The organism is Streptomyces sp. NPDC098101 (assembly GCF_044760185.1).
In the GTDB taxonomy this organism is placed as follows: domain Bacteria; phylum Actinomycetota; class Actinomycetes; order Streptomycetales; family Streptomycetaceae; genus Streptomyces.
In genome coordinates this window covers 1-56,085 of the sequence record NZ_JBIWAS010000001.1, presented here as the reverse complement: position 1 = coordinate 56,085, position 56,085 = coordinate 1, and the positions used below count along the sequence as shown (strand labels likewise).

The 56,085-nt window shown below is 74.9% G+C and carries 49 protein-coding genes (1 of these 49 only partly in view); 13 read left to right on the top strand and 36 right to left on the bottom strand.

The window, feature by feature from the left end:
- A protein-coding gene (locus ACIQVI_RS00245) for a DegT/DnrJ/EryC1/StrS family aminotransferase (protein WP_403589494.1) crosses the window boundary here: on the bottom strand, nt 1–237 show its beginning. 987 nt of this gene lie to the left of the window's left edge; only the first 237 of its 1,224 coding nucleotides appear in the window; the start codon lies at nt 235–237; the stop codon falls past the left edge of the window.
- A complete protein-coding gene (locus tag ACIQVI_RS00240; protein ID WP_351969747.1) occupies nt 234–1,316 on the bottom strand; it encodes a DegT/DnrJ/EryC1/StrS family aminotransferase in 1,083 nt (360 codons plus the stop codon). The genes ACIQVI_RS00245 and ACIQVI_RS00240 overlap by 4 nt, the downstream gene beginning before the upstream one ends.
- A gap of 350 nt (nt 1,317–1,666) precedes the next feature.
- Between ACIQVI_RS00240 and ACIQVI_RS00235 the strand changes: the two genes are divergently transcribed.
- The 5 genes from ACIQVI_RS00235 to ACIQVI_RS00215 are packed head-to-tail and all read left to right on the top strand — an operon-like array spanning nt 1,667 to nt 7,616.
- Nucleotides 1,667–2,740, top strand: coding sequence for a Gfo/Idh/MocA family oxidoreductase (locus ACIQVI_RS00235; protein WP_351969746.1), 1,074 nt, complete (start codon nt 1,667–1,669; stop codon nt 2,738–2,740).
- Nucleotides 2,724–4,973, top strand: a complete 2,250-nt coding sequence (locus ACIQVI_RS00230) for a M20/M25/M40 family metallo-hydrolase (protein ID WP_403589491.1) — start codon at nt 2,724–2,726, stop codon at nt 4,971–4,973. The genes ACIQVI_RS00235 and ACIQVI_RS00230 overlap by 17 nt, the downstream gene beginning before the upstream one ends.
- Nucleotides 4,970–6,142: an Ldh family oxidoreductase gene (locus ACIQVI_RS00225; protein ID WP_403589489.1), complete on the top strand. Its 1,173-nt coding sequence runs from the start codon at nt 4,970–4,972 to the stop codon at nt 6,140–6,142. Before ACIQVI_RS00230 ends, ACIQVI_RS00225 begins: the two co-directional genes overlap by 4 nt.
- Nucleotides 6,139–7,167 carry a Gfo/Idh/MocA family protein gene (locus ACIQVI_RS00220; protein ID WP_403589487.1) on the top strand — a complete coding sequence of 343 codons (1,029 nt, stop codon included), beginning with the start codon at nt 6,139–6,141 and terminating at the stop codon, nt 7,165–7,167. Before ACIQVI_RS00225 ends, ACIQVI_RS00220 begins: the two co-directional genes overlap by 4 nt.
- Nucleotides 7,164–7,616 carry a DUF6917 domain-containing protein gene (locus ACIQVI_RS00215; RefSeq protein WP_403589486.1) on the top strand — a complete coding sequence of 151 codons (453 nt, stop codon included), beginning with the start codon at nt 7,164–7,166 and terminating at the stop codon, nt 7,614–7,616. Before ACIQVI_RS00220 ends, ACIQVI_RS00215 begins: the two co-directional genes overlap by 4 nt.
- A gap of 83 nt (nt 7,617–7,699) precedes the next feature.
- Here ACIQVI_RS00215 and ACIQVI_RS00210 read toward each other — a convergent pair whose 3' ends face one another.
- From ACIQVI_RS00210 to ACIQVI_RS00180, 7 genes are all read right to left on the bottom strand, one after another.
- Nucleotides 7,700–8,239, bottom strand: a complete 540-nt coding sequence (locus ACIQVI_RS00210) for an EF-hand domain-containing protein (protein ID WP_403589484.1) — start codon at nt 8,237–8,239, stop codon at nt 7,700–7,702.
- Nucleotides 8,240–8,358: 119 nt separating this feature from the next.
- Nucleotides 8,359–9,615: a nucleotide sugar dehydrogenase gene (locus ACIQVI_RS00205; RefSeq protein ID WP_403589482.1), complete on the bottom strand. Its 1,257-nt coding sequence runs from the start codon at nt 9,613–9,615 to the stop codon at nt 8,359–8,361.
- 46 nt (nt 9,616–9,661) lie between these two features.
- Nucleotides 9,662–9,961 (bottom strand): hypothetical protein, encoded by a 300-nt coding sequence (locus tag ACIQVI_RS00200; RefSeq protein WP_403589480.1) that lies wholly within the window; start codon nt 9,959–9,961, stop codon nt 9,662–9,664.
- A gap of 115 nt (nt 9,962–10,076) precedes the next feature.
- Nucleotides 10,077–12,047, bottom strand: coding sequence for an AMP-binding protein (locus ACIQVI_RS00195; protein ID WP_403589478.1), 1,971 nt, complete (start codon nt 12,045–12,047; stop codon nt 10,077–10,079).
- Nucleotides 12,044–13,798 carry a CoA transferase gene (locus ACIQVI_RS00190; RefSeq protein ID WP_403589476.1) on the bottom strand — a complete coding sequence of 585 codons (1,755 nt, stop codon included), beginning with the start codon at nt 13,796–13,798 and terminating at the stop codon, nt 12,044–12,046. The genes ACIQVI_RS00195 and ACIQVI_RS00190 overlap by 4 nt, the downstream gene beginning before the upstream one ends.
- 173 nt (nt 13,799–13,971) lie before the next feature.
- Entirely contained in the window at nt 13,972–16,263 is a 2,292-nt protein-coding gene (locus ACIQVI_RS00185) for a bifunctional salicylyl-CoA 5-hydroxylase/oxidoreductase (RefSeq protein WP_403589474.1), read from the bottom strand.
- Nucleotides 16,248–17,075 carry an enoyl-CoA hydratase family protein gene (locus ACIQVI_RS00180; RefSeq protein WP_351972833.1) on the bottom strand — a complete coding sequence of 276 codons (828 nt, stop codon included), beginning with the start codon at nt 17,073–17,075 and terminating at the stop codon, nt 16,248–16,250. Before ACIQVI_RS00180 ends, ACIQVI_RS00185 begins: the two co-directional genes overlap by 16 nt.
- 239 nt (nt 17,076–17,314) lie before the next feature.
- Here ACIQVI_RS00180 and ACIQVI_RS00175 point away from each other — a divergent pair, with 239 nt between their 5' ends.
- Nucleotides 17,315–17,770 (top strand): ATP-binding protein, encoded by a 456-nt coding sequence (locus tag ACIQVI_RS00175; protein WP_403589472.1) that lies wholly within the window; start codon nt 17,315–17,317, stop codon nt 17,768–17,770.
- Here the strand turns inward: ACIQVI_RS00175 and ACIQVI_RS00170 are convergent.
- The 12 genes from ACIQVI_RS00170 to ACIQVI_RS00115 form a co-directional block, all read right to left on the bottom strand.
- On the bottom strand, nt 17,751–19,163 hold the full coding sequence (locus ACIQVI_RS00170) for an amino acid permease (protein ID WP_403589470.1): 1,413 nt from the start codon (nt 19,161–19,163) through the stop codon (nt 17,751–17,753). The genes ACIQVI_RS00175 and ACIQVI_RS00170 overlap by 20 nt on opposite strands.
- 132 nt (nt 19,164–19,295) lie before the next feature.
- Nucleotides 19,296–20,336, bottom strand: a complete 1,041-nt coding sequence (argF, locus tag ACIQVI_RS00165) for an ornithine carbamoyltransferase (RefSeq protein ID WP_403589468.1) — start codon at nt 20,334–20,336, stop codon at nt 19,296–19,298.
- A 128-nt stretch (nt 20,337–20,464) separates the two neighbouring features.
- Nucleotides 20,465–21,697, bottom strand: a complete 1,233-nt coding sequence (locus tag ACIQVI_RS00160; RefSeq protein WP_121831104.1) for an arginine deiminase — start codon at nt 21,695–21,697, stop codon at nt 20,465–20,467.
- Nucleotides 21,698–22,207: 510 nt separating this feature from the next.
- Complete coding sequence (locus ACIQVI_RS00155; protein WP_351970062.1) at nt 22,208–24,775, bottom strand: polynucleotide kinase-phosphatase; 2,568 nt, start codon at nt 24,773–24,775, stop codon at nt 22,208–22,210.
- Complete coding sequence (locus ACIQVI_RS00150; RefSeq protein ID WP_403589465.1) at nt 24,772–26,274, bottom strand: 3' terminal RNA ribose 2'-O-methyltransferase Hen1; 1,503 nt, start codon at nt 26,272–26,274, stop codon at nt 24,772–24,774. Before ACIQVI_RS00150 ends, ACIQVI_RS00155 begins: the two co-directional genes overlap by 4 nt.
- Before the next feature lie 93 nt (nt 26,275–26,367).
- Nucleotides 26,368–27,282: a homocysteine S-methyltransferase gene (mmuM, locus tag ACIQVI_RS00145; RefSeq protein WP_403589463.1), complete on the bottom strand. Its 915-nt coding sequence runs from the start codon at nt 27,280–27,282 to the stop codon at nt 26,368–26,370.
- A gap of 17 nt (nt 27,283–27,299) precedes the next feature.
- Complete coding sequence (locus tag ACIQVI_RS00140; protein ID WP_121831107.1) at nt 27,300–28,223, bottom strand: LLM class F420-dependent oxidoreductase; 924 nt, start codon at nt 28,221–28,223, stop codon at nt 27,300–27,302.
- Nucleotides 28,224–28,617: 394 nt separating this feature from the next.
- Nucleotides 28,618–29,109 carry a DUF6099 family protein gene (locus tag ACIQVI_RS00135; RefSeq protein WP_351970059.1) on the bottom strand — a complete coding sequence of 164 codons (492 nt, stop codon included), beginning with the start codon at nt 29,107–29,109 and terminating at the stop codon, nt 28,618–28,620.
- 151 nt (nt 29,110–29,260) lie between these two features.
- Complete coding sequence (locus tag ACIQVI_RS00130) at nt 29,261–29,659, bottom strand: nucleotide pyrophosphohydrolase (protein ID WP_403592151.1); 399 nt, start codon at nt 29,657–29,659, stop codon at nt 29,261–29,263.
- A 101-nt stretch (nt 29,660–29,760) separates the two neighbouring features.
- Entirely contained in the window at nt 29,761–31,203 is a 1,443-nt protein-coding gene (locus ACIQVI_RS00125) for an ATP-binding protein (RefSeq protein WP_403589461.1), read from the bottom strand.
- Between the two features lie 55 nt (nt 31,204–31,258).
- A complete protein-coding gene (locus ACIQVI_RS00120) occupies nt 31,259–31,690 on the bottom strand; it encodes a cell division protein SepF (RefSeq protein WP_121833535.1) in 432 nt (143 codons plus the stop codon).
- 117 nt (nt 31,691–31,807) lie between these two features.
- Nucleotides 31,808–33,037: a PLP-dependent aminotransferase family protein gene (locus ACIQVI_RS00115; protein ID WP_403589458.1), complete on the bottom strand. Its 1,230-nt coding sequence runs from the start codon at nt 33,035–33,037 to the stop codon at nt 31,808–31,810.
- Nucleotides 33,038–33,528: 491 nt separating this feature from the next.
- On the opposite strand from ACIQVI_RS00115, the gene fabI reads away from it, so the two are divergent.
- Nucleotides 33,529–34,425, top strand: coding sequence for an enoyl-ACP reductase FabI (gene fabI / locus ACIQVI_RS00110; RefSeq protein ID WP_403589456.1), 897 nt, complete (start codon nt 33,529–33,531; stop codon nt 34,423–34,425).
- Here the strand turns inward: fabI and ACIQVI_RS00105 are convergent.
- From ACIQVI_RS00105 to ACIQVI_RS00075, 7 genes are all read right to left on the bottom strand, one after another.
- Nucleotides 34,422–35,108, bottom strand: a complete 687-nt coding sequence (locus tag ACIQVI_RS00105) for a GntR family transcriptional regulator (RefSeq protein ID WP_403589454.1) — start codon at nt 35,106–35,108, stop codon at nt 34,422–34,424. The genes fabI and ACIQVI_RS00105 overlap by 4 nt on opposite strands.
- Nucleotides 35,109–35,187: 79 nt before the next feature.
- Nucleotides 35,188–36,192 (bottom strand): proline racemase family protein, encoded by a 1,005-nt coding sequence (locus ACIQVI_RS00100; RefSeq protein ID WP_351970054.1) that lies wholly within the window; start codon nt 36,190–36,192, stop codon nt 35,188–35,190.
- An 84-nt stretch (nt 36,193–36,276) separates the two neighbouring features.
- Nucleotides 36,277–37,191: a dihydrodipicolinate synthase family protein gene (locus tag ACIQVI_RS00095; RefSeq protein ID WP_403589452.1), complete on the bottom strand. Its 915-nt coding sequence runs from the start codon at nt 37,189–37,191 to the stop codon at nt 36,277–36,279.
- An 84-nt stretch (nt 37,192–37,275) separates the two neighbouring features.
- Nucleotides 37,276–38,721, bottom strand: coding sequence for an NAD(P)/FAD-dependent oxidoreductase (locus ACIQVI_RS00090; protein ID WP_403589450.1), 1,446 nt, complete (start codon nt 38,719–38,721; stop codon nt 37,276–37,278).
- A 76-nt stretch (nt 38,722–38,797) separates the two neighbouring features.
- Nucleotides 38,798–39,118: a (2Fe-2S)-binding protein gene (locus tag ACIQVI_RS00085; RefSeq protein ID WP_121833896.1), complete on the bottom strand. Its 321-nt coding sequence runs from the start codon at nt 39,116–39,118 to the stop codon at nt 38,798–38,800.
- Complete coding sequence (locus ACIQVI_RS00080) at nt 39,115–40,293, bottom strand: NAD(P)/FAD-dependent oxidoreductase (RefSeq protein WP_403589448.1); 1,179 nt, start codon at nt 40,291–40,293, stop codon at nt 39,115–39,117. The genes ACIQVI_RS00085 and ACIQVI_RS00080 overlap by 4 nt, the downstream gene beginning before the upstream one ends.
- Before the next feature lie 113 nt (nt 40,294–40,406).
- The gene (locus ACIQVI_RS00075) at nt 40,407–42,782 is read right to left on the bottom strand and encodes a collagenase (RefSeq protein WP_403589446.1); all 2,376 of its coding nucleotides are present in this window, start codon (nt 42,780–42,782) and stop codon (nt 40,407–40,409) included.
- Between the two features lie 324 nt (nt 42,783–43,106).
- Here ACIQVI_RS00075 and ACIQVI_RS00070 point away from each other — a divergent pair, with 324 nt between their 5' ends.
- Nucleotides 43,107–44,354, top strand: coding sequence for an SLC13 family permease (locus tag ACIQVI_RS00070; protein ID WP_403589444.1), 1,248 nt, complete (start codon nt 43,107–43,109; stop codon nt 44,352–44,354).
- A gap of 85 nt (nt 44,355–44,439) precedes the next feature.
- Entirely contained in the window at nt 44,440–44,895 is a 456-nt protein-coding gene (locus ACIQVI_RS00065; protein WP_121834021.1) for a tellurite resistance TerB family protein, read from the top strand.
- A gap of 47 nt (nt 44,896–44,942) precedes the next feature.
- On the opposite strand, the gene ACIQVI_RS00060 is transcribed toward ACIQVI_RS00065, so the two are convergent.
- Both ACIQVI_RS00060 and ACIQVI_RS00055 read right to left on the bottom strand, forming a co-directional pair.
- Nucleotides 44,943–45,887 (bottom strand): M48 family metalloprotease, encoded by a 945-nt coding sequence (locus tag ACIQVI_RS00060; RefSeq protein ID WP_403589442.1) that lies wholly within the window; start codon nt 45,885–45,887, stop codon nt 44,943–44,945.
- Between the two features lie 5 nt (nt 45,888–45,892).
- Complete coding sequence (locus tag ACIQVI_RS00055; RefSeq protein ID WP_121827643.1) at nt 45,893–46,318, bottom strand: BlaI/MecI/CopY family transcriptional regulator; 426 nt, start codon at nt 46,316–46,318, stop codon at nt 45,893–45,895.
- Nucleotides 46,319–46,680: 362 nt separating this feature from the next.
- On the opposite strand from ACIQVI_RS00055, the gene ACIQVI_RS00050 reads away from it, so the two are divergent.
- A complete protein-coding gene (locus tag ACIQVI_RS00050) occupies nt 46,681–47,172 on the top strand; it encodes a hypothetical protein (protein WP_351970046.1) in 492 nt (163 codons plus the stop codon).
- A 64-nt stretch (nt 47,173–47,236) separates the two neighbouring features.
- The gene (locus ACIQVI_RS00045) at nt 47,237–48,661 is read left to right on the top strand and encodes a flotillin family protein (RefSeq protein WP_403589440.1); all 1,425 of its coding nucleotides are present in this window, start codon (nt 47,237–47,239) and stop codon (nt 48,659–48,661) included.
- 65 nt (nt 48,662–48,726) lie between these two features.
- Here ACIQVI_RS00045 and ACIQVI_RS00040 read toward each other — a convergent pair whose 3' ends face one another.
- On the bottom strand, nt 48,727–50,001 hold the full coding sequence (locus ACIQVI_RS00040) for a cation:proton antiporter (RefSeq protein WP_351970044.1): 1,275 nt from the start codon (nt 49,999–50,001) through the stop codon (nt 48,727–48,729).
- 7 nt (nt 50,002–50,008) lie between these two features.
- Nucleotides 50,009–50,494 (bottom strand): TrkA C-terminal domain-containing protein, encoded by a 486-nt coding sequence (locus tag ACIQVI_RS00035; RefSeq protein WP_351970043.1) that lies wholly within the window; start codon nt 50,492–50,494, stop codon nt 50,009–50,011.
- A 285-nt stretch (nt 50,495–50,779) separates the two neighbouring features.
- Here ACIQVI_RS00035 and ACIQVI_RS00030 point away from each other — a divergent pair, with 285 nt between their 5' ends.
- Nucleotides 50,780–51,751, top strand: a complete 972-nt coding sequence (locus tag ACIQVI_RS00030; RefSeq protein WP_351970042.1) for a HAMP domain-containing sensor histidine kinase — start codon at nt 50,780–50,782, stop codon at nt 51,749–51,751.
- Between the two features lie 85 nt (nt 51,752–51,836).
- Nucleotides 51,837–52,496, top strand: coding sequence for a response regulator transcription factor (locus ACIQVI_RS00025; protein ID WP_351970041.1), 660 nt, complete (start codon nt 51,837–51,839; stop codon nt 52,494–52,496).
- Nucleotides 52,497–52,511: 15 nt separating this feature from the next.
- On the opposite strand, the gene ACIQVI_RS00020 is transcribed toward ACIQVI_RS00025, so the two are convergent.
- The 4 genes from ACIQVI_RS00020 to ACIQVI_RS00005 all read right to left on the bottom strand — a co-directional run.
- Nucleotides 52,512–53,840, bottom strand: coding sequence for a peptide ligase PGM1-related protein (locus tag ACIQVI_RS00020; protein ID WP_403589436.1), 1,329 nt, complete (start codon nt 53,838–53,840; stop codon nt 52,512–52,514).
- Nucleotides 53,840–55,525, bottom strand: coding sequence for a PP2C family protein-serine/threonine phosphatase (locus ACIQVI_RS00015; RefSeq protein ID WP_403589434.1), 1,686 nt, complete (start codon nt 55,523–55,525; stop codon nt 53,840–53,842). Before ACIQVI_RS00015 ends, ACIQVI_RS00020 begins: the two co-directional genes overlap by 1 nt.
- A gap of 82 nt (nt 55,526–55,607) precedes the next feature.
- On the bottom strand, nt 55,608–55,805 hold the full coding sequence (locus tag ACIQVI_RS00010) for an acyl-CoA carboxylase subunit epsilon (protein ID WP_403589432.1): 198 nt from the start codon (nt 55,803–55,805) through the stop codon (nt 55,608–55,610).
- Between the two features lie 22 nt (nt 55,806–55,827).
- Nucleotides 55,828–56,085, bottom strand: a 258-nt coding sequence (locus ACIQVI_RS00005) for a carboxyl transferase domain-containing protein (protein ID WP_403589430.1), incomplete at its 5' end; no start/stop codon positions are given.

Sequence of the window (56,085 nt, the reverse complement as noted above, 5' to 3'; positions counted from 1 at the left end):
GCTGGAGCAGGCGACCACGTCGGCGGCACCGAGCCGGTCGCGCAGGGCGTCCTCGAACCGGCGGGTCCGGTCGCCCAGGATGAACTTCTGGTCCGCGCCGGTGCCGATCTCGTGGAGCAGCCGCAGGAGCGTGTCGCGGTCCTCGTGGAAGAGGTCGGGCGGAAAGAAGGGGACGCGGTCGCCGGTCGCGGGGCCGTCTCCGACGGCCGGTCCCCCGTGCGTGCTGGTCGTGGTCATGCGGGGACGCTCCCGGTGTGGAAGGCGCGGACGGTCGCGCAGACGCGGTCGACCTCCGCCTCGGTGAGGTCGGCGTAGAGCGGCAGGGCGAGGGCGCGGCCGGCGGCGGCCTCGGCAACGGGGAAGTCGCCGGGCCGGTGGCCGAGTCCGGCGAAGCAGGGCTGGAGGTGCAGCGGCCGGGGGTAGTACGTCTCGGTGCCGATGCCCCGCTCCTGGAGGTGGGCGGCGAGCGCGTCGCGCCGCTCGGTCTCGATCAGGTAGACGTAGAAGACCTCGTCGGGGGCGCCGGTGACGGCGGGCAGCCGGGTGATGCCGGGCGTCCCCCGCAGCCCCTCGTCGTAGCGCCGGGCGAGGACCGCGCGGTGGCGGACGTCCTCGTCGAGGACGGCGAGCTTGGCGAGCAGGACGGCGGCCTGGAGGTCGTCCATCTTGCTGTTGTGCCCGACGTACAGGGTCTCGTGGGAGATGCCGGGGAAGTGGGCGAGGGTGCGGCCCGTCCGGCCGTGGTGGCGCAGCGCGGCCACGCGGTCGGCAAGGTCCGGGTCGTCGGTGAGGACGGCCCCGGCGTCGCCGAGCGCGCCCAGGGTCTTGCTCGGGAAGAAGGAGAGGACTCCGCCGCGTCCGTGCAGTCCGGCGTGGACGCCGTGCTGCCTCATGCCGATGCCCTCGGCGCTGTCCTCCACGAGCTCCAGTCCGCGGTCGGCGGCGAAGGCGGTGAGCGCCGTCATGTCGGCCATGCGGCAGAAGAGGTGGACCGGCATCACGAACCGGGCGCCGTCCGCCGCCGCGTCCCCGATCCGGCCGGGGTCCATGGCGTACGTGTCGGGGTCGACGTCGGTGAAGACGGGCACCCCGCCGGCCAGGACGACGGAGGTGGCGGTGGCGACGAAGGAGTACGCGGGGACCAGGACCCGGTCCCCGGGGCGCAGCCCGCACGCCTTCAGGAGCAGGACCAGGGCGTCGGTGCCGCTGTTGACCCCGATCACGTGCCGGGCCCCGGTGTACTCCGCGAGGGCCTCTTCGAGGCGGCCGACCTGCCGGGAATGCGAGAACTTGCCGTCGGCGAAAATCTCGTCCACCCCGGCCCGGAGGTCGGGCCAGATCTTTTCGAATGTCTTCGCCTGGGAGAAAAAGGGAATGCTGGATGACGTCACGCGGAAACAATTCTTCTCGGCCGACGGCACGCCGGTGTCAACTGAGGTCAGGACGGCGGCCCGAGAAAATGTGACGGCGGGCCGGACCCCGCCTTCGGGAAGTCTGCCCGGTGAATCTAACAGCCGGAAGAATGAAGTCTCTGAATCCCAAAGGAACTTCATACTTTTCGGTGACAACACCTCTGATTTCCTTGACCGGTGTCGCGCGTTCCGGCGAGATTCTTCGCCGCCCCCGTCCGAACCACGGGATCCGAACCACTGGATGGAACAACCGTATGAAACAGCCCCCGATCCGGCAGCCCCTGATCGTCGGACTGGGCCGTTCCGGTGCCGGGTTGCACCTGCGGGCCCTGCGGACCGCGCTCGACCGGTCGCCGGACGCGTGGCGGGGACCGGTGGTCGCCGTCGACCCCCGGCCCGGGGAGCGGGCCCCGGTGCCCGACGGGGTCACCGTGACGCCGTCCCTGGCGGAGGCGCGGGCGCTGCTGCCCCCCGAGCGCGCCGTCGTCCACGTCTGCACCCCGCCCGCCGCCCGGCTCGCCGTCCTCACCGAGCTGTGCGAGGCGGGCTACCGCGACCTGATCGTGGAGAAGCCGCTCGTCGCGGGCGCCGGGGAGCTGGCCGCCGTGGCGGAGCTGCGCGCCCGCCACGGGCTGCGGCTCGCGGTGGTGGCGCACTGGCCCGCCTCCGCCCTCGCCGGACGGCTGCGCGAGCTGATCGCCCCGGACGGATCGGCGGACCCGGGCGGCCCGAACGGCCTGGGCCGTCTGCTCCGCGTCGACGTCACCCAGCACAAGCCGCGCTTCGCCCGCTCGCTGCGCACCGACGACGGCCACCCCACCGCGTTCGACGTCGAGCTCCCCCACTCCCTCGGCCTGGTCCTCTCCCTGGCCGGACCGGCCGAGGCGACCCGGGCCCGGCTGACCGACCTGCGGATCGGGGAGACGGTGCGCCCCGGGCTCGGCTCCGCGCTGCTCGAACTGCGGCACACGAACGGGGTGCGCAGCCGCCTCTTCTCCGACCTGACCGCGCCCGTACGGGAGCGCAGGGCCCTCTTCGCCTTCGAACGCGGCACCGCCGTCGCCCACTTCGCCCCGAGCGACGCCGACGACCACGTCCAGCTCGTCGTGGACGGGGAGCGCGAGGTGTTCCGCGACGACGCCCTGACCGCGTTCCTGGGGCGCGCCTACGCCCGGTTCTCCGACGTCCCGGCCGAGGACCCGTCCTGGGCCGAGGACTTCGCCCTGCACGCCGACGTGGTCCGGCTCCTCGACGCGGCCAAGCGGCGCTGCGCGGAAACGGTCCCGGGTGCCCGGCGCGAGGAGGCTCCCCGTGTCGCGGCCCCGTGACCTGACCGGCCGGATCACCGGCATCGGCGACGAGGCCGCCCCCGGTCTGGCCGGGCAGATCGCCGTCGCCCGCGAACTGGGCTGGAATGCGCTTGAGTTGCGCTCCCTGGACGGGACGGCCCTCGCCGACCTGCCCGAGCCGGTCGTACGGGAGGCCGCCGGGCGGCTGCACGCGGCGGGCCTCGGCGTGGTCTGCCTCGACTCCCGGATCGGCAACTGGGCCCGCCCGGTCACCGGCCCCTTCTCCGCCGACCTGGAGGAGCTGGAGCGGCTCGCCGCGTACGGCAGGATCCTGGGCTGCCGCAGCCTGCGGGTCATGTCGTGGACCGACGGAGGGCTGCCCGAGGAGGCGTGGGCAAAGGAGGCGATCGGCCGGATGCGCCGGCTCGCCCGCCGGGCGGAGGCGCTCGGCGTCGAGCTGCTCCACGAGAACTGCGCGGGCTGGGCGGGCTCCGACGCCTCCCGGACGCTCCGGCTCCTCGCCGAGGTGGACAGCCCGGCGCTCCGCGTCCTGTTCGACACCGGCAACGGCGTCCCGTACGGGTACGACGCCCACGCCCTCCTCCGGGAGCTGCTGCCGTACGTCGCCCACGTCCACGTCAAGGACGCGCTGCCCGGCGACCGGCCCGGCGAGGCCGTCTACACCCTGCCCGGGGAGGGCGCCGCCCGGGTCGCCGACTGCGTGGGCCTGTTGGAGGAGTACGGCTACCGGGGGGCGTACGCGCTCGAACCCCATCTGACGGTGGTGCCGCACGCGGGGGTGCGGAGCGAGGACGCGGCCGGCCCCTTCGTGCGGGCGGCCCGCCGCCTGACGGCCCTGCCCGTCCCCGTCCCCTCCGCCGCCCCCTCCGTCGGCCCGGAGGCCCCGCCGCGCCCCGCCGTCGACACGGGCCTGCTGCTGCACCTGCTGCACACGCCCACGGCGGGTCCGCTGGAGACCGGTCCCGGCGCGTCCCACCTGACGGCGGCCGCCCTGCGCTCGTACGCGACGGCGGCGGAGCGGCTCGGGTTCAGGACCGTGCGCCTCGGCGCCCCGGACCCCTCGGCGGTGCTGCGCGACGACACCCCGGCGCCGGTGCGGCGCGCGGTCGCCGCCGACCCGGCGTTCCTGGCGGGGCAGCCGAGCCTGGTGCTGCGGCTCGGGCCCGCACTGCCCCGGGAGCGCACGGTGATGTTCAACGTGCACCTGGACACCGTCGCCGGGGGCGAGCCGCCCGCGTTCGACGGGGTCCGGTTCACCGGCCGGGGCGCGGTGGACGCCAAGGGTCCCGCCGTGGCGCTGCTCGCCGGCGTCGCGGCCGCCGCCCGGGCCTGTCCGGCGGTCGGCCGGGACGTCGCGGTCCTTGTGCAGGCGGTGGCGGGCGAGGAGGGCGGGGCGCTCGGCACCTTCGGCACCCGCCCGCTCGTGGAGACGGGGCACACGGGCCGGCTCAACGTGTTCTGCGAGCCGACGGGGCTGCGCCACCTGCCCCGGGCGACGGCCGCCGCGACCGCCCGGATCGCGGTCGACGGCGAGGACTCCGTGGACGACCGGCCGGAGGCCGGGCACAACGCCACCGTCCTCCTCGGCTTCCTCGCCCAGCACCTGGCGGCCGCCCTCGGCCGGGAGGCGTCCGGCGGGCCGCCGTTCACCGTCTGCGTGGCCGGGCTGCACACCGGCACGCTGCACAACAAGGTGCACGGCTCCGGCGGTCTGCTGCTCAACCTGGCGTACGCCACGGCCGAAGCCGGTGCCGCCGCCGAGCGCGCCCTCGTCCGGGCCCTCGACGAGGGCCTGCGGGAGTTCACCGCCCGGTTCTCCGGCACGCCGCCGTTCACGCGGACCGCCAAAGACGCCGCCCGGATCACCCGCCTGGAGTGGGAGAAGCGCGGCCTGCCCGCGCTCGGGCCCCAGCCGGAGTGGGGCGACGAGCTCCTCGCGGAGGCGGGCGTCGACCGGTGGCCTGACGACGAACCGGCCTTCACCTGCGACGCGATCTGGGCGGAGGGCCTGCCGGACACCTTCACCACGGTCTTCGGCCCCGGCTCCCTCGACGCCAACCGGGCGCACGCGGCGGGCGAGTTCGTGGACCTGGCCGACCTGGAGGCGTTCGCGGAGCGCACCGCCGCGCTGCTCACCGCCTTCGCCGACGACGTACGACGGCACGACGGGACCCGTCCCGCCGTGCCGGTACCCCTACAGACCGGCCCCACCGGCCTCACCGGCCCCACCGAGAAAGCAGGAACCGCATGACGTCCACGCTGCCCGACGGCGCCGCACCCCGCGGCGACGTGCGGAGGGAGGTGACGGTCTCGTACGAGACGCTGCTCGGCGAGACCGCCGCCTGCTTCGTCCGGCTCGGGGTCCCCGAGGCCCGGGCCCGGCTCGCCGCCGAGGCGCTCTGCTACGGCGACCTGACCGGCATGGACTCGCACGGCGTGTTCAACCTGGGCCGGCTCTACCGGCCGCTCCTGGAGTCCGGCGGCGCCGATCCGGCCGCCGATCCGGAGGTCCTGCGCGACCTGGGGGCCTGTGTGCTCCTGGACCACCGGCGGGCGCTCGGGTTGTGGGCCGCGTCGGAGGCGATGGACCTCGCGGCGGAGCGGGCGGCCCGGCACGGCATCGGGCTCGTGTCGGTGCGGGGCGCGACCCACTTCGGCTGCGCGGGCGTCCACGCGCGGCGGGCCGCCGACCGGGGCATGGTCGGCGTGGTGGCCTCCAACTGCGGCGGCCAGCGCATCGCCCGTCCGCCGCTCGGCGCGGCGGCCCTGCTCGGGACCAATCCGCTGAGCGTGGCGGCCCCGGCGGTCGCGGGGCGGCCGTTCGTCCTCGACATGAGCACCACCGTCGTCCCCACCGGCCGGGTCCGCACCGCCGCCCGGGACGGCCGCGAGGCGCCCGAGGGGTGGCTCACCGACGACGCCGGGCGCCCGGTGCGGGACGCGGCCGCCTACGACCGGGGCGAGGCCTGGCTCGGCTGGCTGGGCGGCACCCCGGCGACCGGCGCCTTCAAGGGGTTCGGCCTCGGCCTCGCCGTCGAACTGCTCGCCGCCGTGCTGCCCGGGGCCGCCACCGGGCCCGCCCCTGCCGCCCTCGAAGGGGACGGCAGGCCGGGCGGCAGCGACGACGACATCGGCTTCCTCGTCCTGGCGATCGCCCCCGACGCGCTGCGCGACGGCTTCGCCGGGGACGCCCGGGAGATGTTCGGGACGGTACTGGACTGTCCTCCGCTGCCGGGGCGGGACCCGGTCCGCTACCCGGGCCACGGGGAGGCCGAACGCGCCGAGGAGCGGCGCGCGTCGGGCGTCCCGCTGCCCGCCCCGCTCCACGCCGAGCTGACCGCCCTCGGCCTGCGCCTGCCGGCCGCCCCGGCGGTCCCGGTCGCCCCGGTCGCCCCGGTCGCCCCGAGGGAGGGCCGATGACGTCGGCCGCCGGAAGGCGCACCGGAGACGGCCCGCCCCTGCGCCTGGGGGTCGCCGGGCTCGGGGTGATCTCCCGCTTCTACCTGGCGGCGGCCGAACGGCTGCCCGAGTGGGAGGTGGCCGCGGTCTGCGACCTGCGCGAAGAGGCCCTCGCCCCGTACCGCGACCGGTTCGCCTGCCACACCGGGCACCGGGAGCTGCTCGCCTCCGGGCGGCTGGACGCCCTGGTCGTGGCCGTGCCCAACCACGCGCACGCCGAGGTGTGCGCGGACGCGCTGCGGGCCGGCGTCCCGGTGTGCGTGGAGAAGCCGCTTGCCCTGGACCCGGCGGACGGGCGGCGGCTCGCCGCACTGTCCCGGGAGCACGGCGTCCCGTTGTTCACGGCGTTCCACCGCCGCTACAACGACCGCGTCCTGGACCTCCTGGAGCGGCTGCCCCCGCCGGGCGCGCCGGTGCGGGTGGAGTCCGTACGGGTGCGGTACCTGGAGCGGATCGAGGAGCACATCGGCGCGGACACCTGGTACCTGGACCCGGCCCGCTGCGGCGGCGGCTGCGTCGCGGACAACGGGCCCAACGCCTTCGATCTCGTACGGCTGTTGCTGGGCGAGCGGCCTCCGGAGGTCGTCGCCGTCGAGGTGACCCGGGACGCGGCCGGGACCGACCGGCAGGCGGTGATCGAGCTGGCCGGTCCGGACGGGCGGGGCCGGGGGCGGGTGGAGCTGGACTGGTCGTATCCCGGGGAGGTGAAGGACGTGCTCGTACGCCTCAGCGACGGCACCGAGCTGGGCGCGGACATGCTGGACGGCCACCCCGGCTTCAAGGAGTCGCTGTGGCACGAGTACGAGGGCGTGCTGCGCGACGTGGCCCGGCTGCGCGACCTGCCCGATCCCTCGCGGGCCGTCGAGGGCGGTCTGGCCGCGCTCGAACTGGTCGCCGCCGTCTACGCGGCGGAGGCCGCGGCCGGTCCGCCCCGGCCGCGCACCCCCCGTGCGTCGCACGCCGCCCGTCGATCGGAGTCCCGGTGACCTCCTCCCCCGCCCTTCCCTCGGCCCCGCCCTCGCTGGACTCGGGTCGGCACGAGAACGGCGCCAAGCGCGCGGTGCGCGGGACCCTGGTGAAGGTGCTGCTGCACGAACGCACGGACCGGGGGATGGAGTTGGAGCCGTTCGCCGCCCGGTGCGTGCGCCGGGGCGAGGTGCACGAGCTGCTCACGACCGACCGGTGGACCGACGTGCCGGGCGCCCGGGTGGACCGGGTCGGCTTCCTCGGCTTCGTGGAGCTGGAGGTCGGCGGGGTCGTCGACCGGGGGGACACGGTCCTGATCGGCGGGGAGCCGGTGGGCACCGTGCTCGGTTTCGACGGCTGCCACCTGCCCAACCACTACAACATCGTGATCCACGCGCCCCGGCTGCTGACCGGCCGGTCCCTGGCCCTGGCGCCGGAGACCCCGGTGGTCTTCGCGCCCGCCGGCTGACGGGACGTCACGGCACACCACGGCGGCCGGCCGGCGCCCCGGGAGGGGACGCCGGCCGGCCGCTGTCGGGTCGGGTGCCGGTCTCAGCCGAGCAGCTCGACGTCGAGCTCACCGAGGTGGAACTTGCGTACGGCGGCGAGGAGCTCCTGCTCGGAGAGGGTGCCGTCGCCGTCGGCGTCGATCTGCTGGAAGGCCGCGCGGGCCTCCGCCTGGCCGAGGCCGAGGGCGTTGAGCCAGGTGGCGAACTCCTCGCCGTCGATGACGCCGTCGCCGTTGCGGTCGGCCAGGCCGACGATGCCCTTGGCGACCGGGGCGAAGACCGGGTCGAAGGTGGCGGCGCCGCCCTGGACGATCTCACCGGCGGCCCGGAGGAACTGCTCGCGGTCGATCGAGCCCTGCGGCGCGACGCCCGCGCGGCGGGCGAGGTCGCCGAAGAGGGCGACGAAGCCGTCGCGCAGCGCGGAGGCCTTCGGCGACTCGGGGGACTCGCCGAACGCGCGGGCGATGTTGGCGGCCTCGGTGGTGAAGTCCGAGGGCTCCAGCAGGCCGTTGCCGTCGGCGTCCCACTTGTCGAAGCGCTTCGCCAGACGCTCCTGGGCGACGTTGTCGATTGCCACGGTCATGGGTTGTTCTCCTTGTTTCTTTCCTCGTGTGACGTCCGGACGGCGTCCGGGCGCCTTGCTCGCGGCCGGGACGCGGGGGCGCGTCCCGGGCCGGAGGTCTGTGGGGGGCGGCGCGGGCGTCAGAGCCGCACCACGCGCCGGCCCTCCGCCGTTCCCCGGGTGTCGAGGACCGGGCAGGCGGCCCCGTCCCAGTCGGCCGACCGGTAGGCGGAGTGGTCCTGGAGCAGGACGACCAGGTCGCTGTCGGCGAGGGCCCGTTCCGGCGTCGACCGCCGGGGCACGGGGTCGCCGTCCACCTCGAACCGCTCGACGTGCGGGTCGTGGTAGGCGAGCCGGACCCCGAGAGAGCGCAGGGCGCGGGCCACGGGGTAGGCGGGTGACTCCCTGGTGTCGGCGACGTCGGCCTTGTAGGCGACGCCGAGCAGCGTCACCCGGGCGTCCGCCGGGTCCGTGCCCGCGGCGACGAGCAGGTCGCGGGCGCGCCCGGCGACGTGGTCCGGCATCGCGTCGAGGACGGCGCGGGCGGCACCCAGGGTGTGGAAGGTGAAGCCCTGTTCGGCGGCGCGGGTCATCAGGTAGCGGGGGTCGACCGGGATGCAGTGGCCGCCGACGCCGGGTCCGGGGCGGAAGGCGGAGAACCCGAAGGGCTTGGTGTCCGCGCAGCGCAGCACGTCCCAGATGTCGATGCCGACCCGGTCGCAGTAGACGGCGGCCTCGTTGACCAGGGCGATGTTCACGTACCGGTAGGCGTTCTCCAGGATCTTGGCCATCTCCGCCTCCCGGGTCCCGGCGGCGACGACGACCTCGTCGACGAGCCGTTCGTAGAAGGCGGCGGCGTGCTTGGCGCAGAGTTCGGTGGAGCCGCTGACGACCTTCGGCGTGGTGCGCAGGGTGTAGCGGCGGTTGCCGGGGTCGATGCGCTCGGGCGAGTACGCCAGGTGGAAGTCCTCGCCCGCGCGCAGGCCGTGGGCTTCGAGGAGGGGCCGGACGATCTCCTCCGTGGTGCCCGGGTGGCTGGTGGACTCGACGCAGACCAGCGTGCCCGGTTCGAGGTGGCGGGCGACGGTGCGGACGGCCGCGAGCAGCGGTTCCAGGTCCGGTTCGCCGTCCGGGGTGAGGCCGGTCGGGACGCAGACGACGACGGTGTGGGCGCCGGCGAGGACGCCGGGGTCGGTGCTGGCGCGGAAGCCCGCGGCGCGCATCGCCGCGACGTCCTCGTCGTGGACGTCCCCGACGTGGGAGCGTCCCCCCTCCAGGCCCTCGACGACGTCGGCGTCGATGTCGTGGCCGACGGTCGTCAGGCCCGCCTCGCAGGCCCGGCGGGCCAGCGGGAGACCGACGTAGCCGAGACCGACCACGGCGACTTCTGTGAACATGTTTCCCCCCATGTGTCCGGTGTGGTTCCCCTCGCGGTCGGGTCCGTCAGGCGCTGAAGCTGCCGCTGCCGGGCGCCACGTGGGAGCCGTGCCCGGGGGCGACCGTGAGGGAGGGCCCGAGGCAGAACGGGTCGGCGTAGATGCGGACCGGTCCGTCGGTGGTGTTGTTCAGCACGTGCGCCGCGGCCGGCAGCTTGTGGCAGCCCCTCGGGTTCTCGTAGACCGCCAGGGGGTGCGCCTCCGTCTGGAAGACGGTGACGGTCCCCTCGGCGGCGGTCGCCGGGGTCTGGAGGAGGCCCAGGGCGGCGCCGGAGGCGAGGAGGAGGGTGACAAGGGAACGTCGCAAGAGAGCTTCTCCATGAACGGGGGGCGGGCCTGCCGGGCCTCTGCCGCGAAGGAAGTTGAATCAGGGATTCCGCTTGTGGCAACAGGATTGCACGCGTTTCGGCGTTTCCGAGCTATTAATTCGGGATTTCCCCTGTATGAGTGAAATCCTCTGCCCCGGTGTCCGGGACGGCCCTCAAGGAGGCCACGGCCCTGGCCGTGACGGTGCGGCGGCAGACCTTTCCGGTGGGCCGCAGCGGCATCCGGTCGAGGACGAGCAGGTACTCGGGGAACTTGCGCCGTTCGAGGCCTCGGGCGGCGAGATGCGCGGTCACCGCGCCCAGGACGGGCGCGGGCGCCCCCGGCACCGGCCGTACGCACGCGCACAGCCGCTCCCCGAACTCCTCGTCCGGCACCGGTACGCAGACCGCCTCCGCGATCCCGGGGTGGGTGCCCAGCTCGCGTTCCACCTCGGCCGGGCTGATGGTGTAACCGCCCCGGATCACCACGTTCTTGAGCCGGCCGAGGACCCGCAGCCGCCCCTGCGCGTCGAGCGCCCCCAGGTCGCCGGTGCGGACCCAGCCGTCGGCGGTGCGGTAGCGGGCGTCGAGTTCGGGGGCGGCCACGTAGCACAGCGGGGTCATGGGCCCCCTGGCCTGGATCTCCCCCGGCTCCCCGGTGGCCGCCGGGGAGCCGTCCGGCCGGACGATCCGGAGGGCGGCCACGGCGGGGTCGGGGGTTCCCGCGGTGTCCCCGGCGGGGGCGCCGGGGGCGGCGGTGTGGCAGTTGACGCCGTCGGAGGAGCCGTACACGGTGACGACCGGCGTGCCGAACCGTTCGCGGCAGGCGGCCGCGGTGGAGGCGGGGAGCGCGGCGCCGCTGGAGACCACGGCCCGCAGCGAGGAGGTGTCCTCCCCCGCGAGGCGCGGCAGGTCCGCCATCCGCCGCAGCATGGTCGGCACCCCGAACAGATGGGTGGGCCGGTGCTCGACGACCGCCCGGAGCGCGTCGGCGGCGTCGAACCGCCCGCGCACGATCAGGGTCCCCCCGAGCGCGGCGAGCGCGACCGGGACGCCCAGCGACCCGTAGGAGGAGGCGAGGGGAACGAGCACGAGGAGGCGGGGCGGGGCGGCCGGGGGGCGGGGTTCGGCCGAGGGGCCGGGTTCGGCCGAGGGGTGGGGTACGGCAGGGGGGTCGGATGCGGCCGGAGGGCCGGGCTCGGCCGGGGAGTCGAGGGCGACCGAGGGGTGGGGTACGGCCGGAGGGCGAGGCTCGGCCGGGGAGTCGGGGGCGGCCGGAGGGCCGGGTACGGCCGGGGAGTCGAGGGTGACCGAAGGGCGGGGTAAAGCCGGGGCGTCGGGTCCGGCCGAGGGGTGGGGTAAGGCCGGGGCGTCGGGTTCGGGTGGGAGGCCCGTGAGGGCTCGTACGTAGGTCGCGCGGCCGCCGGCCATGGCCTGGTGGCTGTAGGCGATCATCTTCGGTTCGGCCTCGGAGCCGGAGGAGACCAGGATCCGGGCCGGGGCGGTGGCCGCGGCGGGGGGTTCGGCCGGGCGGAACGGTCCGCCGGACGGGGAGCGGTCGAGGCGCCGCACCCCGGGAGGGGCATCGGGACCGGTCGTGAACACGGCACGTAACCAGGGGAGTTCGGACGCCGCTTCGAGGTCTTCGGGTTCGCTCAGGACGGCTCCGCCCGCCCGGGAGCGGGCGAGGAGGGAGAGGGTGTCGCGGGTACCGCCGCCGAGCGGGTAGGGCAGGGCGACCGCGCCGAGGGCGTAGACGGCGAGTTCCGCCGCCGCCGCGAGGCGCCCGTTGGGGAGCCGGAGCGCGATCACGTCCCGGGGGCCGAGCCCCGCCTCCGCGAACAGGGCCGCGACGCGCAGCACTTCCGCGTACAGCTCGCCGTAGGAGACGGTCCCCCGGTCGTCCACCACCGCGTCCCGGCCGGGGGCGGCGAGCGCGTGTCCCCGGAAGAGGGTGAAGAGGTCGGCGCCGGGGCAGAGCCCCCGGGCCTCCCACGCCTCGCGGTCGGGGCGGGGGACCCTGTCGGGTAACTCCAGGCCGTTGCGGGAGCGCCAGGCGGCCCGGTGCGCGGTGGGGGCGGTGGTCACCGGGCCTCCTCCGTGAACTCCCAGGGCGCGGCGGGGCGCGCGTACGGGAGGCGGTCGTCCGGCGGCAGGACGGCCCGGGCGAAGGCCGGGTCCGCGGCGAGGGCCGCCAGGTCGGTGCGGACGGCGACGGACGGCAGTCCCGCCTCCCGCAGCTCGGCCAGCCACGCGTCCGTCGTACGGGTCCGCAGCCGCTCCCCCACCGGGGCGGTGCCGGTGGCGCCGACGGTACGGGCCACCTCGCGGGGCAGGGCCCGCGCCTCGGCCCCCAGGTACAGCAGTCCGTCGGCGGTGGGCAGCGGGCGGTCCAGCGCGGAGAGGGCGACGCGCCGGGGCGGGCGCGGGACCAGGGCGGCGGCGGAGAGCAGCGAGGACGCGGCGCGGCAGCCCCGGCCGGTCTCCTGGCGCGCGAGGAGGCCGGCGAGCGCGGCCTGGGCGAGGACCAGTCCGCCGAGGACGTCGGTGACGGTCATGAGGGAGGGGGCGGGGAGCTCTCCGGCGGGGCGCAGCGCGGCGGCGAGGCCGCCGTGGACCTGGGCCAGGTAGTCGGTGCCGATCGGGGGGACGGGGCCGAGGGCGGTGCCGAAGCCGGAGGCGGAGGCGTACACCAGGCGGGGGTTGACGGCGTGCAGGTCGTCGGCGTCGAGGCGGAGGGCCTCGGCCTTGCCGGGTGCCCAGTTGTGCAGGAAGACGTCGGCGCGGGAGACCAGTTCGCGCACGGCGTCCCGGCCCTGGCGGGTGGTGAGGTCGGCCTCGTGGACGGACTTGCCGTGGTTGAGCGCGGAGAACCGGACCGAGCAGCCCCCGGCGACGGGGGGCAGGCCGCGCAGGGGGTCGCCGCCGGGGGGTTCGACACGGACGACCTCGGCGCCGAGCAGCCGCAGGACGTGTCCGGCCACGGGTCCCTGGACGCGGCGGGCCGATTCGACCACCCGCAGACCGGCGAGCGGCAGGGCGTCCGCGTCGGTGACCGCCGGGAGGGGCGAGAGGGGCGGGCACGGGTCGGCGGGAGGGGCCGGTGCGAGGGTCCAGGGGGCGAGGCCGGGCGGGGCCGTCGTGTCCTCCCCGATCGCGGCGACCGACACGCCGTGCGCGGCGCCCGCTGCCCGTACGGCTTCCAGGGGGTGCGTCCGTACGGCGGCGCGGAGTTCCGGGGGCAGGGGGCAGACGGCCGTGCCGAAGCGGGTCTGGAAGGGCTGCCAGCCGCGTCCCGCCGTCCGGGGCGGAACGCCGAGCCGCTGCCAGAACCCGGCCCAGGCGGTGGGGTCGAGGGTCTCGATCTCGACGCGCACGGCGTCGGCGGTGGTGAGGGTGGCGAGGCCCGTGCCGTCAGGGCCCCCGGCCTCCGCGGTCTCGTGCGCGGTGGCGGCGGCGAGGTACTGGGTGACCGTCAGGAGCGCCCCCTGGGCGAGGGAGGTGCGGGTCCGCAGCGGCGGGCCTCCCCGGCGGCGGGCGAGGAGGGCCGCCGTGGCGCCCTGGGCGGCGAGGACGCCGGTCACCGTGGAGACGTAGTCCGCGGCGAGCGGCGCGGGGGCGCCGGTGGCCCGGCCGTGCACGTGCATGACGCCGCACGCGGCCTGCACCGCGCGCTCGTCGCCCGCGTCGATCCCGACGGGTCCGGCGCCGCCGACGTCCCGGCGGGGGTGTTCGGCCGGGGCGCCGAGGGTGCGGTCGAGGAGTTCCCCGGCCACCGTCCGGGCGGTGCGGGTGGCGGCGGGCGCCGTGCGGGGCGCGGCCTCCTGGTACAGGCTCATGGGCGCCGACCGCCCTGCCCGTCTCGCTGCATCCTGCCCTCTCCCGGAGTCGGAACGATCTTTCCGCCGGAAGAACAGCGGGAGGGCGACCGGGGGCACGGCGGCGGCGGCGCTTCATCCCCAAGGGGGAGGGTTCGCAGGGTTGTTTGACCGGTTCTGCCGGACGGTCCTCCCTAGTCGCGGCGGCCGGTGGGCGGGCGGCGGCTGCCCGCGCGGTACGGGGCGGGCCAGGGGGCCGCCGGGCCCTCGTAGCCCTGTTCGGCCGCCGCGTGGAGGGTCCAGTGGGGGTCGTAGAGGTGGGGGCGGGCGAGGGCGCAGAGGTCGGCGCGGCCTGCCAGGAGGAGGGAGTTGACGTCGTCCCAGGAGGAGATCGCGCCGACCGCGATCACGGGGATCCCGGTCTCGTTGCGGATGCGGTCGGCGTACGGGGTCTGGTACGAGCGGCCGTACGCGGGGGTCTCGTGGGGGACGACCTGGCCGGTGGAGACGTCGATGGCGTCGGCGCCGCGGGCGGCGAGGGCGCGGGCGGTCGCGACGGCGTCCTCGACCGTCGTGCCGCCCCCGGCCCAGTCGGTGGCCGAGATCCGGACGGTCAGGGGCCGGTCGTCGGGCCAGGCCTCCCGTACCGCGTCGAGGACTTCGAGGGGGAAGCGGAGGCGTCCTTCGAGGTCGCCGCCGTAGGCGTCGGTGCGGTGGTTGGTGAGTGGGGAGAGGAAGCCGGAGAGCAGGTAGCCGTGGGCGGCGTGGAGTTCGAGGAGGTCGAAGCCGCCGCGGGCGGCGCGCCGGGCGGCGGCCGTGAACTCCTCGCGGACGGCGGTGAGTCCGGCGCGGTCGAGGGTGTCCGGGGTCTGGTTGACGCCGGGCCGGTACGGGAGGGGGGAGGCGGCGACGAGCGGCCAGTTGCCCTCGGGGAGCGGCCGGTCGATCCCCTCCCACATGCGGCGGGTGGAGCCCTTGCGGCCGGAGTGGCCGAGCTGGACGCCGAGCGCGGTGCCGGGCGCGCTCGTGTGGACGAAGTCGGTGATCCGGCTCCAGGCGGCGGCCTGTTCGTCGGTCCACAGGCCGGTGCAGCCGGGGGTGATGCGGCCCCGGGGGCTCACGCAGACCATCTCGGTCATGACGAGTCCGGCGCCGCCGAGGGCCCTGGACCCGAGGTGGACGAGGTGGAAGTCGCCGGGGACGCCGTCCTCGGCGGCGTACAGGTCCATGGGGGAGACCACGATCCGGTTGCGCAGGGTCAGTCCGCGCAGCCGGAAGGGGGTGAACATGGGCGGGGTGCCGGGCGGGCAGCCGAAGTCGTCCTCGACGGCGGCGGTGAAGGCGGGGTCGCGCAGGCGCAGGTTGGCGTGGGTGACGCGGCGGCTGCGGGTGAGGAGGTCGAAGGCGAAGCGGCGGGGCGGCCGGTCGGCGTGGCCCGCGAGCTCCTCGAACCAGTGCAGGCTGGCGGCGGCCGCGCGCTGGGTGGATTCGACGACGGGGCGGCGCCCGGTCTCGTAGGCGGCCAGGGCCTCTTCCGTGGTGCCGTGCGCGTCGAGGCTGTCGGCGAGGGCGAGGGCGTCCTCGACGGCCAGTTTGGTGCCGGAGCCGATGGAGAAGTGCGCGGTGTGGGCGGCGTCGCCGATGAGGACGGTGTTGCCGTACGACCAGCGGTCGTTGACGACCGTGCGGAAGGCGGTCCAGGCGGAGTTGTTGGCGCGCGGCTTCCGGCCGCCGAGCGCTCCGGCGAAGATCTCGGCGCAGCGGGCGGTGGATCCGGCCTCGTCGAGCGCGTGGAGGCCGGCGGCGCGCCAGACCTCCTCGCGCATCTCGACGATGACGGTGGAGGCGCCGGGCGCGTAGGGGTAGGCGTGGAGCTGTGCGATGCCGTGTCCGGTCTCGGCGGTCTCGAAGCGGAAGGCGTCGAGGGCGAAGTCGGCGGCGAGCCAGATGTAGCGGCAGCGGTGGGTGGTGATCCGGGGGCGGAAGTGCGCGGCGTACGTGTCGCGGGTGCGGCTGTGGACGCCGTCGGCGGCGACGACCAGGTCGTGTGCGGCGGCGAGTTCGGCGGCGGGCGGGGCCTCGGCGCGGAAGCGGAGGCGTACGCCGAGGTCGGCGCAGCGGGCGTGCAGGAGTTCCAGGAGCCGGTGGCGGCCGAGGGCGGCGAAGGCGTGGCCGGTGGAGGTGGTGCGGTGGCCCCGGTGGACGACGTCGATGTCGTCCCAGCGGACGAGTTCGCGGTCGAGCGCCGCGTACACGGCGGGGTCGGCGTCCCGGATCCCGCCGAGGGTCTCGTCGGAGAGGACGACGCCGAAGCCGAAGGTGTCGGTGGGCGCGTTCCGCTCCCAGACGGTGACCTGGCGCCGGGGGTCGCGCCGTTTGAGCAGGGCGGCGGCGTAGAGCCCGCCGGGGCCGCCGCCGACGACGGCGATGCGGGAGGGGGACGGGGGTGCGGCCCGGGGCCCCGGCGGGGTTACCGGCTCCGCCATTTCGGGGGGCGCTTCTCCGTGAAGGCCGCGTGGAACTCGGCGTAGTCCTCGCCGTGCATCAGGAGGGCCTGGGTGGCCGCGTCGAGTTCGACGGAGGCGGCGAGGGGCATGTCGAGTTCGGCGGTGAGCAGGGCCTTGGTCTGGGCGAGGGCGAGCGCGGGGCCGTCCGCGAGGCGGCGGGCGAGGGCGGCGGCGCGGGCGTCGGCGGCGCCCTCCTCGGTGAGTTCGCTCAGGAGGCCGATGCGCTCGGCCTCGGCGGCGCGGACGGGCTCGCCCAGCATGAGGAGCCGGGTGGCGTGGCCGAGGCCGACGACCCGGGGCAGCAGGTAGGCCGCGCCCATGTCGCCGCCGGAGAGGCCGACCCGGGTGAAGAGGAAGGCGAAGCGGGTGGTGGGGTCGGCGATCCGGAAGTCGGCGGCGAGCGCGAGGACCGCTCCGGCGCCCGCGGCGACGCCGTGGAGGGCCGCGACGACGGGGAAGGGGCATTCGCGCAGGGCGCGGACGACCTGGCCGGTCATCCGGTTGAAGTCGAGGAGCCGGGCGGTGTCGAGGGAGAGGGTGGCGCCGATGATCTCGTCCACGTCGCCGCCGGAGCAGAAGCCGCGGCCCTCGCCGCCGAGGACGAGGGCGCGGACGGCCCGCTCGCGGGAGAGCTCGGCGAGGAGGTCGCGCAGGTCGGCGTAGGCGCCGAAGGTGAGGGCGTTGAGTTTCGCGGGCCGGGCGAGGGTGACGGTGGCGACGCCCTCGTCGATGTCCAGGCGCAGGTGGCGCCAGCGGGCGGTGCGGGACGCGGAGCCGGTAAAGGGGCTCATCGGGAACGGCCTCCTTCCTCCGTCCCGGAGCGTATCACCGTTCTGTGACCATCGTCACGAGCACGCGACAAAAGGGGTTCGGGAGCCCACAGGGCCCCGCGAAGTGGGTACGGAAGTCCTCACCGGAAGGGGAGGGGGTGCCCTGGGGAAGGGGCCGCCCCCTTCCGTAGGGTCGGAGGCAGGACGTCTCGGAACCCCCTCCCCCCGTCCGCCCCCACGGCGAAGGGAACCTGCCTCCCATGCCCGACACCCTCGACTCCACCGACCGCGCCGGCGCCGCCGGGCCCGGCGGCGCCGGATCGCCGGCTTCCCGGCGCGTCCGGCTGCCCCACACCACCGCCGCCGTCCCGATCGCCCGCTCCCTCGTCCGCGACGCCCTCGCCCGCGTCGCGCCCGGCGGGGCCGACACGGCGGAGCTGCTCACCGCCGAGCTCGTCGCCAACGCCGTCCGGCACACCGCGGGGCGGGGGCCCATCGAGCTGGTCGTCGAGCCGCGCACGGCGTCCGGCGACTGCCGGATCGAGGTCCACGACCCGGCGCCCGGCCGGATCGTCCACCCCGACCCGGACGCCGAGATCGACCCATGGCAGGAGCACGGCCGCGGCCTCTTCCTGGTCCGGGCGCTCAGCAGCGACTGCGGTCACCGCCCGACCGCACGCGGCAAGGCGGCCTGGTTCACGCTTCCGGCGACGTGACGAGCCGCGAGTTGCGGCGCCCGTAGAGCGCGTACAGCAGCCCGCCCGCGACCAGGAAGACGGCGAACTGCAGCCAGGTCGTCCAGCCCGTGCCCCAGATCAGGTACAGGCAGAAGCCGATGCCGAGCAGCGGGCTCAGCGGGAAGAGCGGCACCCGGAAGGAGCGCGGCAGCTCGGGGGCGCGGCGGCGCAGCACCATCACCGCGAGGTTGACGACCGCCATGACGGCGAGGGTGCCTATGGTGGTCAGGTCGACGACCACGTCGAGCGGGGCGAAGGCGGCCGGTACGGCGAAGACGGCGGCCACGATCCAGGTGTTGGCGACGGGGGTCGAGGTCTTCGGGGAGACCCGCTCGAAGACCCGGGGGACGAGCCCGTCGCGGGACATCGACATCAGGATGCGGGTCTGGCCGTACATCACCGCGAGGACGACGGAGGCGATGGCGACGACCGCGCCGAAGGCGACGATCCCGCCGCCGACGGACGAGCCGGTGACCTCGTCCACGACGACGGAGAGGGCGGCCGGGCTGTTCGCGACGGCGTCGGGGCCGATCGCCCCGATCGCGGAGAGCGCGACCGCGCAGTAGAGCAGGGTGACGAGCCCGATGCAGACGAGGATGGCGATCGGGATGTCGCGGCGCGGGTTCTTCACCTCCTCGCCGGCCGTGGTGATCGCGTCGAAGCCGATGTAGGAGAAGAAGGCCACGGAGGCGCCGGCGGTGATGCCGGCGGCGCCGCTGCCGGTGAACGGCGAGAGGCGCCCGTCCTGGAAGGCGGTGAAGCCGATGGCGCAGAAGACGACCAGGATGCCGATCTTGAGGACGGCCATGGCGGCGGTCGCCCGGGCGCTCTCCCTGACCCCGCGCACCAGGAGGGTGGCCGCGAGCAGGATCACGACCACGGCGGGCAGGTTCACCGCGCCGCCCTCGCCCGGTCCGGCGGAGAGCGCGGCGGGCAGCTGCCATCCGGTCAGGCTGTCCAGGAGCTCGTTGAGGTACTGGCTCCAGCCGACCGCGACGGCGGAGACGGACACGCCGTACTCCAGGAGCAGGCACCAGCCGACGAGGAAGGCGGCCCGCTCGCCGAGGCTGGCGTAGGCGAAGGAGTACGAGGAGCCCGAGACCGGGATCGCGCCGCCCAGCTCCGCGAAGGAGAAGGCGGTGAAGACGCAGGTGATCGCGGCGAGCACGAAGGAGACCACGACCGCGGGGCCGGCTTCCGCGACGCTGTCGGAGAGGCCGACGAAGATGCCGGTGCCCACGATCGCGCCGACGCCGAAGCAGATGAGCTGGAAGAGGCCCATGGTGCGCTGGAGGCCGTGGCCCTCGAGGTCGGCGCCGGATTCGGCGAGGAGCTGCTGCGGTGTCTTGATCCGCGCGGCGGACGGGGTCATGCGGGGGTTCTCGTTTCTGGTGCGTGCACGCGTCAGGGGGGTTCGGGCTTACCTGCCCGAACCCCCCTGAAACGTGCGTGAATCGTGCGATCGTAAACCACACCCCGCGCATTCACCCCATCGGACGCAACGCTATGCCCCGATTTCGGACCCGGCCCCCGTGTCCGCGCCCGTGCCCGCCATGGTGGCGACCAGGACCGCCTTGATGGTGTGCATCCGGTTCTCGGCCTGGTCGAAGACGAGCGAGTGGGCCGACTCGAAGACCTCGTCGGTGACCTCCAGCTCGGTCAGGCCGTGCCGGGCGTGGATGTCGCGGCCGACGGCGGTGCCCAGGTCGTGGAAGGCGGGCAGGCAGTGCAGGAAGCCGACGTCCGGGTTCCCGGTGGCGCGCAGCACGTCCATGGTCACGGAGTACGGGGCGAGGGCGGCGATCCGCTCGTCCCAGACCTCCTTGGGCTCGCCCATGGAGACCCAGACGTCGGTGGCCACGAAGTCGGCCCCCCGGACCCCCTCCGTCACGTCCTCGGTGAGGGTGACGGTGGCGCCGCTGGTCTCCGCGAGCTTGCGGGCCCGCTCGACGACGTCCGCGGCGGGCCAGTACGCCTCCGGGGCGACGATCCGGACGTCCATGCCGAGCAGGGCGCCGGTGACCAGGTAGGAGTTGCCCATGTTGAAGCGGGCGTCGCCCAGGTAGGCGAAGGCGACCCGGTCCAGCGGCTTGTCGGTGTGCTCGGTCACGGTGAGCACGTCGGCGAGCATCTGGGTGGGGTGCCAGTCGTCGGTGAGGCCGTTGAAGACGGGCACGCCCGCATAGGCGGCGAGCTCCTCGACCGCGGCCTGGCTGTCCCCCCGGTACTCGATCCCGTCGAACATCCGGCCGAGGACGCGGGCGGTGTCCTTGACGGACTCCTTGTGGCCCATCTGGGAGCCCGAGGGGTCCAGGTAGGTCGTGGAGGCGCCCTGGTCGGCGGCGGCGACCTCGAAGGCGCAGCGGGTGCGGGTCGAGGTCTTCTCGAAGATCAGGGCGATGTTGCGGCCGCGCAGCCGCCGCACCTCGGCGCCCGCCTTCTTGGCGGCCTTGAGCTCGGCGGCGAGCGCGACCAGACCGCGGAACTCCTCGGCGGTGAAGTCCAGCTCCTTGAGGAAGTGGCGGCCGATGAGGTCTGTGGCCATGGGTCGCGCTCCTGTGGGTACGGTCGGGGGACGACGATCGGGACCCTGGAAGTCTATACGCACTTCAACATTTATATACAGCCCCCTCCTGTACGGAGGCCGGGCCGCCCGGGGGTCCCCCGCGCCCCTCAGACGGCGTCCCGCTCCACCGGACAGCTCATGCAGCGCGGGCCGCCCCGCCCCCGGCCCAGCTCGCTGCCGGGGATCTCGATCACCTCGATGCCCTGCTTGCGCAGATGGGTGTTCGTGGTGACGTTCCGCTCGTACGCGACGACCACCCCCGGCTCCACCGCGAGCACGTTGCAGCCGTCGTCCCACTGCTCGCGCTCGGCCGCGTGCACGTCCTGGGTGGCCGTGAGGACCCGGACCTCCGGGAGCCCCAGGGCCGCCGCGATCGCGTCGTGCATCCGCTCCGGCGGACGGTCGGTCACCCGCAGCGGCTGCCCCGCGTCCCCCGGCTCGATCGTGTACGAGCGGAGCATCCCGAGGCCCGCGTACTGGGTGAACGTGTCCTGGTCGACCATCGTCATCACCGTGTCCAGGTGCATGAACGCGCGCCGCTTCGGCATGTCGAGCGCGACGATCGTGCGCGCCGAACCGGCCGCGAACATGCCCCGGGCCAGCATCTCCACCGCCTGCGGGGTGGTGCGCTCGCTCATCCCGATGAGCACGGCGCCGTTGCCGATGACCAGGACGTCCCCGCCCTCGATCGTCGACGGGTAGTCCGCCTGCCCCTCCGACCAGTGGTGGAAGGGGCCCGCCTCGGGGCCGGTGAAGAGCGGGTGGTGCTTGTAGATCGCCTCGAAGTGGACCGTCTCGCGCTGCCGGGCCGGCCAGCGCATGGCGTTGATGGAGACGCCGTCGTAGATCCAGGCGGAGGTGTCCCGGGTGAAGAGGTGGTTGGGCAGCGGGCCGAGGAGGAAGTCGTCCAGGTCGAGGGCGTGGAAGCGGACCGAGGTCGGCTCCCGGTGCGCCGCCAGGAACTCCCGCTTCGTCATCCCGCCGACGAGGACCTCGCCGAGCGCGACGGCGTCGAGGGAGTCGAAGGCCGCCCGGAGGTGGTCGGCGGCGAGCGGGCCGTACTCCTTCTCGTCGAAGACCCGGTCCAGGACGAGCGCGCGGGCGGCCGGGACCTTGAGCGACTCGCTCAGGAGGTCCGCGAAGAGGTGCACCTCCACCCCCCGGTCGCGCAGCACGTCGGCGAAGCCGTCGTGCTCCTGCCGGGCCCGCCGCACCCAGAGCACGTCGTCGAAGAGGAGGGCGTCCTTGTTGGTCGGGGTGAGCCGCTTCAGCTCCAGATCGGGCCGGTGGAGGATGACGCGGCGCAGCCGCCCGGTCTCGGAATCGACATGGAATCCCATGGGTCCATCCTGACGGAGGGGGGCCTTCGCGGCCCGCGTTTCGACACAGGGCGGGGTGAACGCGCGGCGGCGCGGTGCGTACGGCTCCCTCCCGGTCCGGGGCGGAGGGCGCGGGACGCGGTACGTGCGGCTCCTTCCCGGTCCGGGGCGTTGGGCCGTCCCCCCGCGACGGCCCAACGCCGGTCCGTGTTCCCCGGCCGCGTCCGGGGCCCGGTGCCGTCGGTGTCGTGGCGGCCCCGGTGCCGGGGCGGCGCGCGTCCGGACCGGCCGCCTTCCGCGACCGGCGCGTACGCGTGCGCGGTCCCGCCCCGTCTCCCCGGCGCGGCAACGCCGTTGACCTCCCGTCACGTGACGGGGTGAAGAACGCTAGGGGCTGCGGAAGAAACGCGTCAACGAGCACGAGGGGCGCAGGGGAGCGCCACCCGGGGCGCACCTGCGCCCCCGCCGGAACGGTCCGGCGGGGGCGCGGGAGAACGGCGGTCGGCGGGGGCGCGGGGTCCGCCCGGGCGGTCAGAGCCTCGGGTCGACCGGTTCCGACTCCAGGGCGAGGACCGCGAAGACGGCCTCGTGGACGCGCCAGAGCGGTTCGCCGTCCGCGAGCCGGGCGAGCGCCTCCAGGCCGAGCGCGTACTCGCGCAGGGCGAGGGACCGCTTGTGCCCGAGGAAGCGCTGCCGCAGCCGCTCCAGGTTCTCCGGGCGGGTGTACTCGGGGCCGTAGATGATCCGCAGGTACTCCCGGCCCCGGACCTTCACGCCCGGCTGGACGAGCCGGCCCTTGCCGTCGCGGACGAGCGCCGCCAGCGGCTTGACGACCATGCCCTCGCCGCCCGCGCCGGTCAGCTCCAGCCACCAGTCGGTGCCCGCGCGGACCGAGGCCTCGTCGCCCGTGTCCACGACGAGCCGGCGGGTGACCTGGAGCAGCCCGGTGGGGTCGTGCTCCACGAGCCGGTCGAGCCACGCGAGCTGCTCGTCGTGCGGCACGGCCGCGAGCGAGTGCCCGCGCGCCGCCAGGAGCTGGAAGGGCGCGAACCGCACGCCCTCCAGGCCCTCGGTCGGCCAGCAGTACCTGCGGTAGGCGGCGGTGAACGCCGCCGCGTCCACCGCCCGCTCCCGCTGCCGGTCGAGCAGCCCGTCGATCCCCTCGACGCCGCGCGCCGACGCCCGGCGCAGGGCGTCGATCGCGCCGGGCAGCACCGCGCCCGAGGCGGCGCCGACGGCCGCGTACTGCGCGCGGAGCAGACCGGCCGACTTCAGCGACCACGGCATCAGCTCGCCGTCGAGCAGCAGCCAGTCCGTGTCGAGTTCGTCCCAGAGCCCGGCGGCCCCGATCGCGGTCCGCAGCCGCCCGAGGACCTCCTCGGTGACGGCGGGATCGTCGAAGAAGGGGCGTCCGGTACGGGTGTGCAGGGCGCCCGTGGCCCCGTCGGCGCCGAAGCGCTCGCGGGCCGCGCCGGCGTCCCGGCAGACCAGGGCCACGGCCCGGGAGCCCATGTGCTTCTCCTCGCACACGACCCGCTCGACGCCGTCGGACCGGTACTGGGCGAAGGCCTCGGCCGGGTGCTCCAGGTAGCCGTCCTCCTTGGACGTGGCGGTCGGCGCCATCGTCGGCGGCAGGTACGCGAGCAGGCGCGGGTCGACCGCGAACCGGCTCATGACCTCCAGGGCCGCCGCCGCGTTCTCCTCGCGCACGGCGACGTTGCCGTGGTGCCGGGTCTCGACCGTCCGCCGCCCGTGCACGTCGGCCAGGTCCAGGGGGCGTCCCTGGTGCCCGCCGGGCGCCTCGGTCGCGAGCGGCCGGGCCGGCTCGTACCAGACCCGCTCGGCCGGTACGTCGACCAGCTCGCGCTCGGGCCAGCGCAGCGCGGTCATCTTCCCGCCGAAGACGGCTCCGGTGTCGAGGCAGAGGGTGTTGTTGATCCAGGAGGTGTTCGGCACGGGGGTGTGCCCGTAGACGACGGTGGCCCGTCCCCGGTACTCCTCCGCCCACGGGTAGCGCACGGGCAGCCCGAACTCGTCGGTCTCGCCGGTGGTGTCCCCGTACAGGGCGTGCGAGCGCACCCGGCCGGAGGTGCGGCCGTGGTACTTCTCCGGCAGTCCGGCGTGGCAGACGACGAGGTCGCCGCCGTCGAGGACGTAGTGGCTGACGAGTCCGTCGATGAACTTCTCCACCTCGGACCGGAACTCCTCGCTCTCGCCCTCCAGCTGCTCGATGGTCTCGGCGAGGCCGTGGGTCCGCTGGACCTTGCGGCCCTTCAGCCAGCGGCCGAGCTTGTTCTCGTGGTTGCCGGGGACGCACAGGGCGTCGCCGGAGGCGACCATGGACATCACGCGGCGCAGGACGCCCGGGGAGTCGGGCCCCCGGTCGACCAGGTCGCCGACGAAGACGGCCGTGCGCCCCTCGGGGTGGTGGCCGTCGACGTAGCCGAGCTTGCCGAGCAGGGTCTCCAGCTCGGAGCTGCACCCGTGGACGTCGCCGACGACGTCGAAGGGCCCGGTGAGGTGGCGCAGATCGTTGAAGCGGCGCTCCAGGACGACCTCGGCGGCCTCGACCTCCTCGACGGAGCGCAGCACGTGGACCTTGCGGAAGCCCTCGCGCTCCAGGCCGCGCAGCGAGCGCCGCAGTTCGCGGCGGTGGCGCTGGATGACGTGCGCGGGCATGTCGGCCCGGTCGGGACGGGCCGCGTTCCGCTCGCGGCACACCTGCTCGGGCAGGTCGAGGACGATCGCGATGGGCAGCACGTCGTACGTCCTGGCCAGCTGCACGAGCTGCCGCCGGGCCTCCTGCTGGACGTTGGTGGCGTCGACGACGGTGAGCCGCCCGGCGGCCAGGCGCTTGCCGGCGATGTAGTGGAGGAGCTCGAAGGCGTCCCGGCTGGCGGACTGGTCGTTCTCGTCGTCGGCGACGAGCCCCCGGCAGAAGTCGGAGGAGATGACCTCGGTCGGCTTGAAGTGGCGCCGGGCGAAGGTGGACTTGCCGGAGCCGGTGGCGCCGACGAGCACGACGAGGGAGAGGTCGGTGACGGGCAGGGCCCGGCGCCCGGTGGTGGTGTCGGTGGTGCTTTCCGTGGTGGCGGTCATGCCCGTCCCTCCTTCTCTTCCTTCTCGTTCTTCTCGTTCTTCTTCTCGTCGTTTCCGCCGGTGGTACGGGTGAAGACGGCCATCTGGGTGGGCGGTCCGACCTCGGGGTCGTCGGGGCCGACGGGGGCGAACCCGACCTCGTACCCGTACTCCCCCGCCACCCGGGCCGCCCAGCTCCGGAACTCCTCGCGGTTCCACTCGAAGCGGTGGTCGCTGTGCCGGACGTGCCCGGCGGGCAGGCTCTCCCAGCGCACGTTGTACTCGACGTTCGGCGTGGTCACGAGGACCGTACGGGGCCGGGCCGAGCCGAACACCGCGTACTCCAGGGCCGGCAGCCTCGGCAGGTCCAGGTGCTCGATCACCTCGCTGAGCACGGCCGCGTCGTAGCCGGACAGCCGCTTGTCGGTGTACGCGAGGGAACCCTGCACCAGCTTCACGCGGGCGGCCTGCCGCTCCCCCATGCGGTCGAGCCGCAGCCGGCGCGCGGCGACGGTCAGGGCCCGGACGGACACGTCGACGCCGACGATCTCGGTGAAGCGCGGGTCCTTGAGCAGGGCCTGCACCAGCTGGCCCTGTCCGCAGCCCAGGTCGAGCACGCGCGCCGCCCCGGCCTCCGCCAGCGCGGCCAGGATCGCGTCCCGCCGCTGCTGGGCGAGCGGCACCGGGCGTTCCTCGGTGTCGGTCGTCTCGTCCACGGCGTTGTCGACGTCCTCGACGTCCAGGCCCTCGGCCTCGGCGAGCCGGACCAGTTCGAGCCGCTCCGTCGCCTCCCGGGCCAGGCCCCAGCGGCGGGAGAGGTAGCGGGCCGTGATCAGCTTCCGCTCGGGGTGCCCGGCGAGCCAGCCGTCACCGGCGCGCAGCAGCTTGTCGACCTCGTCGGGCGCGACCCAGTAGTGCTTGGCGTCGTCGAGGACGGGCAGCAGGACGTACAGGTGGTTGAGGGCGTCCGCGAGCCGCAGCTCGCCCTCCAGGACGAGCCGCACGTACCGCGAGTCGCCCCACTCGGGGAACTCGGCGTCCAGCGCGACCGGTTCGGCCTCCACGGCGGACCAGCCCAGCGGGCCGAACAGCGCGCGCACCAGCCCGGCGCCGCCCCGGGCGGGGAGCGCGGGGACCTCGATCCGCAGCGGCAGCGGCGCGGCGGCCCGCTCGGGCATCGCCTTGCAGTCGCCGTGCAGCGCGGTCTTGAAGACCTTCGCGAGCGCGACGGCGAGCAGCGAGGACGCCGCGTAGGGCCGGTCGTTCACGTACTGCGCGAGCGCGGAGTCCGGGGCGCCGCCCCGGCCCTTGCCCTTGCCGCGGCGCACCAGCGCCACGGGGTCCACCTCCAGGAGGAGTGCCGCCGTGCACCGCTCGGCGCTCGCCTCGGGATAGAGGACGTGCGCGGTGCCGTGCGAGGTCGAGAACGACTGCGCCCGCTCGGGATGCTTGTGCAGCAGGAAGCCGAGGTCGGTCGCGGGTCGCTCCGGGGTGCCGGTCGTACTGATCGTCAGGAACACGTCTTCGAGTATGGTGCGGCCCTCCCCCACCCCACCAGGCATTTTCCGCGCACCCGGACGGGCGGGTGGTCTCCCGGCCCCCCGGCCCCCCGGTTAGCCGTCGTCGGCGGCGGTCAGGGTCTCGGCGAGGGCGGTGATCGTGGACGGGCCGACCCGGCAGCAGCCGCCGACGAGCCGGGCCCCCGCGCGGACCCAGGCGGTGGCCCGCCCCGGGTCGAAGGCGGCCCCGCCGCGCCAGTCCCGCGCCCGGGCGTCCCAGCGCTCCCCGCTGTTGGGGTAGACCACGGCCGGTTTCCCGGTCACCGCGACGGCCGTCTCCACGGCGGGTCCCGCGTCGGCGGGGTCGCAGCAGTTGACCCCGACCGCCACCACCCGGTCGTTCCCGGCGGCGACCGCGAACGCCTCCGCCAGGTCCTGCCCGGCCCGGGTCCGCCCGCCCTCGACCGTGTACGACAGCCACACGGGCAGCCCGCACCCCTCGGCCGCCCGCAGCAGCGCCTCCGCCTCGTCCGCGTCCGGCACCGTCTCCAGGGCCAGGACGTCGGGCCCGGCCGCCGCGAACGCCTCGATCCTGGGCCGGTGGAACGCCGCGAGCTCCCGCACGGAGAGCCCGTACCGCCCCCGGTACTCGCTGCCGTCCGCCAGCATCGCGCCGTACGGCCCGACGGACGCGGCGACCCAGACCTCCTCCCCCGTGGACTCCGCCGCCGACCGCGCGAGCTCGACGCTCCGGGCGAGCAGCCGCGCCGCCTCCTCGCGGCCCGTGCCCCGCCGGGCGAAGCCCTCGAAGGTGGCCTGGTAGCCGGAGGTGATGAGCACCCGCGCCCCGGCCCGTACGTACGCCGCGTGGGCCTCCTCGATCCGCTCGGGTCCGTCGGCGAGGAGCCGGGCGGACCAGAGCGCGTCCGAGAGGTCGCAGCCCTGCGCCTCCAGCTGGTTGGAGAGCCCGCCGTCGAGGACGAGGACCTCCGCCCGGAGGGCCTCGGCGAGCGTACGGACCGGTCTCATCGGCGCGCTCCTCCCGCTCAGGCCAGCTGCGACTGGACCTGGGCGGAGATCAGCTCCAGGTGGTCCAGGTCGTCCAGGTCGAGGACCTGGAGGTAGACCCGGGAGGAACCGATGGCCGCGTACCGTCCGAGCTTGTCGACGACCTCGGCGGGCGAGCCCGCGAGGCCGTTGGCCTTGAGCTCGTCCACGTCCCGCCCGATGGCGGCGGCCCGGCGGGCCACCTCGGCGTCGTCCCGGCCGACGCAGACGACCAGCGCGTTGGAGTACACCAGGTCGTCGGCCGGGCGGCCGATCGCCTCGGCGGCGGCCCGCACCCGCCCGAACTGCTTCTCGCTGTCCTCCAGGGAGGCGAACGGGATGTTGAACTCGTCCGCGTACCGCGCGGCGAGCCTCGGGGTGCGGGTCGCGCCGTGTCCGCCGATCAGGACCGGGATCTTGTCCTGGAGGGGCTTGGGCAGCGCCGGGGAGTCGGTGAGCCGGTAGAACTCCCCCTCGTGGGTGAACGTCTTGCCGACCTCGGTCTCCCACAGGCCGGTGACGATCGCCAGCTGCTCTTCGAGGCGGCCGAACTTCTCCTTCGGGAAGGGGATGCCGTAGGCCTTGTGCTCCTCCTCGAACCAGCCCGCGCCCAGGCCCAGTTCGACCCGGCCGCCGGACATCCGGTCGACCTGGGCGACCTGGATGGCGAGGACACCGGGGAGCCGGAAGGTGCCGGCCGTCATCAGCGTGCCGAGACGGATCCTCTTCGTCTCCCGGGCCAGGCCGGCCAGGGTGATCCAGGCGTCCGTCGGGCCGGGCAGGCCGTCGGCGGACCCCATGCTGAGGTAATGATCGGAGCGGAAGAAGGCGTCGAAACCGAGCTCCTCGGTGGCGCGGGCCACGGTGAGGAGGGTGTCGTAGTCGGCCCCCTGCTGGGGTTCGGTGAAGATGCGAAGATCCATGCCTCCATCCTGCACCGTCGGGCCCGGCCCAACCTCCCGGCCGGCGCCCGGGCCGTCCGCTTCGGTCGGGCCATCCTCTGCGGTCGGACCATTTGCTCCGGTCGGGTCGCCCACTCCGATCGGGTCGTCCGCTTCGGTCGGGTCCTCCACTCCTGTCGAGTCGCCCGCTCCTGTCGGGTCGTCCACTCCGGTCGGACCGTCCACTCCGGTCGGACCGTCCGCTCCGGTCGGGTCGTCCGGAGGACGGGCGCCCGGCACTCCGGAGGACGTGCGTTCGGCGCCCCGGTCGCCGGGCGTCCGGGGCGGGAGCGCCCGGCGGGTGGGCGTCCGGCGTCCCGGCGGGTCGTGCCCGGTGCCCCGTGAGTGCCGCCCCGCAGGGGCCCGGCGGGGCGCGTCAGCACGACGGCTCCCGGCGCGGGGCCCCGCGGCCCCGGGCGGGGTCGGGAGGGCGGGCCCGCTCGCCGTCGCGGACGGCCAGGCGTCGTAACATCCCGCGCACCCGGTCGCTCGACTCGTCGGTGGCGTCGATCGCCTCCATGCACTGCCAGTAGAGCCCCTCCTCGTCGGTGGCGCAGGCCACGCCCACCAGCGCGATCCCCACCTCGCCGAGCAGCTCCCCCAGCGCGGTCAGCGTCCGGTGGGGGTCCGCGACCTCGGTCAGCCGGGCCGCGCGCGGCCCGGCCGCCCCCCACACCGCCTGGTGCTCCCCGATCTCACCCAGTCCCCGCGCCTCGCCGCGCAGCTCCTGCGGCCCGCAGAGCGCGAGACGACTCCCTATCGCCTGGGCGAGGGCCTGGGCCTGCCAGGCCTCCGCCACGATGTCCTGTGCCGTCCCGCTCTCCGCCAGCGCGTGCCGGCCGAGCGCGATCAGTCGCTCCGCTTCCATCAACACCGCCCCCGTTCCCACGACTTGCCGCCCACTGAGTCATTACCCAGAGTGAGGCGACCTGAGCCACAACACCAGGGGAATTCGGAAATCTGTGGACAGGGGGCCCGATGGGGAGAAGTCGATCACTCCGAAGAGTGACGATCTTCGTTCACGGGGCCTTTCTCACCGCTTCCTCAGCTCCTTCCTCACCCGCACCTCCCGCCCCGGGCACGGCGCGCTCTCCTCCCTCTCCGCCCCGGCGCTTGGCGGGGAACCGGACCTCGTTGCGGTCGATCTTGGCCGCGAGTGCCGCCAGCGGGTCGATGCCGAGCGCCGCGCAGAACTGGAGGAGGTAGGCGAGCACGTCCGCCACCTCGTCCGCGACCTGGTGGGCCGACTCCGGGTCCTCCATCACCCGCTCGGCCTGCTCGGGGGTCAACCACTGGAAGATCTCCAGGAGTTCGGCCGCCTCCACGCTGAGGGCCGCCACCAGGTTCTTGGGCGTGTGGTACGGCTGCCAGTCGCGGGCGGCCGCGAACGCGACCAGCCTGCGCTGGAGTTCCGCCATGCCGAGGTCCGCCGCGCCGCCGTCCGCCGTACCGTGGCCCGCCACGCCCGCGTTCTTCGCTTCTTCGTTCTTCACGTCTTCGTTCTTCGCTTCTTCGCTCGTCACGCGCTCAGGTCTACCACCGTCACCCCGGGCGTTCGGCGCGCCTCCGCCGCCGTCCGGTCGCCCACCGCGCCCGCGAGCCGGATGTGCCCGTCCCCGGCGATCTCCACGGCGATGCGGAGCAGTTCGCCCGCCTGGCGCGGGTCAAGGCTCCGGTCGAGGTCGTCCGCCAGCAGCGTCATGCTCTGCATGGCGTCGGGCACCTCGGCGACGCGGTCCATCTCCAGGACCCCGGGACCCGTGAGCAGGGTGAGCGCGAGCGCCAGATAGCGCAGTTCGCCGTCGCCGAGGCGGCCGAGCGGGGTCGCGGGCCGCCCGCCCCGTTCGAGAACCGCCCGGACGGTGCCCTCCGGGAGTTCCCGGACGCCGAGTCCGGTGACGGTCCCCGCGCAGCCCGCGCCCGCCACGGTCGCGAGCCGGTGGTGGCGGCGCGGGCAGTCCGTGTGGGTGCGGTGCAGGACCTCGGCGAGGTTCCGGCAGTCGCGCCGCAGCCGCCCCTCGCCCGGCGGGACCGGGGCCCGCATCCGCTCGGGCCGGGGGTCGCAGGCGAAGGCGGACCGCAGTCCGACGACCACCTGCTCGGCGGCGGCCAGGACCTCCAGCTGGCCGGGCGTCTTGCCGGCGACCCGCAGCGGCAGCAGGGCCGTACCGAGGAGGTCGTCGGGGAGCGGGGCCCTGGTCACGGGGGTGGCGCCCGCCGTGTGCCACTCGGCCTGGACGGTGCTGCGGCCGGGGTCGCGGAGGGCGGTGGCGAGCAGGACGCGGCCCCCGGCGGTGAGCCGTTCGCCGACGATGCGGAGCCGGGGTTCGGCCTGCACCGCGAGGTCGAGCCGCACGGGTCCCCGCGCTCCGTCGACGGTGCACCCGATGCGGAACCCGCGCCTGCCCTGGGCGTCGGGCCGGGCGCGCTCGGGGATCAGGTCGGCGGCGTCCGGGAACACCTCGTCGAGCGGGTCGCCCGCGCAGAGCCGGGCCAGCGCCTCGTACGCCCGCAGGGTGGTGCTCTTGCCGCTGCCGCTGGGCCCGGCGAAGAGGGTCACGGGGCCGAGCGCGTGCGTGGCGGAGCGGTGTCCGGCGAACGCGGAGAGCCGCAGCTCGGTGACGGTGGGCCGGGCGTCGGGCCGGGCGTCGGACCGGGCCTCCGGCACGACCGGGCCCCGTGCCTCGGGGACGGAGGCACGGGGCCGGGAGGTGCGCGGAAGGGAGCCGCCCGTACCGGAGACGGAGACGGACGCGGAAACGGAAGCGGAGGCCGACGCGGCGGAGGTGCGGGCCCCGGGGACGCGCGGCCCGGCCGGAGGCACGGCGCCGGAAGCGGGGACGGCGCCGGGAAGGGAAACGGTACCGGGGACGGAAGCGGGATCGGAGGCGGGGACGGAAGCAGGGTCGGAGGGGCTGTTCTTCGACGTGCGGGCGGGCGCGGAGCCGCCGGTGAGGTCCATGCCCGGACCGTACGCAGGCCTTTCCCCGACGAACCGTTACGCCGAGAAGACCTTCCTACGATCGGGGGACGCCGGCGGCCCGGCCGCCCACGACCTCCTCCTCGTCCGCGCCCTCCGCGCCCTCGACCTCCGTGCCCGCCGGGGCGAGGAGGAAGACGTTCCGGTCGACGCGGTGCATCCCGCTGCCGAGCCCGAAGACGACGCCGCTGCTGAAGTCGAGGATCCGCTTGGCGACCTCGGTGTCGGCGCCGGTCAGATCGAGGAGCACCGGGATCTGGGCGATGAGGTACTCGGCGACCTCGCGGGCGTCGGCGAAGACCTGCACGCGGAGCACGACCATGCGGCGCTGCTCGGCGGATTCGTACTGCTCGGGGATCGCGCGGTGGTCGACCCTGGACGGCCATTCGTCACGGCCGCGCAGGGGCACGACCTGCGCGAGGCCCTCCCACTGCTCGTCGGTGACGTCGTACCTCTCGTACCTACTCATGGGTCCATCCTCCCGCTCCTCACCCGTTCGGCCCAACAACGACACGACGTGATGACGGCGTGGCGGCCGGTCGGAACGGAAGCTCACCCGGTCGGCCCACCGTGCGGCCGGGCGAAGTCACCGGGCGAAGGTCTTGGCGAGCCTGCGCAGGCCCTCCCCGATCTCGTCGGCCGAGTGCGTCGTGAACGAGAGGCGCAGGGCGCCCGGGTCGGGCTCGCCGCAGAAGAACGGCGCCCCCGGCACGTACGCCACCTCGTGGCCGACGGCGGTCCTCAGGAGCGCCGTGGCGTCGTACCCCTCGGGCAGGGTGACCCAGACGAACATGCCGCCCTCCGGCCTGTTCCACCGGCTGCCCTCGGGCAGCGCGGCCGGCAGGCCGTCGAGCAGCGCGTCCCTGCGCTCCCGGTAGGCGGCGCGGATCACCGCCACGTGCGCGTCGAGGTCGCTGTCGCGCAGGTAGCGCGCGGCCGCCGCCTGGTCGATGGTCGAGGTGTGCAGGTCGGCGGCCTGCTTGGCGACGACGCAGGAGCGGCGCAGCCCCGCGGGGGCGCGGAGGTAGCCGAGCCGCAGGCCGGGGGCCATCACCTTGGAGAAGGAGCCGAGCAGGACGGTGCGGTCGGCCGCCTCGGGGGCGGCGGCGATCCAGGGGACGCGCTCGCCCTCGTAGCGCAGTTCGCCGTACGGGTCGTCCTCGACGATCCAGAAGCCGTGGCGGGCCGCGGCCTCGGCGACGGCGGTGCGGCGCCCGGCGGGGAGGGTGCGGCCGGTGGGGTTCTGGAAGGTGGGGACGAGGTAGAGCAGGGTCGGCTTCTCGCGGGCCGCGATCTCCTCCAGGGCGGCCGGGACGACGCCCTGGTCGTCGGTGGGCACGGGGACGACGCGGGCCCCGGCGAAGCCGAAGGTCTGGAGGGCGGCGAGGTAGCAGGGGTCCTCGACGAGGACCACGGCGCCGGGGTCGACGAGGGCGGTGGTGAGCAGGGTGAGGGCCTGCTGCGAGCCGGTGGTGACGAGCAGGTCGTCGGCGTCCGTGGGCAGTCCGCGCGCGGTGAGCCGGCCGGCGACGGCGGTGCGCAGCTCCGGGTCGCCCTCGGTCGTGGAGTACTGGAGCGCGTGCCGCGGGTTCTCCGTGAGGACCCGGTCGTACGCGGCCCGCATCCCGGCGACGTCGAACAGCTCGGGGGCGGGCAGGCCGCCGGCGAAGGAGATCACCTCGGGCCGGGCCGTGAGCGCCAGGATCTCCCGTACCGGCGACGCGCCGACGCCGGCCAGCCGGGAGGCGGCGGCCGGCAGGGGCGCGGAGGGGGTGGCGGGACCGGCGTTCTCGGGCGTGGAGGCGGCGGAAAGCATGGCGTCAGCATATAGAGATTCAAGACAGTGTCCAGATCGTCCGTTTCCCTTGCTTCGTGGCCGAGTTGGCGCGGTTCGGAGCGGCCTTTCGGGGCGTCTTCCGGCCGTCTGCCGGGCTGCCTGCGGGCTCCTGTCGGTCGTCTGTCGGGTCGCCTGCCGGGCCGTCTGCCGGGGATTTTCCGGACCGTTCCGGCCACACTTCGGACCGTGGGAATCAGGCCACGCGGGCCGGATCCGGAGGGTTCGCCTCCCCCGTCCCTCTCCGCTGGTCGCCCCCGGGGAGGGGACCGGGGCGATCTCCCGCGGCGCTGTCCGACGCGCCGCGCCCGGCCCGTGGTCCCGTTTCCCGTACGGGGCGGCCGCCTCCGGGAAACCGGCCATTCCGGTCCCGGGGCCCGTTGTCGGACGACCGTGCCGTGGGTAGCGTTCCCCCGCTCCACCCCCGCGACGTCCGGCCCCGTCGGCGGCCCGGCCGTGGAAGGACGGTCCCGATGCGTGCCTCCTCCGACTCCCCCCGTCTCCCCGACCCGCTCGGCCTCTCGGGCCGCCGCTGTCTGGTGACCGGGGTCCTCAACGACGACTCGATCGCCTGGCACGCCGCCCGCGCGCTCCAGGAGGCGGGCGCGGAGGTCCTGTTGACGGGCTTCGGGCGCACCCGGCGGATCACGGAGGCGGCGGCCTCGGGCCTTCCGTACCCGGCCGACGTCCTCGAACTCGACGTGACGCGCCCCGAGGACCTGGACGGGCTCACGAAGGAGCTGGAGCGGCGGTGGGGCGCGGTGGACGGCGTGCTGCACGCGATCGCCGCCGCCCCCCGGCCCGCCCTCGGCGGCAACTTCCTCACGACCTCCGTCGAGGACGCGGCGCTCGCCCTGCGCACGGAGGCGTTCTCGCTGCACTCGCTGACCACCGCGCTCGCCCCGCTGCTGCGGGAGGGCGGGGGCGGCGGCCCGGTCCGGGGCAGTGTCGTCGGCCTCGACTTCGACGCGTCGGGGGCGTGGCCGGGGTACGACTGGACGGGCGTCGGCAAGGCCGCGCTCGGCGCGGTCTGCCGCTATCTCGCGCTCTACCTGGGGCACTCCGGCATCCGCGTCAACCTGGTGTCCGCCGGGCCTGTGGAGACGGTGGCCGGGCGGGCGGTCGGCACCTTCGACCGGATCGCGGACCGCTGGGAGCAGGAGGCGCCGCTCGGCTGGAGCCGCGCCGATCCGGCCCGGCTCGTCGGCCCCGTCCTGTTCCTGCTCTCGGACCTGGCGGCGGCCGTCACCGGCGAGATCGTGCACGCGGACGGCGGGATGCACGCCGTCCGCATGGGCGCCCGGGCGGCCGGCGAACCTCCGGGTCCCGGCGCCCCGCCCCGGGCCGTCCCCCTGCCGGACATGCCCTAGGGGGTGCCCGGCGGCTCGTCGCGACCCTCGGCCCACAGGGAGCGGACGTGGCCGAGGTGGCGGCGCATACAGGACTCGGCGCCGCGCGCGTTCCCGGCGATCATGAGGTCGAGGAGTTCGAGGTGCTCCTCGGCGGAGGAGACGAGCAGTCCGGCCTCGTCCAGGCCCGTCAGGCCGTAGAGGCGGGAGCGCTTGCGCAGGTCGCCGACGGTCTCGACGAGCCGCTCGTTGCCGGAGAGGCCGAGCAGGGCGAGGTGGAAGCGGCGGTCCGCCTCCAGGTAGCCGATGAGGTCGTGGTCACGGGCGCGGGCGACGATCTCCTCCGCGACCGGGCGGAGTTCCTCGAGGCGTTCCCGGGCGGCCGTCTTCGTGATCCGTCCGACGGTGGGGACCTCGATGAGGGTGCGCAGTTCGGTGTACTGGTCGAGGTCGCGCTCGCTGACCTCGGTGATGCGGAAGCCCTTGTTGCGGACGGGCTCGACCAGGCCCTCCCGGGCCAGGTCGAGCATGGCCTCGCGGACCGGGGTGGCGGAGACGCCGAGGTCGCTCGCGAGGCCGGGGGCCGAGTAGACCTGGCCGGGGCGCAGTTCCCCGGCTATCAGGGCCGCGCGGAGGGCGTGCCCGACCTGGTCGCGGAGCCGTTCCTGCGCCCTGACGAGGCCGTACTGCTTCAGGTCACCCATCGTGCGTCCTCCGAGAAGTCACGGAGGGGCATCGTACAATGTCACGTTTCGCGGTCCGGACTGCCGTGACCGGAGGGTTTCAGAGCAGGAAGCCGGCGGGGAACGGGTCGTCGGGGTCGAGGAAGTACTGGGCCGTGCCGGTGATCCAGGCCCGTCCGGTGACGGTCGGGACGACGGCGGGCCGTCCGCCCACGGTGGTCTCTCCGACGATCCGGCCGGTGAACTCGGTGCCGATGAAGGACTCGTTGACGAAGTCGGCGTCCGGGGCGAGGAGTCCCCGGGCGTGCAGCTGGGCCATGCGGGCGCTGGTGCCGGTGCCGCACGGGGAGCGGTCGAACCAGCCGGGGTGGATGGCCATGGCGTGGCGGGAGCGGGTCGCGTCGGAGCCGGGCGCGGCCAGGTAGACGTGCTTGACCCCGGCGATGGCGGGGTTCTCCGGGTGGACGGGCCGGTCGGGCCCGGCGTCGACCGCGGCCATGACGGCGAGTCCGGCGGCGAGGAGGTCGTCCTTGCGGGCGCGGTCGAAGGGCAGCCCCAGGGCGTCGAGGTCCACGAAGGCGTAGAAGTTGCCGCCGTAGGCGAGGTCGTAGGTGACGGTGCCGTGGCCGGGCACGTCCGCCTTGAGGTCGAGGCCGACGCAGTAGGAGGGCACGTTGGTGAGGGTGACCGCCTTCGCGGCGCCGTCCTCGACCCGTACGTCGACGCTCACGAGCCCCGCCGGGGTGTCGAGGCGGACCGTGGTGACCGGTTCGACGACCGGCACCATGCCCGTCTCGACGAGGACGGTGGCGACCCCGATGGTGCCGTGGCCGCACATCGGCAGGAGGCCGGAGACCTCGATGTAGAGGACGCCGTAGTCGGCGTCGGGGCGGGTGGGCGGCTGGAGGATCGCGCCGCTCATCGCCGCGTGGCCGCGCGGCTCGTACATGAGGAGGGTGCGGACGTGGTCGAGGTGCTCGGCGAAGTGGAGCCGCCGCTCGGCCATCGTGGCGCCGGGGATCACCCCGAGGCCACCGGTGATCACCCGGGTGGGCATCCCCTCGGTGTGGGAGTCCACCGCGTGGTAGACGTGACGGGTGCGCATGGGGACCCTTCTGTCGGCGCCTTGAGCGCGGGCGGTGCACGGACGGGCTGTCGTAGAAGCTCTCGCAGAAGCTCTCGTACGGGCTTACGCGTGGCCCTCCGCGAGGACCTTCTCCGTGGCGGCCCGCACGGCGGCCTCCTGTTCGGGGGCGAGCGGGAGCCGGGGCGGCCGGGTGACGCCGCCGTGGTGTCCCGCGAGGTCCATGGAGAGCTTGATCGCCTGGACGAACTCGGTCTTCGAGTCCCAGCGGAAGAGCGGGTGCAGGGACCGGTAGAGCGGGAGGGCGGTGTCGAGGTCCCCGGCGACGGCGGCCCGGTAGAGGGCGGCGCAGGTGCGCGGGAGGGCGTTGGGGTAGCCGGCGATCCAGCCGACCGCCCCGGCGAGGGCGAGTTCGAGGAGGACGTCGTCGGCGCCGACCAACAGGTCCAGGCCGGGGGCGAGTTCGGCGATCTCGTAGGCGCGGCGGACGTCCCCGCTGAACTCCTTGACGGCGACGACGCTGCCGTCGGCGTGCAGCCGGGCGAGCAGGCCGGGGGTGAGGTCGACCTTGGTGTCGAGGGGGTTGTTGTAGGCGACGACGGGCAGGCCGACGGCGGCGACGGCGGCGAAGTGGTCGCGCACGGCCGCCTCGTCGGCCCGGTAGGCGTTGGGCGGCAGGAGGAGGACGGAGCCGGCGCCCGCCTCGGCGGCCTGCTCGGCCCAGCGGCGGGCCTCGGCGCCGCCGTACGCGGAGACGCCCGGCATGACGCGGGCCCCGTCCCCGGCCGCCTCGACGGCGGTGCGCACGACGCGGGCGCGCTCGTCGTCGGTGAGCGTCTGGTACTCGCCGAGGGAGCCGTTGGGGACGACTCCGTCGCAGCCCTCGGCGATCAGCCGGGCCACGTGCCGGGCGTAGGCGTCGTGGTCGACGGAGCCGTCGTCGCGCAGGGGGAGGGCGGTGGCGACCATGATCCCGCGCCAGGGGCGGTCGCGGTGCACGGGGGCTTGCTCGTGGACCATGAGAGGACTCCCTTATGTGGTGTGTGACATTTTACTGACGGACGCGCGGCCCACAAGGGGCCTGCGCGCAGCGGCTCCTGACGATCAGTCGGCAGCCGTCTCCGGAAGCTCCGCCAGGTGCCGGAGCGGTACGGGGCAGGAGAGCGGGCGCCGGTCCGGGACCGCCTCTCCCCCGGGGGCGTGCCCGGCGAGGGCCGCCACGGCGGGCCCGCACATCCGGCCCTGGCACCAGCCCATGCCGGCGCGGGTGAACAGCTTGACCGTACGGGCGTCCCGCGCGCCCAGGACGTCGACGGCCTCCGTCACGCGGGCGGCCGGGACCTCCTCGCAGCGGCAGATCTCGGTGTCCGGCCGCAGCCATCCGGTCCAGCCGGGTCCGGGCCGGTGCACGGCGCCCATCGCCCCGGCGAAGGCGCGCAGCCGGGCGCGGTGGCGCCGGAGCGCGGCCTCGCGGGGCTCCGGGGCCCGGCCGCCGAGGAGGGTGCGGGCGACGGAGATCGCCGCCAGCCTCCCTTCCACGACCGCGAGCCGGGCGCCGCCGATGCCGCCCGCCTCCCCGGCGGCCCAGACGCCGGGCACCGAGGTCGACTGCTCGGCGTCGAGGACGAGGGCGGCCGTCCCGTCGGCGGCCGTGCGCGTCGCGCAGCCGAGGGCGGTGGCGAGTTCGAGCTGCGGCACGAGGCCGTGACCGACGGCGAGCGCGTCGCAGGGGATCCGGCGGCCGGTGCCCGGCAGGGGCCGCCAGTCGGGCCCGAGCCGCGCCACGGTCACCGCCTCGACGCGCCCGGAGCCGTGGGCCTCGACCACCGCGTGACGGGTGAGGAGCCTGGTGCCGTACCGCAGCAACGCGCCCCCGTGCAGGGCCCCTTCGGCGAGCTTGGCAGGGTTGCGGAGGAGCGCCGGGACGAAGCCGGAGTAGCCGAGGTACGTGCCGGCCTCGACGACGGCGGGGACACGGGCGCCCGCCGCCGCGAGGGAGCCGGCGACGGCCAGGAGCAGGGGGCCGCCGCCCGCCACGACGACCCGGCGGCCGGGCAGGACGAGCCCGCCCTTGAGCATCGCCTGCGCTCCCCCGGCGCCCACCACGCCCGGCAGCGTCCAGCCGGGGAAGGGCAGTTGGCGCTCGTGGGAGCCGGTGGCCAGGAGCACCGCGCGGGCCCGGACGGTCGCGGCGGCGTCGCCGTCGTCACCGGCGGCCACCGCGTGCAGCCGCCGGCCCGTGCCCTCGGGGACCACCGTCCAGACGTGGTGGCCGGACAGGTGGACGACCCGGCCCGCCCGGACGAAGCCGTCCAGGGCCGCCGCGCGGCGGGTGAACTCCCGCCAGTCGTGGTGGAGCGCCCCGGGCCGCCGCGCGCCGAGGCCGGGCGCGGGGTGCCGGTGGTACTGGCCGCCGGGCCGCTCCCCCGCGTCGACGAGCGCCACCCGGAGCCCGCGCCGGGCCGCCTCCACGGCGGCGGCGAGCCCGGCGGGCCCGGCCCCGACGACGGCGAGGTCGGAGTCGTACGACTCCGGTCCTGTCGCCCTCACGGGTCCGGACGGCCCGGACTGTTCGAAGGGCTCAGACCGCTCGGGCGGCTCCGGCGGCTCAGACGGCTCAGACGGCTCAGACGGTGAGGTCGGCACGGCCCGTGCCCTCCTGGGTCGTGACGGCGTCGCCGGGGCGGGCCGGGGTGAGGCAGGCGCGCCGGTTGGGGCGTCCGTTGACCGTGACGAGGCAGTCGAAGCAGCTGCCCATGCCGCAGAAGACCCCGCGCGGCGCCCCGGCGTTCCTCGTGGTGCGCCAGGTCAGGATGCCCGCGCTCCACAGGACGGCGGCGACGGACTGGCCGTCGAGCGCGGGGACCGGGCGCCCGTCGAACGTGACGGTGAAGGCGGCCTCGGCCCGGCCGCCGACCAGGGCGCGCGGCGTACGGCGTCGTCTCATGGGGTGTTCTCCCGTCGTCCGGGGTCGGGGGCGTCGTCGAAGCGTTCCGGCCGGAAGGGCGCCGGGTCGACGTCCTCCGCCGGCTCTCCCCCGAGCGCGGCGGCGATCAGGAGGCCGGTGGCCGGGGCGAGGCCGATGCCCGCGCCCTCGTGGCCGCAGGCGTGCAGCAGCCCCGGGACGCGCGGGTCGGGGCCGATCGCGGGCAGGTGGTCCGGCAGGTAGGGGCGGAAGCCGTGGTACGCGCGCAGCACCCGCACGTCCGCGAGGACCGGGAAGAGCGCGGCGGCCTGGGCGGCGAGCCGGCGCAGGGCCTCGGTGGACGGGGAGCGGTCGAAGCCGACGCGCTCGCGGGTGGCGCCGATGAGCACGGGCCCGGCGGGGGTGCCCTCGACGACGGCCGAGGACTGGAGCGCGGCCGAGCCGCTGGCCACGTCCGCGATGTAGTCGGCGGCGTACACCTTGTGCCGTACGACCCTGGGGAGGGGTTCGGTCACGAGGACGAAGCCGCGCCGGGGCCGTACCGGAAGGTCCGTGCCGGCGAGGGCGGCGACCGCGCCGCCCCAGGTCCCGGCCGCGTTGACGACGGCGGGGGCGGTGAGGTCGCGGCGGGCCGTGCGGACCCCGCGCACCGCGCCGGAGGGGGTGCGGAGGATGCCGGTGACCTCCTCGCCGAGGTGGACGGCGGCGCCGGAGGCGGCGAGCAGGCGGGCCGCCGCGCGGGCGGGCTGGACCTGGGAGTCCCCCGGGTAGTGGAAGCCGCCCGCGAGGCCGTCGGCGAGGTGGGGTTCGAGGGCGCGCAGCCCCTCGCAGGGGATCTCGGCGGCCTCGACGCCGGCCGCCCGCTGTCCCTCCGCGAAGGTGCGCAGGGCCTTGAGGGCGGTCGGGTCGGGCGCCACGACGAGGCCGCCCTTGGCCTCGTACTCGACGTCGGGCGGGAGCAGTGCGGCGAGGTCGCGCCAGAGGCGTACGGAGAGGAGGGCGAGGGCGAGTTCGGGTCCGGGTTCCTTGTCGGAGACGAGGAGGTTGCCCTCGCCCGCGCCGGTGGTGCCGCCCGCGACGGGTCCCCGGTCGACGACGGCGACGGAGAGTCCCGCGCGGCCGGCGTAGTACGCGCAGGCGGCTCCGACGACGCCCGCGCCGATGATCACGGCGTCCGGGCTCTGGCTCTTGGACACGGCGGTACGGTGCCACCTTCCTTGGCGGAGGAACAGGGCGGGCCGGAGCCGGAGGGCGCCGGGGACCGGGGATCGCCCGGTCGTGCGCGCCCTCCGGGTCCGGTGCGCGCGGCTCAGCCGCGCAGCGGTCCCTCGCAGCTGTAGCCGGAGGTTCCCGCGCGTCCGCCGGTCCAGATGTCGACGGGACCGAAGGAGCAGTTCATGTCGGCCAGGTTGTTCGAGGCCGCGCCCGCCCGGTCGAGGAGGAAGTAGTCGACGGTCTCGGACATGTCCTTGAAGACCTGGTCCGCGCTCGCCGCGTTCGCGAGGTTGGCCGTGATCCGTCCGGTGCAGACGAAGCGGCGCCCGCCCGGCGCGCCGGTCTCCGCGCAGACGGGGGTGTTGGAGGTCGCGGCGGTGAAGGAGGCGGCGACGTCGGAGGCCCGGGAGTCCCGCAGCCGGTCGTTCGGCGTGAACGTGGTGACCGGCACGTACAGGCGGTCCACCTCGGGGATCCGGGCGTCCAGGAAGGCGTCGTAGCCGCGCTGGAGCGCCGTGTCGGAGCCGAGCCGCGCGCGCCAGGCGTCGTACGCGGTGACGTCGTTGCCGCGCAGGTGGCCGTACATCTCGCGCAGCAGGGACGGCTTCTCGGTCCAGAGGTACTCGAAGAGGGTGCCGGCGTAGGAGTAGAAGCGGAATCCGTCGCCGTCGTACGTGGCGTTGAGGATCTGGCGCACCGTCATGCGCGGTCCGCCGCCGGCCGTGTCGGAGATGACGCCGCGGACGAGCGACTTGCGGACGGCGACGCCGTTGTCACGGGTGGCGCCGGCGAAGAACTCGGCGGTGCCCTCGTCCATGGCGGTAGTGCGGTCGTTCTGGTACCAGGGGCCCTCGCCGAAGAAGCCGGGCACGGCGAACCGGCCGTTCAGGTAGTGCGTGTACTCGTGCCGGAAGAGCTCTTCGAGGGTGAGCGTGGAGTCCTGCGGGACGCGCCGCTCGTAGGTGTAGAAGGTGGCGCCGCGCTCGATGTAGATGCCGCCGTTGTTGGTGTCCATCCCGGTCAGGATGGGGTGGTACTGCTCGTAGTCGGCGCGCGAGGCGTACAGGACGATGTTCAGGGTGGTGTTGGGGTCGCCCGCCAGGGGCTCCTGGGTGCCGAGGACCCGGTGGAACTGCGCCTTGACCCGCTTGCTCGCGTGGTAGAGCGTGTCGACGGTCGCGCGCGGGAGGCCGGTGCGGACCTTGATCGCCCCGTTGTCGTACGTGTAGGTGTACGGGAAGATCCGGCGCTCGATGTCCGCCTTGCACACCCCGTAGGGGGCGCAGGCGTCGTAGAAGTTGAGCCAGGAGACGAGCGAGGCCCACGGCGCGCTCGCGGTGCCGAAGGTGGTCTCGACGGGGCCGAGGAGGGCGCCGAGGTCGGCGACGACGCCCTGGCGCAGGCCGTCGACCTGGCCGAAGCGGCCGTACTCGCTCAACGCGTCGCGGGCGACCCAGGCGTTGGCGGTCCCCTTCAGGTGCCCGTGGCCGGAGAAGGCCTTGAAGGCGGCGCGGTACGCGGGGTCGGCGGCGACGGCGGCGTGGAAGGCGGCGTCCTGGTTGCCCGGGTAGACGCCGAGGTAGTTGACGGAGAGGGCGGCGAGCGCGGCGTTCGCCCAGGCGGGGTCGAGGCGGGTCGCGGTGCGGTCGGCGCCCATGGTCGCCAGGACCTTGGGTATCAGGGCGAGTTGGTGCTGGCGCAGGCCGGGCGCGCTGGCCGCGTAGAGGGCTTCGCGGAGGGTGGCGGCGTTGGCCGGGGTGGCGTCGAAGGTGCGGGCGGCCGTGCCGAAGGCGGCGACGGCGCGGCGCACGGCGTCGACGGTCGGGGCGTCGGTGGTATCGATCTCGTCGCGCGAGAAGTCGTGGTAGGCCACCGCGTGGAGGTAGGTGAACAGCTCCTCCAGGTGGGTGGAGTTGCGTCCGTCGTGGCTCGCGGCGAGCGAGGAGGCGCGCCGGGCGACGGCCTGGACGTGGGCGTCGGACATGACCGGGGCGAGCCGGGCGTCCCAGGTCCAGATGAGGTCGCGCAGACAGCCGTCGGCGGTCACGGCTGGGTCGGCGAGGAAGTCGGCGAAGCGCTCGGGGGCCAGGCCGGTGACCCCGTCGAGGGTGCAGGTCGCGGCGGCGGCCCGCCGCGCGGCCTCGCGGGGTGCGGTGGCGGCGGGCTCGGCGGGCCCGGGGATCCGCCCGGCGGCGGCGCCGCCCGGGGCGGGTGCGGGGGCGGTGGTGGCCGGGGGCGCGACGGCGAGGCGGTCGACCTCGTCGTGCGGGTGGGGCGGGGCCTCGGCGGCGGGGACGCCGAGCGGTGAGGTCGCGCCGAGCGATGAGGTCGCGCCGGTCGGTGAGGTCGTGCCGAGCGGTGAAGTCGTGCCGGTCGTGGCGTGGCCGACGCCCTGTCCGGCCGGGACGAGCAGGCCGGCCGCCAGGACGGCGGCGAGCAGGGTGGCGCGCACGGATCTGTGCTGGGACACCGGAACTCCTGTGTCGGGAGGGGGATGTGGGGGTGGTTCCCAGTCAACTCGCTTCACTGTGGGTCGAGTTGACGTCGCTTACAGCGGTGGTGCGAGCAGTACCATAGTAATGTGAAATTGCACTGACAAGAGGGTGGCGGGGGTCGGGCGGGAAAACACGGCGGGTTCCTTCCGGGCGGCGGCCCCGGGAGGGCGCGCCGGACCACCCCCGGACCACCCCCGGACCACTCCCGAACCGCTCCCGGACCACTCCCGGGGCGGCCCCCGGAAGGCGCGCCGGACCCCCGGGGCGGTTCCGGGGGCGGCGACCCGGATGATCGGCACATGGTCGTCTCGTTCGTGTCCGTGCTCGCCCTGGCCGTGGTGCTCTTCTGTGCCGTCGTCCGTCCCTTCCGCCTGCCCGAGGCGGTCTTCGCGCTGCCCGCCGCCGGTGCCGTCCTCGCGGTGGGGGCGGTCACGCCCGACGCCGTGCGCGAGGAGGCCGAGCGGCTCGGGCCGGTGATCGGGTTCCTCGCGGCCGTCCTCGTCCTCGCCAAGCTCTGCGACGACGAGGGCCTCTTCCACGCGTGCGGCGCCTGGATGGCCCGCTGGTCCCGCCGCCGGCCCCAGCGGCTGCTCGGCGCCGTCTTCGGCCTCGCCTCGCTGATCACCGCCGTCCTGAGCCTGGACGCGACGGTCGTCCTGCTGACCCCGGTGGTCTTCGCGACGGCCGCCCGGATGGGGGGCCGTCCCAAACCCCACGTCTACGCGAGCGCCCACCTGTCGAACACGGCCTCGCTGCTGCTGCCCGTCTCGAACCTGACCAATCTGCTCGCCTTCACGGCCACCGGCCTCGGCTTCACCCGGTTCGCGCTCCTGATGCTGCTCCCCTGGCTCACCGCCGTCGCCGTCGAGTACGCGGTCTTCCGCCGCTTCTTCGCCCGCGACCTCGCCGCCCCCGCCGACTCCACCGAGCCGCCGGAGCCCGTCGAACTCCCGCTCTTCGCCCTGGTCACCGTGGCCGCGACGCTCGCCGGCTTCGCCGTCGCCTCGGCCACCGGCGTGGACCCGGCCTGGGCGGCCGCGGCGGGCGCCGCCGTCCTCGCCGTACGGGCGCTGGCCCGCCGTCACACCACCCCGCGCGCGCTCGTCCGCTCGGCCTCGCTGCCCTTCCTCGCCTTCGTCCTGGCCCTCGGCGTCGTCGTCCGCGCCGTCGTCGACAACGGCCTCGGCACGGTCCTCGCCCACCTGCTGCCCGACGGCACCTCCCTGGTCGCCCTGCTCGGCACCGCCGCGCTCGCCGCCGTCCTCGCCAACCTCATCAACAACCTGCCCGCCACCCTGGCCCTGGTCCCGCTGGCGGCCGGTTCCGGGCCCGGCGCGGTGCTCGCCGTCCTCATCGGCGTGAACATCGGCCCCAACCTCACGTACGCGGGCTCCCTCGCCACCCTCCTCTGGCGCCGCATCGCCCACCACCACCGGCACCCGGTCGACCTCGGGGAGTTCACCCGCCTCGGCCTGCTCACCGTCCCCGCCGCCCTCGTCGTCTCGACGGCGGCCCTGTGGGTCTCGCTCCTGCTCCTGGGCCCGTGACCGGTTCCCGCGGGCCCGGGAACTCCCGGCGGCACTGCTAAGTTCTACACATACGTAGAAGCAGGAATCGACGTCTGGAGTGCTCATGGCCCTGTGGGACCGCATCAAGGAATCCGCATCGACGATGCAGACCCAGCTGGTGGCGAAGAAGAACGACCTGAAGAGCGGCGCGTTCCGGGACGCGAGCATGGCCATGTGCGCCCTCGTCGCCGCCGCCGACGGCACGATCGACCCCGCCGAGCGGCGCCGGGTCGCCCAGCTCATCGCGACCAACGAGGTGCTGCAGAACTTCGACGCGCTCGACCTCCAGCGCCGCTTCGACGCCAACCTGGACAAGCTCACCGCCGACTTCGACTTCGGCAAGGTCAGCGTCCTCCAGGAGGTCGCCAAGGCGAAGAAGAAGCCGGCCGAGGCCCGCGCCGTCGTGCAGATCGGCATCGTCATCGGCGGCGCCGACGGCGACTTCGACAAGACGGAGCAGGCCGTGGTGCGCGAGGCGTGCTTCACCCTGGACCTGCCGCCGCACGAGTTCGACCTCTAGTCCCGGCAGTCCCGGCGGGCCGGGTCCCGCGTTCCGGCGGGGCCCGGCTACACCGACGTGGTCGCCGTGTGCAGCACGAGGTAGAGCGTGACGGCCGAGTTGGCCGAGGACAGCGCCGACACCGTCGTGCCGAAGGCGGCGCCCCAGGCGGCCAGACCGGCGGCGGTGCACACCGGCGGCCAGGCGCGGCCCACCGGGGCCGGGCGCATCAGGGCCGCCACCCGCCGGGGCACCGGCCCCACCGCCGCCAGGGCGGGAAGCGTGGCGGCGGGGGCGCGCGGGGCGAGCAGCGCGGCCTTGCCGATCGCCCGGGCCACGGTGCGGCGGCTGCCGACCTCGGCCGCCGCCTCCTCGTCGGCCCAGCGCTCGGCGCTGTAGGCGACGGCGGTCCGCAGCGGGCGCAGGAACGGGTTGGCCCGGGCCGCCAGGTGGACCGTGAGCAGGTGCCGGTGGTGACGCCCGTTCAGATGGGCCCGCTCGTGCGCGAAGAGGGCCCGCCGCTCGGCGGAACCGAGCCCGGCGAGCATCCCGGTGCTGACCACGACCCGGCCGCGGCCGCTCCCGCGCCCGCCGGGGAGCGCGTACGCGTACGGGGTGCGGTCCGGCAGCACCGCGACGGACGTCGGCGGCAGCCCGGCGAGCGCGCCCGCCGTCCGGCGGCGCACCCGCGCCTGCCGCCACGCGGCGACGGCGCAGGAGACCAGGACGGCGAGGAGGGCGGGGATGGCCGCCCGGCCCGCGATCTCGTCGTACGGGACGGCCGCGCGCACGTCGGGGTCCGACCAGCTGTCGGGGAGCGGGTTGCCGGGCAGTTGCGCGGTGCCCACGATCATGAGGAGCCCGAGGCAGAGGGTGCTGCACACGGCGGAGACACCGGCGACGGCGGCGAGCAGCCGGGTCGCGGTGCGGGGGTGGAGCCGCTGCTCGGCGAGGCGGGCGACCGGCCACGCGGTCAGCGGAAGGACCAGGGGAAGGAAGACGAAGACTCCCATGGCGGTCAGCCTTCCTCCTCCCCGGCCTCCGGGGAGGGGAGTTCGGCCTCCGGGGAGAGGAGTTCACGAAGGAGTCGCTCGTCGTTCGGCGAGAGCGCGGTCACGAAGCTGGCCAGGACCGCCTGGCGGTCGGCCTCGGCGTCCAGGACCTTCCGCATCCGCAGGGCGGCGAGCCCCGCCTCGTCCGCGACCGCCGTCCACCGGAAGGACCGGCCGGCGCGCTCGCGCTCGACGGCGCCCTTCGCCCACAGGCGGGTCAGGATGGTGATCACGGTGGTGTAGGCGAGGCCGCCGCCGAGGCGTTCGCGCACCCACGCCACGGGCACCGGCTCGGACGCCTCGCGCAGGACGGCGAGCACCTGGGCCTCCAGCTCGCCCTGTCCGCGTCTGCGGGCCGGGGTCTCCGCCCCGTCCTCGCTCCGGTCCACCATGCCGCCGCCCTTCCGCTCCCGCCGCACCCGACGGCCCGTCCGCCGCCCGTCCGGCCGACGGACCATCGTAGTACCGGGCGGGCGGAGGAAACCGTACGTCACGGGCCGTCCCCGGGCGTCCCGCCCCTCCCCGGCGGAAAGGAATTCGGGTAGCCTCGCAGGGCTCGGGAAATTCACCGCCGGAATACCGGCACGGGCGTCAATGGGTACCGGCACCCATGTTCCGCGGGTCTGCGCCATGGGACAATGGGGTACTTTCGCGACGCGGGAGCACGATTTCACGGCTGGGCGCGAGACCGCGCACGCGGGACCACGCGGGTGCGAAAGCGCGAGCCGATCACGGGGGCCGAGGGGGCGCACGCATGGTTTGGTTTCTCGGATTCGGAATCGCCGGACTGGTCGTCCTGGCCCTCTCGCTGGTTTTCGACGGCGTCCTGGAAAGCGTCGGCGTCGGGGTGGACGGCTTCCTGTCCCTTCCGGTGATCGCCGGCTTCGTCTCGGCCCTCGGCTTCACCGGGGCGATCGCCACGGGCGCCGCCGGTGCGGGCGCCGTCACCGCGACCCTCGTCGGCGCCGTGGCGGGCGCCCTGGTGGGCTGGCTGACCTGGCGGTTCAGCCGGGCCCTGCTCCGGGACGACGCGCCCGCGCCCCGGGGCGAGGACCTGACGGGGACGTCGGGCACGGTCGTCACGGCGATCCCCGCCACCGGCTACGGCGAGGTCCTGCTGTATCTGGGCGGGCAGCCGGTGAAGTACGCGGCGAAGGCCGCCGCGCCGGTGGCGCGGGGCGCCGAGGTGTGGGTGGAGTCCGTCCTCTCGTCGACGTCGGTCGCCGTCCGCCCCGTCGAACGCTGACCGGGCCGTCTCCCTTTTTCGTTCCATTCGATTTCACTCACGTTCCACTCAAGGGGATTTCGCCATGAGTCCTGTACTGACAGCGGTCCTCGGGATCGTCGTCCTCGTCGTTCTGCTCGGCCTCGTCGTCGTCACCCGCTACAAGGTCGCGGGCCCGAGCGAGGCGTTCATCATCACGGGCCGGCGCGGCAAGAAGTCCACCGATCCCGCGACCGGGCGCGTCTTCACCGACAACAGCGGCCAGAAGGTCGTGGTCGGCGGCGGCGTGTTCGTCGTCCCGTTCGTGCAGCAGAAGTTCACCCTCGACCTCTCCAGCCGGCACATCCCGGTCGCGGTGCGCGGCGCGGTGACCCTGCGCGGCGTGAAGGCGAACCTGGAGGGCGTCGCGATCGTCAAGGTCGGCGGCACCGAGGACTCGATCCGGGCGGCCGCGCAGCGCTTCCTGATGCAGCAGAACGGCATCGTCGGCTTCACGCAGGAGGTGCTGTCCGGCGCGCTGCGCTCCATCGTGGGCCGCATGTCGGTGGAGGACATCATCCGGGACCGCGCCGCGTTCGCCGGCCAGGTCGCCGAGGAGGCCGAGGCCAGCCTGTCCGGCCAGGGCCTGGTCCTGGACGCCTTCCAGATCCAGGACATCACCACCGAGGGCTCCTACCTGGAGGACCTCGGCCGTCCCGAGGCCGCCCGAGCCAAGCAGGAGGCGGACATCGCCGAGGCCGTCGCCCGCCGCGCCGCCGAGCAGGCCCGGCTGAAGGCGGAGGAGGAGATCGCCATCGCGCAGCGGACCCTCTACCTGAAGCAGGCCGAGATCAAGGCGCAGACCGACGAGGCCGCCGCCCAGGCGAACGCCGCCGGTCCGCTCGCCGAGGCCGCCCGCCAGCAGGACATCCTGAGCGAGCAGGAGAAGGTCGCCGAGCGGCAGGCCGCGCTGACCGACCGCCAGCTCGACACCCAGGTCCGCAAGCCCGCCGACGCCGCCCGCTACCAGGCCGAGCAGGAGGCGGAGGCCCGCCGGATCGCCCTCGTCAAGCAGGCCGAGGCCGACGCGCAGCGCTCCCGGCTGACCGGTGAGGGCGAGAAGGCGCACCGCGCCGCGCTCGCCGACGCCGTGCGCATCGAGGGCGAGGCCGAGGCCGCCGCCATCGCCGCGCGGGGTTCCGCCGAGGCCGAGGCGATGCGCAAGAAGGCCGACGCGTTCTCCCAGTACGGGGACGCGGCCGTCCTCCAGATGCTCGTCGAGGTCCTGCCGCAGGTCGTCGCCAAGGCGTCCGAGCCGCTGTCCGCCGTCGACAAGATGACGGTCATCTCGACCGACGGGGCGAGCCAGCTGTCCCGTACGGTCGCGGACAACGTCGCCCAGGGCGTGGAACTGCTCTCCGCCACCACCGGGGTCGACCTGGCGCAGCTGCTCCAGGGCATCACCCAGAAGCAGAAGGAAGCGCGCAAGCCCCAGGAGGACCGGGGCGAGGCCGTCGAGATCACCGGCTGAGACACCGTGCGAAAGGCCCCGGGGGACCTGTCCCCCGGGGCCTTTCGGCTGTTCACGACGTGGCGTCAGACGCGGCCGGAGGCCCCGCTTCCCGCCTCCACGTCACCGCTGTCGGCCTTCGAGAGGTCCGGGGCGGACCCCGCGAGCACCGCACCGTCCCCCGCGGCCGGGGTCGTCGGCGTGCCCCGGCGACGGGCGACGTAGGCGGCGATCGGCTCGGTGAAGCGGGCGGTGAGCGGCCCGATCACGACGAGGACCAGGACGTAGGCGGTGGCGAAGGGCCCCATCTGCGGCTGGACGCCGGCGCTGACGGCCAGTCCGGCGATGACGATGGAGAACTCGCCACGCGCGACCAGCGTGCCGCCGGCCCGCCAGCGGCCCTTGACCCCGATCCCGGCCCGGCGCGCGGCCCAGTACCCGGTGGCGATCTTGGTCAGCGCGGTGACGATCGCCAGGGCGAGCGCCGGCAGGATCACCGGCGGGATGCTGGCGGGGTCGGTGTGCAGACCGAAGAAGACGAAGAACACCGCGGCGAACAGGTCGCGCAGCGGGCTCAGCAGGGTGTGGGCGCCCTCCGCGACCTCGCCGGAGAGGGCGATGCCGACGAGGAACGCGCCGACGGCGGCGGAGACCTGGAGCTGCTGGGCGACACCGGCGACCAGCAGGGTCAGGCCGAGGACGACCAGGAGCAGCTTCTCCGGGTCGTCGCTGGAGACGAACCGGGAGATCAGGCGCCCGTACCGGAGGGCGAGGAAGAGCACGAGCCCGGCCACGCCCAGGGCGATGGCCAGCGTCACGCTGCCGGCGGCGAGGCCGACGCCGGCGAGCAGGGCCGTGATGATGGGCAGGTAGACGGCCATCGCCAGGTCTTCGAGGACCAGGATGCTGAGGATCACCGGGGTCTCGCGGTTGCCCAGGCGCCCGAGGTCGCCGAGGACCTTGGCGATGACTCCGGAGGAGGAGATCCAGGTGACGCCCGCCAGGACGACGGCGGCGACCGGCCCCCAGCCGAGCAGCAGCGCGGCGATCGCGCCGGGCAGGGCGTTGAGGGTGAAGTCGACCAGTCCGGCCGGGTACTGGGTCTTGAGGTTGGAGACGAGGTCGCTCGCCGTGTACTCCAGGCCCAGCATCAGGAGCAGGAGTATGACCCCGATCTCGGCGCCGATGGCGACGAACTCCTCACTGGCGCCGAGCGGCAGCAGACCGCCGTTGCCGAAGGCGAGGCCCGCGAGGAGGTAGAGGGGGATCGGGGAGAAGCTGAACCGGGCCGCGAAGCGGCCGAGGAGGCCCAGGCCGAGGATGATGGCGCCGAACTCGATCAGGAAGACAGCGGAATGCACCCTCGCCTCACTCCCGACCGAGAATCGAGGCGGCGGCGTCGACGCCCTCGCGGGTGCCGATCACGATGAGGGTGTCGCCGCCCGCGAGCCGGAAGTCCGGCGTCGGGGACGGGATCGCCCCGGAGCGGCGCAGCACGGCGACGATGGAGGCTCCCGCCTCGGTCCGCATCCGCGTCTCGCCGAGCACGCGCCCGTTCCAGTACGAGTGGACGGACAGCTCGATCCGCTCGGCGACGAGTCCCAGGTCCGTGGTGTGCAGGACGTTGGGGCTGTGGTGCGCGGGCATCAGCGCGTCGATCAGGGAGGCCGTCTCCCCCTCGGTGAGGTGGAGGGACTGGGCGCAGGCGTCGGGGTCGTCGGCCCGGTAGACGTTCACCGTCCGCGTTCCGTCGCGGTGCGCGATGACCGAGAGGTGCTGGTGCTCTCGGGTGGTGAAGTCGTACTGGACTCCGATTCCGGGCAGGGGTGTCGTTCTGGTCCGCGGGGCAGGCACTGGCCCGTCGCCTCCTGTCGTCGTGACCGGTCGCAGCCGGTCGGGGCCGGTTCCGGCCTTTCGTGGAAAGGGATGCGCCACGGGGGGAACGGCGCCGTCCCGCGCCCCGCGGCCCCGTTATGGTGCCATCCGCGCGGAGACGCGGAACATGGGTGTCAGCACGGATGGACAGAACCCCGACAAACCGGTCAGGATGAGGCGGGACACGGGTCCCGCGCGCGCCGGAGGGCGCGCGGTGAGCACGAGCGGCCGGGCGACGCGTCGGGCCCGGGGAGAGGCGGGACGGTGTCGCTGTACTGGCGCCTCTTCCTACTGAACGCCGCGATCCTGCTCGTCGCCGTCCTGCTCCTCTTCGGCCCCGTGACGGTCTCCACCCCGGTCCTCGTCGGCGAGGCGTTCGTCCTCGTGGCCGGTCTGGTGGCGATGCTCGTCGCCAACGCCTTCCTGCTGCGGGTGGGCCTCGCGCCGCTCCAGCGGCTCACCCGGGTGATGCGGACGGCGGACCTGCTGCGGCCCGGCCGGCGCGCGGAGGTGGAGGGGCGCGGCGAGATCGCGGACCTGACCCGTACGTTCAACACGATGCTGGAGCGGCTGGAGGCCGAGCGGGCCGCGAGCAGCGCCCGGGTGCTCTCCGCCCAGGAGGCCGAGCGCCGGCGGATCGCGCAGGAGCTGCACGACGAGGTCGGGCAGACCCTCACCGCCGTACTGCTCCAGCTGAAGCACTCCGCCGACCACGCGCCGGCCGGACTGCGGGCCGAGCTGCTCCAGGCGCAGGAGACCACCCGGGGCAGCCTCGACGAGATCCGGCGGATAGCGCGCCGGCTGCGGCCGGGCGTCCTGGAGGAGCTGGGCCTGCACAGCGCGCTCAGGTCGCTGGCGTCGGAGTTCTCCACGCGCGGCCTGACCGTGCGGCCGCACATCGACGCCGGGCTGCCGAAGCTCGACCACGAGACGGAGCTCGTGCTCTACCGGGTCGCCCAGGAGGGCCTGACCAACACGGCCCGCCACTCGGGCGCGAGCCACGTCGACCTGCGGCTGCGGCTGCTGCCCCGGGGCGGGGTGGGCCTGCTCGTACGGGACGACGGGCGGGGCATCGGGGACGCCCCGGAGGGCGCCGGGCTGCGGGGGATGCGCGAGCGGGCCCTGCTGATCGGCGCGGAGCTGACGGTGGGCGACGGCCGGGGCGGGGGGACGGAGGTCCGCCTCGACACCACCGGCCGCACGGGGACCGGCGCCACGGAGGAGGGCACGTCGTGACCGGCGGCGGGGCGAAGGGGAACGGCATGACCGGCGGTACGACGAAGGGGGACGACATGACGGGCGACACGGGGAAGGGGGCGTCATGACCGGGGCGCACCCGACGCGGATCCTGCTCGCGGACGACCACGCCCTGGTGCGCAACGGGGTGCGGCTGATCCTGGACGCCGAGCCGGACCTCACGGTCGTCGCCGAGGCGGCGGACGGGGCGGAGGCCGTCGCCCTGGCCCGCTCCGAGCGGATCGACCTGGCCGTCCTCGACATCTCCATGCCCCGCCGGACGGGACTCCAGGCGGCCCGCGAACTCAGCCGCCTCCAGCCGGAGCTGAGGATCCTGATCCTCACGATGTACGACAACGAGCAGTACTTCTTCGAGGCCCTGAAGGCCGGGGCGAGCGGTTACGTCCTGAAGTCCGTGGCCGACCGCGACCTGGTGGAGGCCTGCCGGGCGGCGGTGCGCGACGAGCCGTTCATCTACCCGGGCGCCGAGACGGCCCTGATCCGCACCTATCTCGACCGGGCGGAACAGGGCAGGCCGCTGCCCGACAAGGCCGTCACCGAACGCGAGGAGGAGATCCTCAAGCTCGTCGCGGAGGGCCACAGCTCCAAGGAGATCGCGGACCTCCTCGTCATCAGCCCCAAGACCGTCGAGCGCCACCGCGCCAACCTCCTCCAGAAGCTGGGGATGCGCGACCGCCTCGAACTCACCCGGTACGCGATCCGGGTGGGCCTGATCGAGCCGTAGGACGCGGGGCCCGGTTCAGCGGGTGCCGCTCCGGCCGGTGCCGGACCAGGAGGCCCGCAGCCGTTCCTCGTACCGCGCCACGGCCGCGTGGTCGCCGGCGATCACCGCGTAACGCCAGGTCCGTCCGTCCGGCGGCGGCCCGGCGTACAGGACGATCCCCTCACCGCGCGCCGGGTCGTAGGCGAGGCGTCCGCCGCGCAGCCGGTCCACGGCCTCCCCGAAGGAGCACGCGGCCGGGGTGCGCACCGTGCCCGTCGCCCAGGCCGGGGCGCCGGTCCCGGCCCCGGCGGCGAGGCGGGCCGCCATGGCGTGCGGGGTGGTGGTGGCGGTGCGCCGCACGTTGCTCTCCCCGGCGAGGACCTCGCCGCCGGGCGTCACCATCGCGTCGAGGCCGAAGGGCCCGGCGTAGCCGCGGGCCGCGAGGAAGCCGCCCAGGGCGTGGCCCCAGGCCTCCAGGGTGGCCCCGACGTCCGCCGCCGGGGCGGGCAGGGGCGAGAGGTAGCCGGTGAAGGCGCCCTCCGCGGTCCGCATCTCGCCGCTGAACAGCGCCCTCGTCCCGGCGGGGCCCGTCTCCATCTGGACGCTCACCGACCGGGCCACGTCGACCCGCTCCTCGACGACCCACAGCCCTTCCGGGCCGCCCACCGGCGGGAGTTCGCCCCCGGCCCACGGATCCGCCGCGTCCGTCGCACCCGTCACGCCCGTCGCACCCGCCGCACTCGTCGTACGCGGGAGGAAGACCATGCCGTGGCCGCCCGCCGACCGGTCGGGCTTGACCACGACCCGGCCGTACGGGGCGAGGAGTTCCCGCACGGCGTCCGGCACCCCCGCGCGGCGGCGGACCAGGCCGTCCGGCAGCCTCATGCCCAGGGCGAGCGCCGCGCTCCGGAACCCGGCCTTCGTGTTGAGCAGCCCGGTCACGTCGAGCGCGGCCTCGGCCTCCGCCACGGAGGCGTACGGGGCGACGGGGACGCCCAGGGCCCGCGCCAGGCCGATCGCCGCGCCGTCCAGGGCCGTGGGGAGGACCGCCCGGAGGGGCCGGCCGCCCACCGCGCCGACGACGTGGGGGTACGGGTCCGCCGTACCGGCTCCGGGCGGGACGACCACCGCGACCGAGTCCCGGGGGACGCCGGTCAGACCGCAGACGTACCGCAGGAACTCCTCCCCGACCGGCACCGGGGAGACGAGGACGTCGCCGGGCCGCAGCAGCCACGCCTCCCGGGGCGCCTGCTCCGCCCAGGCGCGGAGCACCTCGCGCTCCTCCGGGTCGACCGCGAGGCCGGAGACCAGGTTCGCGTGGAGGACGAGCGGTCCGTTCGGCCCCGGGGGATCGGTCCGGCCCATCAGACGCCGACGTGCAGGACGCAGATGTCGTCGCGGCGGGTGGCCCGGTCGACGAGGGCGTCCAGGACGTCGCCCAGGGGCCGGGGGCCGTCGCCGCACTCGGCCACCGTGCGGGCCAGCCGGTCGAGGCCGTCGTCGAGGAGCTCCCCCGGGGCCTCGACCAGGCCGTCGGTGAAGAACAGCAGGTGGTCGCCGGGCAGCAGGCGGATGGCGGACGAGTCGTAGCGCGGGGCGGTCGTGGCGCCCAGGAGGACGCCCCGGGGCGACGGCAGGTAGCGGGCCTCTCCGTCGCGCAGGAGCAGGGGCGGCAGGTGACCGGCCTGCACCCAGGTGAGGATGCCCGAGGAGGGCTCGTAACGGCCCATGATCATCGTGGCCGTGCTGAAGGCGCGGTCCGCGCTGTGCCACAGGAGGGTGTTGAGCCGGGCGAGGATCGACGCGAGCGGGGTCCCGGTGATGGCCATGCCCTTGGCGGTGAAGCGCAGCTGGGCCATCGTGGCCACGGCGTCGAGCCCGTGGCCCGCGACGTCCCCGACGACGAGCAGCGCGCTGCCGTCGGGCAGTTCGATCGCGCTGTACCAGTCGCCCCCGACGTTGATGCCCTGCTGGAGGGGCTGGTAGGCGACATCGACGGTGAGGCCGGCCAGGCGCAGCGACTGCTGGGGAAGGGGCAGCAGCGCGTGCTGGAGCCGGGCGGCGAGGACGCGCTCGGCCGTCAGCGTCTCCTGCTGCACCACGGCGGTGCGGTCGCGTTCGAGCAGTTGCTCCTTGGCCCGCTGCACGGCGGTCAGGTCCTGGAAGAATCCGTGGACCTCGACGGGCGAGCCGTGGGCGTCCGCCTCGGCCTCCGCGACGATCCGCAGGTGCCGGACCTCCCCGTGGGGGGTGGTGATGCGGAAGGTGTGGTCGATGGCCCGCCCGTCCCCGAGGAGGCGCCGCACCTGCCCGCCCAGGGCGGGCAGGTCCTCGGTCAGGACGTGCGCGGGCAGCTCCTCCAGGGTCATCGGGCCGAGGGAGGGGTCGCGGGCGAAGATGTCGTAGACCTGTTCCGACCAGGTGATGGCGTTGCGGACGAGGTCCCAGTTGGCCCAGCCCATGTTCCCCAGGCGCTGCATCACCTCCAGGCGGCGCTGCTCGCGCTCCCCGCTGTCGAGGCGCACCCAGGAGACGATCAGCCCTCCCTGGCAGGCGTGCGCGTGGACGGTGAACCGGGAGAGGCGGGGAATCCCGGCGAGCACCTCCTCGTACGCGAAGGGTTCCCCTTCGTAGCGGACGCCGTTCTCCAGCGCGTCGAGGTAGCCGCGCCACAGGGCCGTGCCGAGCACGCTCGGGTACGTCTCCAGGACGCTGAGTCCCACCAGCTCCTTGCCCCTGCGGCCGCCGACGTCCAGCGCTTCGGGCGAGGCCGCCGCGATCCGGAAGTCCTCGACCTCGCCGTCCGCCCCGGTCAGCGGCAGGAGGAAGATCGCCGAGCCGGGCAGTACGTCGAGCACCTCCTGGACGGCGGACGCGGTGAGGGCGGGCGGACGCGGGCCCCCGGCCGTCACGGTCGGCTGCCGGCGGGCCACGTAGCGGCTCGACGAGAAGACGGAGCCCTCGGCGGCGGCGCGGGAGAGCGCGGTGGCTCCCCCGAAGCCGTTGTTTCCCGGCTCAGGCACGTCCGGCTCGTCGCGGCTACCCGTCATGGAACGAGCATCCCACGGATGGGCGCCGGGACTCCCGGACGGCCGCCGCTCTGTCACGGGGCCTTCTGGGGCCTGTGTGGGTTCAGCGCCAGCTGTGGGGGGCGCGGAAGCCGTGTTCGCGTTCGAGGCGGCGCCAGCCGGCCGCGTTGCGGGCCTGGTGGGTGGGGGTGGTGGTGGTCTGGGTGGTGGCGCGGGCGAGGAGGACGGCGGTGATGGCGGCGAGTTCTTCGGGGTCGGCGTGACCCTTCTCGACGCGCAGGAGGTTGGCGGGGGTGTTCATGGCAGGGGGCTCCTCGGGGTGCTTACTGCGGCGGGTTGCCGTGTTTGCGGGAGGGCAGGTCGGCGTGCTTGGTGCGGAGCATGGCCAGGGAGCGGATGAGGACCTGGCGGGTGTCGGCGGGGTCGATGACGTCGTCGACCAGTCCGCGTTCGGCGGCGTAGTAGGGGTGCATGAGTTCGGCCTTGTATTCCTTGACCATGCGGGTGCGCATGGCCTCGGGGTCCTCGGCGTCGGCGATCTGCTTGCGGAAGATGACGTTGGCGGCGCCCTCGGCGCCCAT

Excerpts from the sequence above, each read along its gene's own strand:
- ACIQVI_RS00235 (WP_351969746.1), top strand. The coding sequence starts at position 1,667 with ATGAAACAGCCCCCGATCCGGCAGCCCCTGATCGTCGGACTGGGCCGT.
- ACIQVI_RS00225 (WP_403589489.1), top strand. The coding sequence starts at position 4,970 with ATGACGTCCACGCTGCCCGACGGCGCCGCACCCCGCGGCGACGTGCGG.
- ACIQVI_RS00220 (WP_403589487.1), top strand. The coding sequence starts at position 6,139 with ATGACGTCGGCCGCCGGAAGGCGCACCGGAGACGGCCCGCCCCTGCGC.
- ACIQVI_RS00210 (WP_403589484.1), bottom strand. The coding sequence starts at position 8,239 with ATGACCGTGGCAATCGACAACGTCGCCCAGGAGCGTCTGGCGAAGCGC.
- ACIQVI_RS00205 (WP_403589482.1), bottom strand. The coding sequence starts at position 9,615 with ATGTTCACAGAAGTCGCCGTGGTCGGTCTCGGCTACGTCGGTCTCCCG.
- ACIQVI_RS00190 (WP_403589476.1), bottom strand. The coding sequence starts at position 13,798 with ATGAGCCTGTACCAGGAGGCCGCGCCCCGCACGGCGCCCGCCGCCACC.
- ACIQVI_RS00185 (WP_403589474.1), bottom strand. The coding sequence starts at position 16,263 with ATGGCGGAGCCGGTAACCCCGCCGGGGCCCCGGGCCGCACCCCCGTCC.
- ACIQVI_RS00180 (WP_351972833.1), bottom strand. The coding sequence starts at position 17,075 with ATGAGCCCCTTTACCGGCTCCGCGTCCCGCACCGCCCGCTGGCGCCAC.
- ACIQVI_RS00175 (WP_403589472.1), top strand. The coding sequence starts at position 17,315 with ATGCCCGACACCCTCGACTCCACCGACCGCGCCGGCGCCGCCGGGCCC.
- ACIQVI_RS00170 (WP_403589470.1), bottom strand. The coding sequence starts at position 19,163 with ATGACCCCGTCCGCCGCGCGGATCAAGACACCGCAGCAGCTCCTCGCC.
- argF (WP_403589468.1), bottom strand. The coding sequence starts at position 20,336 with ATGGCCACAGACCTCATCGGCCGCCACTTCCTCAAGGAGCTGGACTTC.
- ACIQVI_RS00160 (WP_121831104.1), bottom strand. The coding sequence starts at position 21,697 with ATGGGATTCCATGTCGATTCCGAGACCGGGCGGCTGCGCCGCGTCATC.
- ACIQVI_RS00155 (WP_351970062.1), bottom strand. The coding sequence starts at position 24,775 with ATGACCGCCACCACGGAAAGCACCACCGACACCACCACCGGGCGCCGG.
- mmuM (WP_403589463.1), bottom strand. The coding sequence starts at position 27,282 with ATGAGACCGGTCCGTACGCTCGCCGAGGCCCTCCGGGCGGAGGTCCTC.
- ACIQVI_RS00140 (WP_121831107.1), bottom strand. The coding sequence starts at position 28,223 with ATGGATCTTCGCATCTTCACCGAACCCCAGCAGGGGGCCGACTACGAC.
- ACIQVI_RS00135 (WP_351970059.1), bottom strand. The coding sequence starts at position 29,109 with ATGGAAGCGGAGCGACTGATCGCGCTCGGCCGGCACGCGCTGGCGGAG.
- ACIQVI_RS00130 (WP_403592151.1), bottom strand. The coding sequence starts at position 29,659 with ATGGCGGAACTCCAGCGCAGGCTGGTCGCGTTCGCGGCCGCCCGCGAC.
- ACIQVI_RS00125 (WP_403589461.1), bottom strand. The coding sequence starts at position 31,203 with ATGGACCTCACCGGCGGCTCCGCGCCCGCCCGCACGTCGAAGAACAGC.
- ACIQVI_RS00120 (WP_121833535.1), bottom strand. The coding sequence starts at position 31,690 with ATGAGTAGGTACGAGAGGTACGACGTCACCGACGAGCAGTGGGAGGGC.
- ACIQVI_RS00115 (WP_403589458.1), bottom strand. The coding sequence starts at position 33,037 with ATGCTTTCCGCCGCCTCCACGCCCGAGAACGCCGGTCCCGCCACCCCC.
- fabI (WP_403589456.1), top strand. The coding sequence starts at position 33,529 with ATGCGTGCCTCCTCCGACTCCCCCCGTCTCCCCGACCCGCTCGGCCTC.
- ACIQVI_RS00105 (WP_403589454.1), bottom strand. The coding sequence starts at position 35,108 with ATGGGTGACCTGAAGCAGTACGGCCTCGTCAGGGCGCAGGAACGGCTC.
- ACIQVI_RS00100 (WP_351970054.1), bottom strand. The coding sequence starts at position 36,192 with ATGCGCACCCGTCACGTCTACCACGCGGTGGACTCCCACACCGAGGGG.
- ACIQVI_RS00095 (WP_403589452.1), bottom strand. The coding sequence starts at position 37,191 with ATGGTCCACGAGCAAGCCCCCGTGCACCGCGACCGCCCCTGGCGCGGG.
- ACIQVI_RS00085 (WP_121833896.1), bottom strand. The coding sequence starts at position 39,118 with ATGAGACGACGCCGTACGCCGCGCGCCCTGGTCGGCGGCCGGGCCGAG.
- ACIQVI_RS00070 (WP_403589444.1), top strand. The coding sequence starts at position 43,107 with ATGGTCGTCTCGTTCGTGTCCGTGCTCGCCCTGGCCGTGGTGCTCTTC.
- ACIQVI_RS00065 (WP_121834021.1), top strand. The coding sequence starts at position 44,440 with ATGGCCCTGTGGGACCGCATCAAGGAATCCGCATCGACGATGCAGACC.
- ACIQVI_RS00060 (WP_403589442.1), bottom strand. The coding sequence starts at position 45,887 with ATGGGAGTCTTCGTCTTCCTTCCCCTGGTCCTTCCGCTGACCGCGTGG.
- ACIQVI_RS00055 (WP_121827643.1), bottom strand. The coding sequence starts at position 46,318 with ATGGTGGACCGGAGCGAGGACGGGGCGGAGACCCCGGCCCGCAGACGC.
- ACIQVI_RS00050 (WP_351970046.1), top strand. The coding sequence starts at position 46,681 with ATGGTTTGGTTTCTCGGATTCGGAATCGCCGGACTGGTCGTCCTGGCC.
- ACIQVI_RS00045 (WP_403589440.1), top strand. The coding sequence starts at position 47,237 with ATGAGTCCTGTACTGACAGCGGTCCTCGGGATCGTCGTCCTCGTCGTT.
- ACIQVI_RS00025 (WP_351970041.1), top strand. The coding sequence starts at position 51,837 with ATGACCGGGGCGCACCCGACGCGGATCCTGCTCGCGGACGACCACGCC.
- ACIQVI_RS00020 (WP_403589436.1), bottom strand. The coding sequence starts at position 53,840 with ATGGGCCGGACCGATCCCCCGGGGCCGAACGGACCGCTCGTCCTCCAC.
- ACIQVI_RS00015 (WP_403589434.1), bottom strand. The coding sequence starts at position 55,525 with ATGACGGGTAGCCGCGACGAGCCGGACGTGCCTGAGCCGGGAAACAAC.
- ACIQVI_RS00010 (WP_403589432.1), bottom strand. The coding sequence starts at position 55,805 with ATGAACACCCCCGCCAACCTCCTGCGCGTCGAGAAGGGTCACGCCGAC.